Raw genomic sequence first — 57671 nt, 5'->3', positions numbered from 1 at the left:
TGGTGATGCTCGAGCGGGGTCAGCCGCTCCACGCCTTCGACCTCGACACGCTGCGCCTGCCGGTCGAGATCCGGATGGCGCGGCCGGGCGAGGCGTTCGTCGCCCTCGACGGGCAGAAGCTGTCCTTGAACGAGGACGACCTCGTGATCGCCGACGCGGAGCGCGTCGTCGCGCTGGCCGGCGTGATCGGGGGCGCGGACAGCGGGGTCACGGCGACGACCACGCGGGTGTTCCTCGAGTCGGCGTACTTCGAGCCGCGCGGGATCCGCCGGTCGGCGCGCCGGTACGGCTTCCACACCGAGGCGTCGCACCGCTTCGAGCGGGAGGTGGACATCTCGGGGGTGCCGCTGTCGCGCGACCGCGGGAGCGCGCTCCTCTGCGAGCTCGCGGGCGGCGGGGCGGCGGGCGAGCCGATCGACGCGTACGTCGCGCCGCGCGCCCCGCGCCGGCTGACGCTGCGCCTGCCGCGGTACCAGCGCATCATCGGCGCCGAGGCGCCGGCGCGGACGCGCGAGATCCTCGGGACGCTGGGCATCTCGATCGTGGCGGAGCTCGCGGACCAGCTCGTCGTCGAGGTGCCGGCGCACCGGCCGGACATCGTCGAGGAGATCGACGTCATCGAGGAGGTCGCGCGCGTCGCCGGCTACGACCAGATCCCGAGCCGGCTGCCGCACGTCGCGGCGGCGCCCGCGGGCGCGAAGGGCGATTACCGGCTGCGGCGCAGGGTGCGGCAGATCTGCACCGGGGTCGGGCTGCACGAGGCGGTGACGTACTCGTTCCTGTCGCCGCAGGAGCTCAAGGCGGCGCGGTACGACAGCGCGACGCTGCTGCGGCTGCTCAACCCGCTCTCCGAGGAGAAGTCGGTGATGCGGCCGTCGCTCGTGCCGGGGCTGCTCACCGTCGCGCAGCGGTCGCAGCGGTACAACGTGCCGCGGGTGCGGCTGTTCGAGGTGAGCCAGGTGTTCCTGGCGCGCCAGGGCGAGGCGGCGGGATCGAGCGGAGCCGAGGGCGCGGCCGGCGCGAACGGGGCCGGCGGCGCGGGGCAGCAGGCGCCTGTCGAGCGGCCGCCGGTCGACGAGCCGACGCGGCTGACGGTCCTCCTGGCGGGGCCGCGCGACAGCTACCTGACGCGGCCCGAGGACGTCGATTTCTACGACGGCAAGGGCGTTGTCGAGGCGGTGCTGGCGGAGCTCGCGGGCAGCGTGGCGCCGGCGTTCGATCTGGAGGGCGAGCCGCCGCCGTGGGCGCACCCGCGCAAGGGCGCGCGCGTGACGCTCGACGGCCGGGAGGTCGGGTACGTGGCGGAGCTGCACCCGGACGTGCGCGACGCGCTGGAGATCACGAGCGGGGCCGTGGTGGCGGAGCTCGACCTCGCGGCGGTGGCGGCGGCGTACAAGGCGCCGGTGGCCGCGAAGCCGAGCCGGTTCCCGGCGATGCGGCACGACGTGGCGCTGCTCTTGCCGCTCGATGTACCGGCGGGTCAGGTCATCGAGGTGCTGCGGAGCACGGCCGGGGAGCGCTGCGAGAAGGTCGAGCTGTTCGACCGGTACCGCGGCAGCGAGCTGCCGGCCGGGACGCACTCGCTGGGGTTTGCGCTGTGGTTCAGGTCGCCGGAGCGGACCTTGACGGACGACGAGGTCGACAAGTGGACGAAGGCCGCGGTGGACGCGGCGAAGGCACGGTTCGGCGCGCAGCAGCGCTGAGCCGAGGCGGCGGCGCCGGGCGGTGAATCCACGCTGCCCGGCCCCCGGAGCGGGCGTTCGTCGGGCGGCGCGGGCCCCTCGATGAGCCCCAGAGAGGCAGCCGCCGCCGCCAACCGCCGCGCGGCTGCCCCGAACCGCTCCAGCGCTGCCCCGAACCGCTCCAGCGCTGCCCCGAACCGCTCCAGCGCTGCCCCGAACCGCTCCAGCGCTGCCCCGAACCGCTCCAGCGCTGCCCCGAACCGCTCCGCGCCGCCGTCACCCGCCCGAGACCCCCCGTCGCCCCCCGGTCTGGAGCCCTTTTCGCCTCGAACCCCGGGGGGCCGAGGCGAGATCCCCTCCCCTGGCGCTCTCCGGCGCCCTCGTCACGCCGGAGGGCCTCCGGCCCCGCCGGGATCGACAGGCGCGCTCTCGCAGACGTCGATCGCCGTCTTGCACTTGCCGAACTGGCAATACCCGTGTCTCCCGAGCGCCGGATCCGGACACTCGACGTCCGGACAATCGGCGTTCGTCGTGCACGACTGGCCGGTCGCGGGCGTCGTCGCCATGTCCATCGCTCTGTCGTAGTAGAAGGCGCACAGGGCCCCTGCATCGGGATCGTGACTGCCGTCGTTCGCCTCCTGCAAGGCCTTCTTGTAGCGCTCGCTCTCCTCGAAGCAGGGGTGATCCGCCGCGAGATCGGCGGCCTCGATACCCACGCCGCTCTCGCAGCCCGCCTGCTGCGCCGTGCAGGTCATGAGGCTCTGGAGCTGCTCGAAGACCGGCTTGCAGACGCCCAGCTCCTTCACGGCCTGGCCGTGGAGCAGGCGGGTATTTGCGGCGCACTGCTCGGCTGTCACGCCGTCGCTCAGCTTCCCGCACTCGGCCAGCTTGTCGCAGAGGATATCCTCGGGGCCTGCCGGCGCTGCGGACTCGCTCGAACAGCCCGGCACGGCCATCGCGACGAGGCCGAAGATCGGGGCGCACAGGAGGATGGTCTGGAGCGTTTTCATGGAGTGTGACCTACCTTTCACGGTGATCGCCGGTGAGTCCGGCTGGCAGAGCGCCGTCGCAACCGGCGTGCCGCCCCTCCACGCGAGCGGCCTTGAGATGAAGAGCGGTCTGCGGCGCGCCGAGCCGAGCCGTCGCCTCGTGCGCTGGGCGGGCGTGCGCGCGGCAAACCTTGCCTGCATGGCAAAGTTTGCCATCGCCGCGCATGGCAAGGATTGCCATTGCGCCGCCCCCGCGCCGCAAACACGCCGAGGCGACACGCCCGACGTCGCCGTCCGCTGCCGCGAGGCCAAGGCGTCGCGGCGGCGCCGCACGGCAGAGCGACACGACAGCGGCACTTCTCGGCGGCGCCAAGATGGCATGTCGCTTGCTGCTCGCTCGGGAGCTCGCGCATGAACCCCACGCTCGGTGCTGGCATCGCTGCTGTCGGCGGCGGCGCTCGCCCTCGCGACGGTCGCGCTCGTAGCTCCGGCAGCAGCGCGTATTGCGTCCCGCAGCGCGGCGTTGCAATACCGGAGCCGACTGTCGGCCGCCGGGAGAGGAACAGCGAGGGGACATGCGGGCAACGATGCGAGGACGGGGCGCGGGAATGAACGGGAACGTCACCGGCCTTCCGCACGGCGGTTGGGCGCTTCGTCACGTCGTGGCGATCGTGTTCGTGATGGCGCTGATCGCCGTCACGGGCGCATGCCTCCAGGGCGGAAAACGTTGCGGCGGGAGCTTTTGCCCGATCGACCATGCGTGCCTCCAGAGCGACCCGAACGACGACGAGAGTGGATACGTGTGTGTCGCCCCCGGCCACCTCGACCAGTGTGGCAACAAGGTTCTCGAAGAGGCGAACGACGAGGTCTGCGACGACGGCAACACGATGGACGGCGACGGGTGCAGCGCCGACTGCACATCCCGCTGCGGCAACGACGTCGTCGATGATGGCGCCCCTCCGTTCGAGTTCTGCGACGACGGCAACACGATCAGCGGCGACGGGTGCAGCGCCGACTGCACGTCCGACGAGCGTTGCGGCAACGGCATCGTCGATGCCGAGGAGACGTGCGACTGCGGCGCTGGCGAAATTTCCGCGACCGACCCGCTGTGCCGCGGCAGCCAGAACGCGAAGCTCCGCGGGTATTGCAGGCAAGATTGCAAGGTACACTGCGGCGATGGAAGCCTGGCGGCGGACGAAACGTGCGACCCCACCGTGCCAGTCATGACGTCCTGCTTCTACCTGCGCTACGACTTCGGCCGCCCGGGGTGCCTCAGCTCGTGCGATGAGCTGTCCGCCACGCCGTGCGGAAGCTGGAACTGGAGTCGACAGGATCCCGTCACAGCGGAGTGGCTGCGCGGCGTGTGGGGAAGCGCGGCGGAGGACGTCTTTGCTGTCGGCCTGAACGGCACGATCGTGCACTACAACGGCCAGAGCTGGCAGGTCATGGCCTCGCCCACGTCGAGCTTCCTGGTCGGCGTGTGGGGAAGCGGACCGCGTGACGTCTTTGCCGTGGGGAATGAAGGCACGATCGTGCACTACGACGGTCAGGACTGGAAGGACATGCCCTCCCCGACATCCGCAGGATTGTCCGGCGTATGGGGAAGCGGGCCGGAGGACGTCTTTGCCGTGGGTGATGAAGGCACGATCGTGCACTACGACGGCCAGCGCTGGGAGACCATGATCTCCCCCACATCCGCAGGATTGTCCGGCGTGTGGGGGAGCGGGCCGGCGAATGTCTTTGCCGTGGGGAGTGAAGGCACGATCCTGTACTACGACGGCCAGCTCTGGGAGACCGTGGACTCGCCACCATCGGAGAGGCTGAGGAGCGTATGGGGAAGTGGGCCGCGGGATGTCTTTGCCGTGGGTAGTTACGGCACGATCCTGCACTACGACGGCCAGGAGTGGCAGGGCATGGCCCCGCCTCCGTCGGAGTCACTGCCCGGCGTGTGGGGGAGCGGGCCGCGGGACGTCTTTGCCGTCGACATCAACGGTTCGATTCTACACTACGACGGCCAGGACTGGCGCGTCATGAACTCGCCCGTGTCCACGGAACGGTTGTTCGGCGTGTGGGGGAGCGGGCCGCAGGATGTCTTCGTCGTGAGCGATCGAGGCACGATCCTGCACTACGACGGCCAGGAGTGGCAGGGCATGGACTCGCGCACCTCGGCGCGGTTGGAGGGCGTGTGGGGGAGCGAGACGCAGGGTGTCTTCGCCGTGGGTGACAGCGGCACGATCCTGCACCACGACGGCCGGGAGTGGCAGGGCATGGACTCGCACACGTCGGAGCGGCTGGTTGGCGTGTGGGGGAGCGAGACGCAGGGTGTCTTCGCCGTGGGTGGCAACGGCACGATCCTGCACCACGACGGCCGGGAGTGGCAGGGCATGGCCCCGCCCACGTCGGAGCCTTTGTCCGGCGTGTGGGGGAGCGAGACGCAGGGTGTCTTCGCCGTGGGCGGCAACGGCACGATCCTGCGCTACGACGGCCAGCAGTGGCAGGACATGGCCCCGCCCACGTCGGAGTCTTTGTCCGGCGTGTGGGGGAGCGACCCGCGGGACGTCTTTGCCGTGAGCGAGATGGGCACGGTCCTGCACTACGACGGCCAGACGTGGCAGGACATGAACGCCCCCGGATCGGGATGGTTGTCCGCCGTGTGGGCGAGCGGCCCGCAGGACGTCTTCGTCGTGGGTGATGAAGGCACGATCCTGCGCTACGACGGCCAGCGCTGGGAGGACATGACCTTGCCCACGTCGGAATGGTTGTACGGGGTGTGGGGGACCGGGCCGGAGGATGTCTTTGCCGTGGGCGCGTTCGGCGCGCTCCTGCACTATGACGGGACATCCTGGCTCAAGCTCAACTCCACGACGGATCGCGATCTTCACGCGGTGTGGGGCACCGGAAGGACATCCTTCGTCGTCGGCGCTCGCGGCGCCATCTACCGGCACAACCGGACGGCGCCGTGACGAGGCCCGTCCCCCACCTCGCCGCTGCGCGCGTCCGGCAGCGTCCGCCACAGCTCCTTCCCGCGCCCTGCTGGCGCGCAGTCCGTATCCGGCGCCGGCGGAGCTTGGTTCTCGGGCTTCCCTGGAGGAGGTGCTCATGCGTACACTCGCGTGTCACGTACGGCAGGCGGTCTTGCGCGACACGGCGCTGGATGCCGGGCCGCCGGGCGGGGAATCAACGAGGTACAGATGAGGGCATGGACGCGGATACGGGGCATGGAGAGGAACGGGGACGTCACGGGCCTTCCGCGCGGCGGTTGGGCGCCTCGTCACGTCGTGGCGATCGTGTTCGTGATGGCGCTGATCGCCGTCACGGGCGCATGCCTCCAGGGCGGGAAACCTTGCGGCGGGAGCTTCTGCCCGATCGACCATGCGTGCCTCCGGAGCGACCCGGACGATGACAAGAGCGAATACGTGTGTGTTGCCCCCGGCCACCTCAACCAGTGTGGCAACAAGGTTCTCGAGAAGAAGGAGAACGACGAGGTCTGCGACGACGGCAACACGATGGACGGCGACGGCTGCAGCGCCGACTGCACGTCCCGCTGCGGCAACGGCGTCGTCGATCGTGGCGCCCCTTCGTTCGAGGTCTGCGACGACCGCAACACGATGGACGGCGACGGGTGCAGCGCCGACTGCACGTCCGACGAGCGCTGCGGCAACCGCGTCATCGATGACGCACGCGGCGAGGTCTGCGACGACGGCAACGGGCGCGACGGCGACGGGTGCAGCGCCGACTGCACATCCGACGAGCGCTGCGGCAACCGCGTCGTCGATGCGGTACGCGGCGAGGTCTGCGACGACGGCAACACGATGGACAACGACGGCTGCAGCGCCGACTGCACGTCCGACGAGCGCTGCGGCAACGGCGTCGTCGATGCGGTACGCGGCGAGGTCTGCGACTGCGGCGCGGACGGGATCGTTGCGGCCGACCCGTCGTGCGAGGGTGAGCAGAACTCGGACCTCCGCGGGTACTGCAGGCTCGACTGCACGGCACATTGCGGCGACGGCAAGCTGACGCAGGGTGAAACCTGCGACCTCGAGTTGCCCGTCATGACGTCTTGCGTCACCCTGCGCTTCGATTTTGGCCGACCGGGGTGCAACGATTCCTGCGATGGCCCGTCCACCACCACGTGCGGCGCCTGGAACTGGCGTCGGGATGATCCCGTTACATCGGAAGGGTTGCGCGACGTGTGGGGGAGCGGGATGCAGGAACTCTTCGCCGTGGGTACCGGCGGCGAGATCCTGCACTACAACGGCCAGGACTGGCAGAGAATGCCGTCTCCCACGTCGGAAGAGCTGACGGGCGTGTGGGGGAGCGGGCCGCGCGATGTCTTCGCCGTGGGTAGTGGTGGCACGATCCTGCACTACGACGGCCTGGACTGGACGGACTGGACGGACATGCCCTCGATCCCGGAGCATGGAGCGTTGTTCGGCGTGTGGGGGAGCGCGCGGAACGATGTCTTCGCCGTGGGTGGTGAAGGCACGATCCTGCACTACGACGGCCAGAACTGGCAAAAGGTAACATGGCCCGAATCGGGAGTGCTGTTCGACGTGTGGGGGAGCGCGTGGAACGATGTCTTCGCCGTGGGTGGTGAAGGCACGATCCTGCACTATGACGGCGAGAAATGGGAGTCCGTGGGACCGCCCGCGCCGGGGGTATTGCTGTATGACGTGTGGGGGAGCGCGTGGAACGATGTCTTCGCCGTGGGCAGCCATGGCACGTTCCTGCACTATGACGGCGAGGAATGGCAGGACATCTCGCCCACCCCATCGACTCCATTGTGGCTGGCCGTGTGGGGGAGCGCGTGGAACGATGTCTTCGTCGTGGATGATCAGGCCGCGATGCTGCACTACGACGGCGACGGCTGGCAGAAAATGACCTTGCCCCCGGGGGCTACGCTGTTGTACGGCATCTGGGGAGTCGGGCCGCACGATGTCCTCGCCGTGGGTGATAACGGCACGACGCTGCGCTACAACGGCCAGGAATGGCACCGCATCGACTTGAGCGAGTCGGACGATCTGCACGGCGTCTGGGGGAGCGGGCAACACGACGTCTTCGCCGTGGGGTATGGCACGATCCTGCACCATGACGGCCAGGACTGGAGGTCCATGGAGACGCCAACATCGGGAGAGCTGCTGCACGGCGTCTGGGGGAGCGGGCCGCACGATGTCTTCGCCGTGGGGTTACATGACACGATCCTGCACTACGACGGCGCGGAGTGGACGGCCGAGGACAAGATCACATCGGAGGAGTCGTTTCTTGCCGTGTGGGGGAGCGCGCCGGACGATGTCTTCGCCGTGAGCGAGCAGGGCACCATCCTGCACTACGACGGCGGGGGCTGGGAGAACATGACCCCGCCCTCGCCGGTGGCGCCCTTGTCTGGCGTGTGGGGGAGCGCGCCGGACGATGTCTTTTTCGTGGGTGATCCGCCGAGCGAATACGGTGCTCTGCCCAGGGCGCTGCACTACGACGGCGTGGACTGGCACACCATGACCTTACCCACCTCGGAGCCTTTGAAGGGCGTGTGGGGCACCGGACGGGACGATGTCTTTGCCGTGGGTAGCAAAGGCACGATCCTGCACTACGACGGCCAGGAGTGGCTGGCCATGAACTCGACCACGCTGGAAGCTTTGTATGGCGTCTGGGGGAGCGCGCCGGACGATGTCTATGCCGTGGGTGAGAACGGCACGTTCCTGCACTACGACGGGATCTCCTGGCTCAAGCTCAATTCCACGACGGATCGATCCCTTTACGCGGGGTGGGGCGCTGGAACCACGTCCCTCGTCGTCGGCAGCGGCGCATCCCTCTACCGTCACACCCGGGCGGCACCGCCGCGGTAGCCGCGGCGCCCGCTACTTCAATCTCTCGCCGATCTTCCCCGCGGTCCGCTCGATGAGCTGCTCCTGCTCGCGCTTGCTCTGCAGCACGGCCTCGGCCGCCGCCCTGGCCTTGCGCTCCTCCTCGGTGGCCTTCACCTCGGCCTCGCGCGCCTCGGCCTCGGACCGCTGCGCCGTGTCCCGCGCCGCCCGCGCCTGGCCCACCGCCGCGCGGGCGCGCTCGGCCTCGGCCTCGGCGCGATCGCGCGCCTCCTCCGCCTCGCGCTGCATCTGCTCGGCCCGCCGCCGCTCGGCCTCGCTCTCCTGCCGCGCCCGCTCGGCCGCGCTCCGCTGCGCCGCCTCGCTCGCGAGCGCCTGCTTCAGCGTGTCCTCCCCCCTCCGGATCGCGTCGAGCTGCGCCGTGATCACCCCGTTCTGGCGGCTCAGCTTCACGATCCCCGCCCCCGCCACGCCGACCAGGATCGACAGCGCCGCGATGACCCCGGAGACGAGGCGGCGGCGCATTTGCCGCGTGTGGTTCGCCAGCCGGAGCACCTCCTCCAGGAACAGCCGCTCCCGCTCCGGCAGCGCGCCCCGGTAGCGCTCGTGGAAGTCGCGCGCCTCCCTGGCCACCTTGCCGCGCCAGAGCGTGTCCGCGGCGCGGCCGCTCGCGTCCCAGAGCCGGGCCGCCGCGCGCAGCCGGTCCAGGAACGCGGCGTCTTCCTGGCTCTCGCCGAGCCAGCGCTTGAGCGTCGGCCACCGCTCGATGAGCGACTCGTGCACGAGCTCCACCGTGCTCTCCGCGCGGTCGCTCCCCTTCTCGATCGCCAGGAGCCGCCCGTCGGCGAGCAGGCCCACCACCCGCTCGATCTCGCCCGGGTCCCCGGGCAGCTCGCAGAGCTCGGCCAGGCTGGCCACCGCCCGCGTCCGCTCCGGCGTCACCAGGCGCTCCAGCACCGCCCGCGAGAGCCTCGCCTGGCGCTCGCTCATCCCGGCCAGCAGCGTGTCGGCGTGGCTCGCCAGCGCGCCCGCCACGCCGCCGAGCGCCTCGTAGCTCGCCCGGGTGAGCAGCCGGCGCCCCCGATCGCGCATCTCCCACAGCCGCGCCGCCGTGAACTGGAGCAGCGGCAGCGCGCCCCGCGTCGTCGCCAGCGCGTCGAGGATGTCCTCGACCATCGCCGGATCCTCGATCTCGTGCCGCGCCGCCTCGACCGGCTTCACCAGCGCCTCGCGCAGCCCCTCGCGCCCCATCGGCCGGAGGAACACGAGGCCGCGGGTCATCGCCGCCATGAAATGCTCGTGCTCCGCCATCCGATCGAGGAAATCGGACCGCACCGACAGGACGACCCGGAGCGGCGAGGAGGCGTCGTCGGCGATGCCCTCGAGGCACGCGAGGAACGCCGCGCGCTCCTCGGCCGGGGCGCCGAGCGTGATGAGCTCCTCGAACTGATCGACGAACAGCAGGAGGCGCTTCTGCGCGCGGCCCGCCCACCCGCGCAGCGCGGCGCCGAGCAGGCCGGGCTCGGCGGGCAGCCGCTCGATCAGGGCCGCGCGCGTCGACGCGCCGCCCTGCCCGGCGAGCTCCCGCACGTCGGTGCTCAGCGTCATGGACGGGTGGCTGAAGAGCTCCGCGAGCGCCGCCATCGGAGCGCGCCCGGGCCGCAGGACGAGCGCCTCCCACCCCTCGCCGGAGCGCTTGAGCGCCGGGATGACCCCGGCCCGCACGAGCGAGGACTTCCCCACCCCCGACGCGCCCGCGATCGCGAGCAGCGGCTGGCTGCGGAGGCGCGCGACGACGCCCGCGAGGTCCTGCGCCCGGCCGAAGAAGCGGTCGGCGTCGGCCTCCTGGAACGACGAGAGGCCGGCGAACGGGCTCTCGTCGGCGCCGAGGTGGATCTCCCGGCGCCCGGGCAGGAGCGGCAGGAGCGCGGCGAGCAGCTCCTCCGCCGAGGCGAACCGCTCGGCCTTTCGCTTGCGCAGGCAGCGGTCGATGATCGCGCCGAGCGCGCCGACCTCCGGGTGGCAGGCGCTGACCTCGGGCATCGGCTCGTCGAGGCGCGGCACCGCGATGAGGTCCGGCATCCTGCACGGCGCGAGCGGATGCGCCCCGAGCACGAGCTCGTGGAGCATGATGCCCACCGCCCAGACATCGCTGGACCCGTCGAGCTCCTTGCCCGCCCACTGCTCGGGGGACATGTAAGGCAGCGTACCGACCAGCGCGCCCGTGCGGGTCAGGCGCATGTCCTCGGCGACGGGGCGCTCGGCCACGAGGCTCGCCTCGTCATCGCGCAGCGAGGCGACGCCGAAATCGACCACCTTGATCGCGCCCGACGCGTCCAGCATGACGTTCTCGGGCTTCAGATCGCGATGGACGATGCCGGACGCGTGCGCGCTCGCGAGCGCGCGCACGACGGGGACCATCATCTCGACGGCCACGCCGGGCGCGACAGGCGCCGCCCGCGCCCGGCTGGGGGCGTCCGAGGGCCGGCGCAGCTTCATCCAGGCGCGGAGGCTCTGCCCCTCGATGTACTCGAGCACCATGTACGGGAATCCGCCGTGCTCGTTGACCTCGTGGATCGTCACGATGTGCTCGTGCTTGCAGCGCGCGGTGGCCTGCGCCTCGACGAGGAAGCGCTGGACTCCGACGCTGCTCAGCTTCGTGAGGAGCTTGATCGCGACGAGGCGAGCGAGCCGGAGATCGCGCGCCAGGAAGACGACCCCCATGCCACCCCGGCCGAGCTCGCGCAGGAGCTCGTAATGGCCGACGCGATCGCCGGCCGACGGCGCCGGCCTGGCCTGCTCCGGGGACGACGACGGCTGGGCGGCCGTCGCGGGCATCGTCTGGGTCTCAATCATCTCACGAGCGCACGCGACCACGCCGCGAGCATAGTACCGTGCCCGTGCGCGCATGTCCCCTTTCACCTTGCGGAGTACCTACGCGCCCCAGCCACCTGGCCTCCCCTGGATCGCCCGCGCGGCGCGATCCAGGCATCCGACGGCGCCCCCGCGGCGCCGGCTCATCCGACGGCGCCCCCGCGGCGCCGGCTCGCTTGGCAGGCCCTTCCGTTCGATGTAGTCTGATCACGCACGTGCGCTCGATGTCGATCTCGACATGCGCGCGAGGTGACCAGCGAGCCTGGACTCGTGCTAGAGGCGTGCGCGAGCGGAGGTCCACGGACGCCCCGGAAAAGACAGGGGCTCGGCTCTCATGACGACAACCCGCAAACGACACCCTCGAATCGCGCTCTCCACAGCGCAGCTCCTGCTGCCCATCGCCCTCGTGGCCGTGTGCGCTGCGCCCGCGCGAGCCCAGGCGCCGCTGCCATCATGGCATCAGGGCATCTCCGAGGAGCGAAAGCAGAGGGCACAGTCGCTCTTCGACGAGGCGCGGGAGCTGCACCGGCGCATGATGCTCGCCGAGGCGCGGGCCAAATACGAGGAGGCGCTGGCGTTCTGGGAGCACCCCGAGCTCCGGGTCTACCTGGGACGGGCGCTCCGGAGCATCGGTCTGCCGCTCCTCGCCCACGAGAGCCTGCGCCTCTCCCTGCGCTGGGGGCCCGGCTCGCTCGACGCCGAGCTGGAGCAGGAGGCGCGCGCGGCGTTGCGGGCGCTCGTCGAGCGGGAGCTCGCCTCCATCGAGATCCGCTGTGACGAGCCGGGCGCCGTCGTGCTGATGGACGGCCAGCCCTGGTTCGTCGGCCCCGGCGCCGGGCGCCGGATGGTCTTGCCGGGAGAGCACGTCATCACGGCGAGAAAGAGCGGCTATTTCACGGTCGTCAAGCCCGTCGTCGTGCTCGCCGGCAAAGAGGCCTCGGGCCAGCTCGCGCTGAGCGTCGACACCGTCGTCACCAGGCAGCGGTGGGCCGCGTGGATCCCCTGGGCGACGCTCGGGGCAGGCGCGGCCCTGGGCGTCGCGGGCGGCGTGCTGGCGTTGGGTGCCGGCGCGGACCACAGGACAAACCAGGAGCGCATCGAGGACCTCTGTGATCCGTGGTGCGAGCCGCTCGACCTTGCCGAGGACAGAGACAGCGTCCTCGAGAACCGGCTGGCGATCGGCGCCTTCATCGTCGGCGGAGCGACAGTGATCACGGGGACGGCCCTGCTCTTCATGAACAGGCCACAGTCCACCCGCACCGAGGATCGCGGCGGCGTGAAGGTCGAGCTCCGTCCCGCCGCGTCGCTCGACGCTGCGGGGGTGTCCGCTCGGTTCGTGTTCTGACACGACATGAGGCCCAGTGATCGACACCGCACGGGCGGGCAACCGATCACCAGGGCTGCACGGAGGGTTCTGAACTCATGAACTCACTTGCTCTCTTCTCGAGAGCGCCGTACCCGGAGGCTCTCTCTCACGCGCTCCGCTTCCCCTCCCGCGCGGAGATGCCGTATTGCTTCAGCTTGAAGGTGAAGGTGCGGACAGGCATCCCGAGGAGCGCCGCCGCCCGCTTCTGGACCCCTTCCGCGGCGTCGAGCGCCTGACACATGCGCGTGCGCTCGATGTCCCGGATCTCCTCGGCGATGGGCTTGAAGCGGAAGGGCGCCGCGGCGGGCGGCTCCGACGGGTCCGCCGCGGGCCGCGGCGCGACGTCGAGCCCGGCGATGCGCTCGGGCAGACACCAGGGCTCGATCACCGGGCCGTCCGCCGTCGCGGCGGCGTACTCCATGGCGTTCTTGAGCTCGCGCACGTTGCCGGGGAACGGGTGCGCGAAGAGCGCGGCGAGCGCGGCCTCCGAGAGGTCGAGCGCGGGCCGCCCCGTCCGGGCGCACGCCTCGGCGAGGAACAGGCGGGCCAGGATCGGCAGCTCACGCCGCCTGTCCCGGAGCGGGGGCAGCTCGACGACGGCGGCGCTCAGGCGGAAGAGCAGGTCTTGCCGGAAGCGGCCGGCCTGGACCTCGGCCTCGAGATCGCGGTTCGTCGCGGCGACGACGCGGATGTCCACCTCGCGATCGCGCACGTCGCCGAGGCGCGTGATCCGCTTCACCTCGAGCGCGCGGAGCAGCTTGGCCTGCGCGCCGAGGGGCAGCTCGCCGATCTCGTCGAGGAAGACGGTGCCGCCGTGCGCCCGCTCCAGCAGGCCGGGCTTGGGCGCCCGCGCGTCCGAGAACGCCCCCTTCTCGTAGCCGAAGAGCTCGCTCTCCACGAGCGTCTCGGGGAGCGCGGCGCAGTTGAGCGTGATCAGCGGCCGCTGGGCCCGGGCAGACCAGTGATGCACCGCGGCGGCGGCGTTCTCCTTGCCCGCCCCCGTCTCGCCGAGGACGAGGACGGGCAGATCGCTCGCCGCGAGGCGCCGGATCAGCTCGAACAGCCGGATCATGGCCGAATCGGCCACCACGATGGTGCGCTCGCCGATGACGTGCTGGACGGCCGTCTCCGAGGCGGCGGCGATCGCCCCGGGCGCGGCGATCGACGCGGCGGTCCGCGCGCCGGCGAGGAGCGTCTCCGTGTCGCCGCCGTCGAACGGATAGGCGGCCAGTCCGCCGCGCGCGTCGGGGGCCAGCGGCGCGATCACCTCGAGCAGGTGGAGCACCGCGGCGCGCGCCGCCTCTCCGCCGAGCTCGGGGAACCCGAGGGCCAGGTGAGAGGCCCCGTCCCAGGCGACCATGTCCACGAGCCGGAGCGCCGAGAGCAACCGCTGCTCGAGCGCCGTGCGCATCTGCACGGCCCCGAGGGACACCACGGCCAGGCCGAACGGCCGCGCCGAGTCGGCGGCGCGCTCGATCTCCTCCTCGACGCGCCGGCGCAGCCGGCCCATGTCGATGAGCGCCCCGCCGCTGGACGACAGCTCGCGCCGGAGGATCAGCGTGGCGTCGCCGATGGTGACAACGTCGCCGGAGCCGAGCGTGCGCGAGCCCTCGATGCGCTCGCCGTTGACGAGCGTCCCATTGTGGCTGCCGAGGTCGGTGATCCGGATCTCGCCGCTGGACACGGCGAGCTTTGCGTGCCGCCGGGAGACCGCGGCGGTGTCGAGCCTCACGTCGGCCTCGTCGCTGCGGCCCACGATGAGCACGCCGTCGTCGGGGAGCGCGCGGCGGTACGACGAAGAAGCCCCGATGACGAGGAGGTATGAGCAGACTCCCCGGCTGTCCGGGGACTCCCGCAGCTCGAAGGTCTGAGTCGTCAACGGCGAGCTCGCGGGACCGCTCATGAGGCGGAGGCTATACCCGAAGTTCGAGCGCATGCAAGCAGCGAGCCGCTCGGGCCAACGCCGTGCCACAGCCGTTTCAGCGGCTCCAGCGCCGCTGGCGCGACCGACTCGCCCGCCGCGATGCACTTCCCTCCCTCGCCCCGGAACCTTCTCCCCCACCGCCTGTCAGCACCGCCATCGAAGGAGGTCCTCATCATGTCTGACGCGTTTCACATGGGCGGCTGGGGCATGTACCCGACGCTCGTCTTCGGGCTCCTGCTCCTCGCCGCGTCCGTCCGTTACGCCATCTCGCCCGAGCGGCGCTTCGTTCCGCTCCAGATCAGCCTCGGCATCCTGACGCTCGTATCCGGCGGTCTCGGCTTCGTCAGCGGCGCCATCAAGTCGCTCACGTTGATGGGCGCGGTGCAGCCCGACGCGCGCTGGCTCTGGATCGTGGGCCTCGGCGAGTCGCTCAACAACGTCGCGCTCGCGCTCTTGCTCCTCGTCCTCTCGTCGCTCGCCGCCACCGTGGGCGCTTATCGTTTCTCGCAGACGAACCCTGCGAGCTGACGCCCGCGCCCCGAACGCGCGCAACCCGCGCCGAACGTGGCGGCCGCGCCGCCGGCATCACGGGGCGCGCTTCGCCGCAATGATATGGCGGAGCGCCTCCCGCAGGTTCCTCCGCGTCGTGAGCAGCCCCGGGTCGAAGTCCATCTCCACGAGCGAATCGGCGACGAGCGGCTTGATCCCCGTGATCACGCACTCGGCGCCGAGCAGCCGCAGGGCGCTCGCCGCGTTGACCAGATGGCGGAGCGCCTCGCCGTCCATCGCGAGGATCCCGGTGACGTCGATGATGACGTGGCCCGCCGATCGCTCGGCGACCGTCGCGAGCAGCTCGCTCATCACCTGCGCGCCACGCTCGCTGTCCATGACCCCGACCACCGGGAGGCAGAGCACGCCGCTCCAGACCTCGATGACCGGCGTCGACAGCTCGCGCAGCGCGGCGCGCTGGAGCTCGATGGTGGCGAGCTGGTCCTCGACCTTCTCCACGTAATCGAGGCTCCGCATCCGCTCCGTGGCGATCGCCGCGAGGAGCGCGTTGACGTCCTGCTGGAGCCCGTGGAGCGGGTGGCCTTCGGGCAGCGCGTCGTCCCACCGGGCGTCGAGCGCGCCGCCGCGCACGTCCGCGAGGACCTTGCGGAGGCCGTCGATGACGGCGCCGATCTCGCGCGGGTCGTCCCCTGCCACGCCTGGACGCTGGCTCATCGCGCGCTGGACAGGCGGCTCACGGCCCTGGTCGCCTCCCCCGGGGGCTCGAATCGGGGGGAGACTCGGGACGCGAATCGAGGACGGGTCGCACGCATGGGATTGGCTGTACCTCGATCCAGGGAGAGGGAGCAACGACGGAGAGGATCGGCCACTACCATCATCACCTCGACGGGGGCCGCCGCATCGTGGTGGTCAGTCACGACCACGCGCCGTCCAACCTCGATCGGGGGCTGCTCACGTGGCTCGCGCGCAGCACCGCACAGGTCGAAGCCCCGAGACAACGAACACAGAGGCACAGAGGGCACAGAGGGCACAGAGTTTTTTGTTGTTCCTCTGTGTCCTCTGTGCCTCTGTGGTTCAAATTCTCTTCATTCCTGGGTATTTCGAGCTGTTCGGCGCTCTACGGCCGCGTCGCCGCGGCCAGGGCGACGCGGCGCTCGATCCCGAGGAACAGCGCCGGAAACGCGATCGTGAAGGCGATCGACAGCGCGGCCACGGTGGGCATCCCGTCGAGGCGGTGGTCGGGGAGCTCGTGGAGCATCCTCGCCGACCAGAACGCGGCGAGCGCGGCCGCCATGTGCTGCACGGCCGACTGGATCGAGGTGAAGCGCGCGCGCTCGGCGGGGCGCGGCACCTTCGACGTGAGCGTGTTGTACGAGACGTTGCGGAACGTCATGCCGAGCATGAACACGATGAAGATGCCGAGCACCGGCAGCCCGGGAACGTACGAGAAGAACCCGGCATAGAGCACGAACACGAGCACCGCCGCCCCCACCGCGCCCGTCTGGAACGACCCGAACCGGTCCACCAGCGGCCCCACCGCGCGCATCGCCGCGAAGCTGACCAGGCCGCCGACGAAGTAGAGCAACCCGAGCCGATCGCGCGGGTACCCGAGGTTGAACTGCACGTACGCGGAGATGTTCGGGATCACCAGGAACGACGCCATCGTGACGACCGCCGTCGTCGCGTACGAGAGCATCACGATGGGCCGCCGGACGAGCGCGTGGAGCTCGCTCAGCGCGCCGCCCGACGGCCGCGCGTCCGCGAGGTGGCCGCGCATCGAGGGCAGGAGGAAGATCGCGAGCCCGGCGACGACGAGCCCGAGCGCCGCGACGGCGTAGAACGGCAGCGGAAAGCCGCCGCGACGGGCGAGCTCCAGCCCGGCGGGGATGCCGAGCACCGAGGCGACCGAGAACGAGCCCATCACGACGCCCATCGCCTTGCCGCGCCGCTCCGGGGGGATGACGTCGGCGACGATCGAGAACGCCACCGAGGTCGCGGGCCCGCCGAAGGCCCCGGCGAGCACGCGCGCCGCCATCAGGCTCGGCAGCCCGGTCGCCAGGCCGCCGGCCGCGGTGCCGACCACGAGGCCGAGCATCGCCACGGCGAGCGCGCTGCGCCGGTCGAACCGGTCGAGGAAGAAGGCGCCGGCCAGGCCCGAGATCGCGGCCGCCGCCGTGTAGCTGCCGCCGATGAGGCCGATGTCGGACATCGAGATGCCGAGGGCGACAGCGAAGTCGGGCCCGAGCGGCATCACCATCACGAAGTCGAGGATGTTGATGAACTGGACCGCAGCGACGAGGAAGATGATGCTCCGTTCGGAGCGCTCTCTGGACACGAGGATCGACGTTACCACCTGGACCAGCGGAGCATCGAGGGGCGCGCAGACAACCCGCGCGCGCTCCCGGCCGTCCTCGTCGCCTCTCGACCGCCGCTCACCCCGGTAAACGCCGCGCAACTGCGCGCCGGAGCCTCGATGGTTGCTCGCGGCGCAACACCACGTTGCGCGACTCCGCGGTTGTTCCTCCCCGGGGCGCACCTTACGATGGCGGCCATGGATCGCCGCACTGCCCTCGGCGCCCTCGCCGCCGCGCCCGTCGTGGCCGCATGCGCCCGCACCGAGCCCTCGTCCACCGGCGCCGACGACGCCGCGCTCGCCGCGCAGGATGTCGTCCGCGACGTCGCGCCGCTCGGGTCGCCGTGGGAGACGCTCGACCCGTTCCTGTTCTGCGTGCACCACGACGACGCGTACCCGGCCGGTAACGACCGGATGGGGCCGGCCGCCTCCCTCGCCGGCCGCGCCATCGGGCGCGACTTCGCGGGCAAGGACGGGTGGCGCATGTACCACGGCGCCGTGGTCCCCGGCTTCCCGCAGCACCCGCACCGCGGCTTCGAGACCGTGACCGTCGTGCGGCGCGGGCTCGTCGATCACTCGGACTCCCTCGGCGCGGCCGCGCGCTACGGCCGCGGCGACGTCCAGTGGCTCACGGCCGGGAGCGGCGTCGTCCACGCCGAGATGTTCCCGCTCGTCGAGCGCGGCGGGCCCAACCCGCTCGAGCTCTTCCAGATCTGGCTCAACCTCCCGCGCGCGGACAAGCTCGCCGACCCGGCCTTCGTGATGATGTGGGGCGACACGATCCCGAGGCAGGTCCTGCGCGACGCCGCGGGGCGCTCGACCGAGATCACGGTCATCGCCGGCCGCCACGGCGAGCTCCGCCCGCCGGCGCCGCCGCCGAGGTCGTGGGCGTCGCGCGCGGACGCCGACGTGGCGATCTGGACGCTCAAGATGGCGCCCGGCGCGCGCTTCACGCTGCCGGCCGCCTCGCCCGGGACGAACCGCGCGCTCTACTTCTTCCGCGGCAGCGAGCTCCGCGTCGGCGCTCGCCGCGTACCCGCCGGGCAGCGGATCACGCTCCGCGACGGCGCCGCCGCGCTCCTCGAGAACGGCCCCGACGAGACCGAGATCCTGCTGCTCCAGGGCCGGCCCATCGGCGAGCCCGTCGCGCAGCACGGCCCCTTCGTGATGACCTCGATGGCGGAGGTCCAGCAGGCCTTCCTCGACTACAGGCGCACCGGCTTCGGCGGGTGGCCGTGGCCGAGCGACGACCCGGTCCACGCGCGCGAGGAGGGCCGCTTCGCGCGGTACCCCGACGGGCGCGTCGAGACCGCGGGCTGACCAGCGCCGTCGGGCACACAGCGTGCATCGCTGTGCGCCATGCCGTTCCAGGTCGCCACATTCAACGCGGGGCTCGCGGTCGGGGTGCTGCCGTACGCGACGGAGCGCGTGCCGCGCGTGGTCGAGGCGCTGGCCGCGCTCGACGTGGATCTCCTGTTCGTGCAGGAGTTCTGGCTCGACGCGCACTGGGATCTGCTCCGCAGGGCGCTGGAGTCGCGCATGCCGCACGCGCTCCGGCCCGAGCCCGCGCACCCGGCCGCGCACGGGGCGTGCAGCGCCTCTCAGGTGAGGCCGCTCGTCGCGTGCGCCGAGGCGAAATGCAGCGGCCTCACCGATGAGGCGCTCGCCGCCTGCGTCGTCCAGAGCTGCGCGACCACCGCCCTCGCCCTCCCTACCCCGTGCCTCAACTGCATCGCGAGCCGCCCCGCCGGCACGATCCACGAGATCGTCGACCGCTGCGTCGGGGAGCCGACGGCCGCGCAGGCGTCGCCGCCGGGCCGGTCGTCGCGCTTCGGCGGGCTCATCGCCTACGGCGGCTCGTTCGGCACGGGGCTCCTCGCGCGCGCGCCGCTCGAGGATCGCGGCATCCTCGTGTTCGAGTCGACCGTGAACGCGCGCGGCGCCCTGCACGCGCGCGTCGCGGCGCCCGGGCTCGGCCACCTGCACGTCTTCGCGGCGCACCTGTCGCCGGGCGGCGCGGAGCAGCCGCCCCAGCTCGATCGCCTGCTCGCCTGGATCGACGAGAAGGCGGGCCGCGCCCCGGCGCTGCTCCTCGGCGATCTCAACACGACGCCCGGCTCATCGCTGTTCCGGCGGCTGGAGAGCGCCGGGTTCCGCGACGCGGACGTGCCCGATCGCCGCGGGACGTTCTCTCATGACGGGCTCGGCACGGGCGACGTGGGGGACTCGGGCTGGCGGCTCGATCACGTGCTCCTGCGCGGCCTGGACGCGGCGGTTCGCGCCGATCGCATCCTCGACGAGCCGGTCACGATCAGCGCCGCAGGGCGGCCGGTCCGGACGACCCTGTCGGATCACTTCGGCGTCCTGGCCACGGTCGAGCGGCGCTGACGGCGTAGCGGATCCCGTCCTGCAGGGTCCCGCGGGTGACGATGCCGGTGAGCTCCACGCCGAGGGTCACCAGGGTCTGCGCCACCTCCGGGCGGATGCCGGTGAGCACGACCTCGGCCCCGAGGAGCTGCACGCCGCGCGCGGCCTTGAGCAAGGCGTCCGCGACCTGCGTGTCCACGGTCGGTACGCCCGTGATGTCGAGGATCGCCGTGCGCGCGCCGGACGCGCTGATCCCCTGGAGCAGCGTCTCGACCACCCGCTCGGCGCGCGCGCGGTCGATCGAGCCGATGAGCGGCATGGCGATCACGCCGTCGCTGAGCGGGATGAGCGGCGTGGAGAGCTCGGCCAGGAGCCGCGCCTGCGACTGGATGATCTCCTCCCGCAGGCGCGCCTGCTCCTGCTCGGCCTGCTTGCGGGCGGTGATGTCCATGGTCACGCCGCAATAGCCGGCCAGGCTCCCGTCGTCGTTGTGAAGGGCGCGCATCTGGGTCTCGACCCAGACGAGGCGGCCGTCCTTCGTGGTCCACCGGCTCTGCGCGCTGGCGGAGCCCGTCGCGGCGAGCGTACCTGATGCGTCTGCCGCCGGCCGATCGTCGGGGTGCGTGATCTTCGCCCAGAAGTCCGGCACGGAGAGCCACTCTTCGGGGGTGTAGCCGCTCAGGGCGAGGGCGCGATCGCTCACGAAGCTGACCCGCTGGCGCGCCGGATCGTCGACGAACCATATCTCCCAGACGATGCCGGGCACGCTGGCGATGAGCCGCTCCAGGCGGCGCCCCATCTCGTCGGCCCTGCTCGAGAGCTGCACCTGCTCGGCCGCCGCGCGGGCGGCCGTCGCCGCGTCGCGCGCCGTACAGCAGAGCCGGCTCTCGCCCGCCGCGCCGCCCTCCGCGTGGGCGACGATCTCGATCCGGCGGGGCGAGTCGCCGTCTCCCTGAAGCCGGACGACGAAGGAGATCGCGTCGCCCGAGCGCATCGCCTCACCGAGCGCGACCTCCGCATCGGCCATGTCCTCGGGCGCGAGGAACTCCTGCAAGCGACGCCCGAGGAGCGCCTCGGGCGCCGCGCCGTAGACCCCGAGGGCGGCCGGCGACGCCTCGACGAAGGTGCCGTCGGCGAGGTGCAGCGACCTGGCGCAACGGTCGATTGACATCCTGGCTGCGGAGAGAGCAGGCGAGCTCATGATTCAGTTCATCTCGTGGAGGTGCAAGAGAACATCATACCGCCAGCGACGTGCCCGCGCGCCCTCCTCAGAGCGCCTTCGGGCACCTGCCCGCCTGCTTCGCAGCCTCGAGCTCGATCTCGCGGACGCGGCCGGGCTCGCCCGCCTCGATCCTGAGCTTCATCACCAGGTTCACGCCGCGCTCGCACACGATCCGGAACGTGTGCTCCTGATCCCCCTCCGAGTCGACCGAGCCGCCGAGCTTGCACCCGCGTCGCTCCTGCAGCGCACGGAGCGCCTCCTGGACGGCGCCGGCGTCGGCGGCGCTCGAGAGCACCGGCCCTACCGCGGCTGTCGGCTGGCCTGCCGCGAGCTCGAGCACCTGCTGCGCGCTGCGCTTCATCGCCTCGGTCGGCGGCGCGATGCCGTCGAGGCGATACGTCGTGATCCTGGACGTCCCGGCGTCGAGCGCGAGCTTCGCCTCGATGCGCCCCCGCTCGCACGCCATCGCGTAGCGCGCCTCGAGCGGCGGCTCCCACGATATCAGCGCGCCGGGCCGACAGGCCCCGTGCGTCTTCCTGAAGCGCTGGAGCGTCTCTTCGAAGGTGCTGTCCGGGATGGCGCCCCGGAACTCCGGGGTGAAGAGCGCTTCGTAGCGCGCTGGCTCGAAGCGCTCGTACAGCGCGACGGCCCCGCGGAAGGCCGACTCCAGGCGGGCGCTCGGGCGCTCCCGCCGGGGCGCGGTGACGCCGGCCTCGCGCAGCATCGAGCGCACCTCCCCGACGATCGCCTCGGTGTCGGCGTCGGCGTGGCTCACGAGCAGCACGAGCCCCACGCCGGCCCGCGGGTAGAGCTCCACCACGGCGGAATAGCCGTCCGCCGCCCCGTTGTGCCGGACGACCGCGTCGTCCTCGCAGCTCTGGTGAGCGCGCCAGGCATACGCGTACCCGGTCGCCGTCGCGTCGACCGCATGGCGCCCCTCGGCGGCGGCCGGCTCGACCGAGAGGCGCGCGGGCCGCGCCGTCGTGTGGGCTTCCCGGATCGAGCTGCGCCGGAGGGGCCCCGCGTCGTCGCCGCTGCGCGGCGGGTAGGCCGAGAGCAGGAACGCCGTGTAACGGGCCATGTCGCGCAGCGAGGCGTAGAGCCCGCCGGCCGCCTCGGACGCGCCGAAGCGCCAGTGGGGCGCGGGCTCCAGCTTGCCCGCCCTCCTGCGGTGCCCCGTCGCGAGGCGCCCGGGCGGCACCGCGCGCTGCTCCCAGAACGAGGACGACATGCCGAGCGGCGCGAGGAGCCGCTCGCTCACGTGGTCGCGGTAGCGATGCCCGGAGGCGCGCTCCACGACGAGCCCGAGGAGCGCGAACCCGAAGTTCGAATAGGCCTCCTTCGTCCCGGGGACGTACTCGAGCATCGCGCCGGGCACCGCCGCGCGGAGCTCGGCCTCCGTGACGTCGCGCGACGGGTCGGAGTACTTGAACCGCCCGAGCCGCGGCAGCCCTGAAGCGTGCGTGAGCAGATGCCGTATCGTGATCCGCGGCGAGTCGGAGGTCGGATAAACCACCTTCGCGAGCTCCGGGAGGTAGCGTGACGCGGGGTCGTCGAGCGCGAGCTTGCCCTCGTCCCGGAGCTGCAGGATCGCGGCGGCGGTGAACGTCTTCGTGATCGATCCGACGCGGTACACCGTGTCCGCGTCGGGCGCCTCCGGGCTCGCCGGGTCGCGCGCGCCGAAGCCCCGCGCATAGGCGAGCTCGCCGCCGACGACGACGCCGATCGTGAAGCCCGGCAGCTCCTGCCGCGCGAGCTCGGCGCCGAGGTGGGCCTCGATCTGCGGCGCGAGGGCGAGGAGCTTCGCCCGGCGCCCGGGATCGTCGAGCCACACCCCCGACGCCTCGGCGACGAGGAGCGGCGCGTCGGCGATCGACGCGGCCGGGCTCGGCTGGCGGGCGGCCGTGGGGCGCGCCGCGGGCGCCCTGGGGGCGGCGGGAGGGCTCTCGCCCGCGGCGCAGCCGGTCAGGGCCACGAGGAGCGACAGGCGGGCGACGCGAGGCAGCAGCGAGGCGCCGGGCGCTGCGCTCGCCGCCGGCGCGCCGGCGCGTCGGGCGCGCGGACCTGCGCGCCTCATCTCACGACCTCCCTCGCGCGCCGCTCGTGGGACAAGGCTCTACCGGCGTTCGCTGTCGAGCTGCCGCATCTGCGGCGCTGCGTAGCGATCGCCGGAGATCGTCACGAGCGCCTCGATCGCCGCCAGGTCGGCTTGCGACAGCGGCCGGTCGAGGGCGCCGAGCGCGTCGTCGAGCTGCGCGAGCGTCTTCGCGCCGACCACGGGCACGAACGCCGGCTGCCGCCCGAGCACCCAGGCGAGCGCGAGCTGCCCCGGCGTCATGCCGCGCTCCTGGGCGAACCGCTGGAAGGCGCCCACGACGTCCTCGTTCTTCTCGCGGTGCTCGCCGGTGAAGCGGGGCAAGTGGGCGCGGAGGTCGCCCGGCCCCTTCGGCTTGCTGCCGGTGAGGAGCCCCCGCGAGTAGACGCCATAGAGGGTCGCGCTGATGCCGAGCTCGGCGAGCGCGGGGAAGATCTCGGCCTCGGGGCCGCGGGTCGCGACCGCGTACTCGATCTGCAGATCGACGATCGGGTGGACGCGGTGCGCGCGGCGGATCGTCTCGACGCCGACCTCGGACAGCCCGATGTGGCGCACGTGGCCCGCCTTCACGAGGTCCGCGATCGCGCCGATGGTGTCCTCGATCGGCACGGCGGGGTCGAGCCGGGCGGGGCGGTAGACGTCGATGACCTCGACGCCGAGCCGCTTCAGGCTGTACCCGGCGAAGTTCTTCACGGCGACGGGGCGCATGTCGAGCCCGCCCCAGCTTCCATCCGGCCCTCGGAGCGCGCCGAACTTCACGGAGAGCTGGACCCGCTCCCTCCGGCCGGCGATGGCGCGCCCCACGAGGAGCTCGTTGTGCCCCATCCCGTAGAAGTCCCCCGTGTCGAGCAGGGTGACGCCGAGGTCGATCGCCGCCTGGATCGTCCGGACGCTCTCGGCGTCGTCGGTCGCGCCGTACATGCCGGACATCCCCATGCAGCCGAGCCCCAGCCGGAACACCTCGGGCCCCGTGGAGCCGAGCCTCACCATGCGCTGCGTCTTTGCCGGTTCGTGCTTGCTCATCGCTCGTCCCTCCGTGCGCGGAACGATCCTGGATGCCCGCGGCGAAGTCCAGTTCCTCGTGCCGCCTCGGCAGGTTGATCCGTGGTTTCAATGAGGGAGGAGAGAAGACGAACCACAGAGGCACAGAGGGCACAGAGGGAAGAAGAGAGAGAGAGTTAGTAAATTATATTTCTTTTCTCCCCTCTGTGCCCTCTGTGCCTCTGTGCCTCTGTGGTCCTCTTCCACGGAACCAGGGCACAGGACACGACTGTGGGCGCGGCGCGTGAATCGGCGCGCCGGCGGGCTCACTGCAACACGAGGTCTCCTGCCCGGCGCGGCGCGACCTCGTAGGTCGCCTCGTACTGCGCGGCGAGGCCGGTCACCTCGATGGCCTGATCGACGGCGAGCGACGCCGTGTCGATGACGGGCTGGCCGTCCACGATGTGCACGAAGACCTGGGTCTCGCCCGAGCTGTCGTCGATATACACCTTGAAGCCGTAGGGCTGGTCGTCCTCCACGGCCCTTGTCACGCTGCCCCTCACGCGCACGAGCAGGCCCTCGACCTGCTCTCCGACGTAGGCGGTCGTCACGTCCGTCGGCTCGACGGGTCCGATCCCCCCGAGCACCGTGACCGCGGCCGCGTCGGCCTTGAGCACCGTCTGCTGGGCCACCTGCCCGAGCGTCCCCGTGACGCGCACCCGGACGTCGAGCTCGAGATCGGGCGCGTCGGGCAGGCTCACGTAGATGCCCCCGGTGGCGTCCTGCAGGGCGAAGCCCTGGTCCTCGGTCGCCGAGGTGAACGTGCCGGGCGCGACGGTCACGAACCCCTCGACCGTCGCCGTGGAGCCGTCGGCCAGGGCGCGGGCTTCGGCGACGGTGAGCGCAGCCTCCTCGCTGGAGCCGCAGGCTGTCGCCGCGAGGAGGCAGGTGATGACGGCGATCGAGGCGAGACGGCGAGTCGGGAGGTGCCTGCGCATCCCTGGCCCCTAGCGCTGCCGCACGCAGGGAACAAGACAGCTCCGCCGTGAGCTCGCGGTCGAGCATCCCCGCGCCGTGCGCCCCGGATGCCGCCGCGACGATGGCCGCTTGCCTTCGCGAGAGCAGATGCCCGCCCGCGTGGATACGCTTCACGTCTCCAGATCGCGCTTCAGCCGATCGAGGAGCTCGACCGCGGCGGAGGCGTAGCGGCTGATCCACCGGGGCATGGTGGGCTGGGGTGCCATCGGTATCCGCGCCACGCGCAGAGCGCTCTGCGCGTGGCGCGTGCCGGAGGGGGTGCTGTGGAGGGGGCCGCGCGGCGCGGACCGGCGAGACTCAACCGCGTTGCTTCACGCGGCGAGGATCGACGACCGGACCATCACCCCGCTCACGCCGTCGGTCTCGGCGACGCTCACCGGGTGCTTGAGCGCATAGCGCAGGAGCTCGTGCGTCCACGGCTCGAAGATCGCGAACACCTCGTCCGCGAGCGCCTTGTACCGCGCGCGCGTGGCCGGGTCGAGCGAGATGCCCGCGAGCGCGGCGTGATCCGCGTCCACGGTGTGGCCCGATTCGCGCTCGAAATGATGCGGGCCGCAGTAGCGGAGCTCCGTGCCGAGGCGCTCCTCCAGCGCCTTGGCAAGCGGGAGCATCGCCGAGAACAGGACGTTGCCGGTCTCCTCGATCGCCTCTATGATGACGAGCCGCTCGAGCCCCGACGTGCCCTTGATGAGCTCCGTCAGCCGGGCCGTGAGGATCCGATTCTGAAGTGTCTCTTCCCCCCACAGGAAGTTCATCCAGTCCGAGCCCCGCGCCTCGACGTCGAAGCCGAGCTTCGTCAGATCCTCCAGGTACCACGGCCAGTGGTGATCGTCCTCCCGGGTGTGGACGTTGACCATGTCCTGGTACATGTCCGGTTCCCGCTCGTCCCGGAGTACGAACCGGTTCAGGTCGCCGAAGCTCAGGATGAAGTAAGCCATGCACGGATAGAAGCCGAGCCGCTCGAGAGGATCGAGCCGCTCGTCCCGCATCCGCTCGAACAGGGGTAGACGAGCGTACGCCTGCTTCTTCTGGAAGATGTGCCGCAAGACCTGCCGCATAAGCGATCTCCTTTCGGCTGTTGTGTCGTTGGTCTAGTTATCCCTCTGTTTGCTTATTCCCAGGCGCCGACGGCGCCTCGTGATGCCTAAGACAAGGTCACTGCGTCACCGAAATGGGTGCAGCCGGATCCCCCCCGGGTTGAAATCCTGCATGCCCCCCCCTCATGCTGCATTTCCGAGCTTGATTTTTCCAATCTAGCTTCGAACCACCTCCAGTCGTCGTTCAACGCTGGGGGGTGTTCCCACTCGGTGTACCGACTGTAGCGCAAGTCCGGCGTAAGCTGAATCCAATATCTTCAGGGATCCCTCCATTGAGGTCGGGCGCGGCACTCAGGTGTGCAAACGAGCGCACATGTGGGACAGCAAGACCGCGAGAGAGCGACTGACGAGGGGCGACGATTCATCCCGCGCGGCGTCCGAGCGCGCCGGCGACGCACCCCGCCGAGCGCGGCAGCGGGCCTCCTTATATAGACCCGGCCCCTGTCTCCTGGTCTTCACGTGGGCTCGGGTCGCAGCGGCTGATGTCGAGTCTGGCTATGGCCGATCCCACACACGCTCGCACCTGTGACGATGGCGATCCCGATGGACGACGCTGGCGGCCGCGGCCCGAACATTCAATCAAACAGCTTGAAGGCCGGCGGCCCGGGCATGTAGCTTGCCGAATTGTGCCGTGAAAGACCAACACGACTCAGCTTTGGTGTCGGAACCCGAGAGCCGCGCGATCCCGAAGACCATTCCCGTGCGGGAGGAGGTCGTGCGGCTGGTCCGTGAGAAGCGCTACGAGGAGGCGCTCGCGGTGCTGTACCGAGCGCGATCGGAGTCCCCCAACGATCGCGAGCTGCAGACGAGCATCGAACGCATCAAAGAGTTCCTCGCCGGCGCCTATGCGAAGCGGCTCGGCGGCCTCGATCAGGTGGCGGGGCCCATCCCCGTGGCGGCGGGTCGCTCGCCCGACGCGCTGATGGTGGCGCGGTACATCGACGGCGCCTCGACCTTCGACGACATCGTGCAGATGTGCCCCCTCGGGCGGCTCCGCACGCTGCAGGTGCTCGTCGGCCTGTATACGGGCAGGGAGGTGGCGTCGCCGTACAGCGAGAGGACGCCGGTGTCCTTCCGGCAGGCGCCGGAGAGCACCGCGTCCGAGGCGACCACGGACGCGGGGCCGCCGACCATGCCGGCGCGCGGGCTGGAGCGGCGCGCGCCGGAGCCCGCCCCCGTGAGCGCGCGCTTCACGCTGCCGGTGGTCGAGACCGAGGAGGATCGGCGCTACCGCGAGGCGTTCTCCCGCGGCACCGCCGCCTTCGTGCAGCGCCGCTTCGCCGAGGCGGTCGAGGCGTTCGAGGCGTGCGCGAAGATGCGGCCGGGCGACAACGCGGCGGCGGTCATGCTGCGCCGGGCGCAGCGCGACCGCGACCTCGGAGGCTGAGGGAATGCCCATCGTCGTGATCGCCGACCCCGATCTGCGCGAGCGCATGCGGTGCATTCGCGTCATCGCCGGGCAGGCTCAGGTGAGCGCCCTCGGCGCCGCCACGTGGGAAGAGCTCGATCAGGCGCTCGACGGCGCGCAGAGCGTGGAGCTCATCATCTACGCGCCGTCGCTCCCGGGCGCGCCGGAGGACGCCCTCGCGCAGCTCAACCGCCGCACGGCGCGGCTGGTGCTCGCCGTGCACGACGGCGTGGAGGTCCCGGGCGCGGTGAGCAGCGTCACGCGCGTGACGTGGCCCATCGCCGAGGAGACGCTCGTCCTCATGGCGCACGCCGCGGGCGCGCAATCGGCGCCCGTCGGGATGAACTTCGTGCCCGTCGATTTCTTGCAGATGATCTGCATGTCCGGCGACTCTCACGTCCTCGTGGTGAGCAACGAGAGCGGCGACGTGGGTCTCATCGAGGTGCGGCGCGGCCAGCTATGGACGGCGTTCGACGCCCTCGGCGTGGGCGAGGAGGCGTTCGCGCGGCTCATCCGCCCGGAGATGCGCGTGCGCGTCAACCCGGCCGGCGGCTCGACGAAGGAGCGCACCATCTTCAAGGACCTCGCGGAGCTGGTGCTCGACTCGCTGCGCCGCATCGACGAGGGCAGCGTCGACGTGCCGCCGCCGATCTCGTCGCGGCGGATCGCGATCGCGCTCGCCTCCCCGGAGCAGATCGCGAGCCGCGTCAAGCAGCTCAACGCCGACGCGCGGCGCCTCTTGATGGAGCGCAGCTACAGCGAGGCGGCCCGCGTCCTCACCGACCTCTCGGCGCTCGATCCCGCATCCAGCCTCGTGCGCGCTAACCTGGAACAGCTACGCAAGCTCGGATACCCAAGATGACCCGATCCATCGCATTCGCCAGCCTGAAGGGCGGAGTCGGAAAGACCACCGTGGCGCTCAACTGCGCCTTCGCCTTCGCGCGCCGCGGCGCGCGGACCCTCCTCGTCGACACGGATCTGCAGGGCGCCATCGGCATGTCGCTCGACGGCGTGAGCGATCGCCCCGGCCTGGCCGCGAGCCTCGCGCGCGGCGGCCCACCGCTCGAGGGCGTGGTGAAGACCCGGCTCCCCGAGCTCTGTCTACTGCCCATGGGCCCCGTCGACGCGCTCGACGAGGATCGCTTCGCCGTCAACGCGCGCGAGGCGAACATCGTGGGGCGCATCCTGGAGCAGAGCCAGCGCGACTTCGATCTCGTCCTCTTCGACACGCCGGCCGGGCTCGGCGGGATGTCGCGCGTCGCGCTGGAAGAGGTGGACAGCGTGATCGCCGTGGCGCAGTGCGAGCCGCTCGCGCTGCGGGCCCTGCCCCGGCTGCTCGAGATGCTGGCGCGGCTGCGCGAGATCGGCGCCGCCTGCTCGCTGCTCGGCGTGATCGGCACCATGAGCTCGTTCCGCGATCCGGTGCTGCTGGCGTCGCTGGAGGAGCTGTGGTCGCTCTACCGCGAGCAGGTCTTCGACACCGCGGTGCCGCGCGACGGCACGTTCCTCCAGGCGAGCCGCGCGGGCGTGCCGCTCGGCTTGCTCAGCCGCCGACCCCCGGCGGTCTCTGCGGTGTTCGACAAGCTCGTGGCCGAGATCGAGGAGCGGCTGGGCACTACGGCAGGAGGCGAGGATGACGGTCCGATCCGTCTCGTGGACTGACGCGCAGCGGGTGAGCTCGCTGCTCGCGCAGGTGACCGCGCCGCGGTCGCAGGAGCGCACGACGCTGGTGAGCCCGATGGCGCCGCCGCGCCCCGCGGCGCAGGGGAAGGCGGCGCCCGCGCCGGCGAAGCCCGCGCCGGCGAAGCCCGGGCCCACGCCGCCGAAGGAGGTGCCGCGCCTCGTGCAGACCTCCGACAACCCGGCTGACCGGCTCGACACGCTCGTCGCCTGGACGCTCGACCACCACGCGTGCGTGGGCGCCTTCGTCGCCGACGACAACGGCCTCACGCTGGCGGCGCACGGCATCTCCGAGGCGCACGTGTCGCTCGTGGGCCCGCTGCTCTCGGCGCTGGTCGGCGTCCGCAGCATCCCCGGCGTCGACGCCACGGCGGGCGCGCTCTGGCTGGGCGCGCAGATGATGTCCTGGGTCGAGGCGCGCACGGCGCGCGGCGGCTTCTGCCTCGGGACCGTGGGCGACGAGGCCCTCTCCACGCGGGCGTTCGAGCAGCTCAAGGAGGCGCTCGAGACGACCCTGCACGGGCTGTAACGAATGCGGGATTTCCAACGCGGGCGCGCGCGCCCAGGAGCCACGGAAGCACGATGATCGACACCAAAGTCCTCGAGGCCGCAGTCCATGATCTCCGCAACATCCTTCGCGATGGGCTGCTGGCCACCGACATCTGGGAGCGCTCGGCGGGCCTGTCGCTCGCCGGCTTCAACCAGCAGCCGGTGGCGGTGGCCCTCTTCACGCGCATCACCGAGGAGCTGGACACCTCGCTGCGCGACTCGAACTTCCCGCCGCTCGGGCGGTATTACCTGATGGACATGGCGGGCAACCACACCGTGGTGGTGGTCAACCACGGCAAGCTGCTCCAGGGCATGCTGGTGGACAACAAGCGGGCGAACCTCGGGATCCTCATCTCCGTGGCCATCCCGCGGATGATCGACACCATCGCGCAGGCGATCATGCGCTGAGCTGCTCAGCCCCCCACCCCGCTCCTCGACTCGCTCTCATCGCCGAAGCAGCCGTCGTCCGCGCCCGGCCGGTGCCGCGCGCGGTACTCCGACGGGCTGAGCCCCTCGGAGCGCCGGAACTGCTCGGCGAAGCGCGACGCCGAGTCGTAACCGCAGGCCGTCGCCACCTCGAGCACGCCGTGGCGCCCCGTGCGCAGCAGCGTCTTGGCCAGCTCGAGCCGCTCCTTCCACAGGAGCGCCCTGAACGAGAGCCCCTTCGCGCCCAGCCGGCGGCGCAGCGTCGCGTTGCTCACCCCGAGCGCGCGCGCGACGTCCTGGGCGGCCCACGCGCGCGCCGGATCGCGGCGCACAAGCGTCCGGACCGCGAGCGTGGGGTCGAGCGACAGCGTCGACGACGCGGCGCGCGCCTCCTCGAGCTGCTCGCGGTGCTGCAGCAGCAAGGTCAGGATGAGGTCCTCCAGCCGGTGCTGCAGGAGCAGCGCGTGCGCCCCGGGCAGGAGGAGCGTGTTCACGAGGTGGATCAGCGCCTGGATTGACGGCATCGCCGAGCGCAGGAGGTGCGGCCGGTCCGCCTCGAAGCCGCCGAGCCCCCGCTGCACGCAGAGCGTCGGGTAGCGGCGCTGGAGCCGCTCGTCGACCTCGCTCAGCAGCTCGATGGTGAACGAGCGGTACACGCCGCGCTCCGGATCCGGCTCGTTCACGAGCTCGAGGGGGATGCCCTGCGGCACGAGCAGGATCTGCCCCTCGCGGGCGACGAGGCGCGTATTGCCGTCCGGCCCGTCGAGGAAGATCCGCTTCGCCCCGTCGAGGATGAGCACCACGAGCGGCCGCGAGAGCCGCTGGATCTGGACCCGCTCGCGCGCGCGGGTGAAGACCCCGATCCACCGGGCCAGGCCGGCGCCGGCGGCGCCGTACGTCGAGGACGCGCGCTCCAGCCGTGCGATCGCCTCCCTGAGCGCGCCCCAGGCCTGGGCCTGATCCGTGGGCTCGAGCAGTCGGGTGAGCTGGGTGTTCATGTTCGCTCCTGGTTGCCTCGTGGATCGATCGGCGGCGCGATCGCCGCGGCGACGCGCTGCAGGCCGGCCGGGGCGGATCAGCGTAGCCGCGCCGCGCCGGCGGCCCAAGCGCTGGTGCGCGGGCTCACTCGACGTCGAGCAGGACGACCTCGTCGTCGTTGAAGAGCGGGACGAGCAGGCGGCTCCTCGCGCGGTCCCAGCCGAGATCGGCGGGGCTCGGGAGATCGTCGGCGAGGGTCGAGACGCGCGGCGCGGCGTCCCCGGCGGGGTCGACCTCGAAGATCGCGCTCGCGTCCCAGCTCGACACGAGGAGCCGGCCGTCGTCGAGGCGCACGAGGCCGTCCAGCGTGCCCGCGGGCAGCGCGATCTCGCGCCGCGGCTCGCCCGAGGCGTCGACAGCGTCGAGGCGCGCGGCCCCGAGGTAGGCCACCCAGATCTCGCCGTCCGCGTACGCGACGCCGTTCGGGTGCGGCAGCGCGGGGTCGGCGAGCAGCCTCGACGGCTGCCCGCCCGGATCGATCACGACGAGCGCGTCCGTGCCCGTCCCGGTGATCGCGCCGTCGACGACGGTCACGCCCGAGTCCGAGACCACGATCGACCCGTCGGGCAAGACCGCGACGTCGTTGAGCAGGCCGGCGCCGGGCACCTCGATGTCCTGGATCGGCGCGCCGTCGCTCGCGTCGAAGACGCGGACCGCGTCGATGTCGGCCACGTAGAGCTTGCCGTCCGCGACGGCCATGCCCTTGGGCGCGCTCAGCGTCACGCCCTCGGACGCGCCGTCGATCCAGGTGAGGTCGAGGACCTCGCCGTCCGGCGAGACGCGCGAGATGAACCCGCGATCGTCCTTCTCGACGGGCGAGCCGACGATGTTCGAGACCAGGTACACGTCGCGCTCCTCGTCGTGGAGCACGGACTCGGGCGTCGTGAAGCCGCCGACGCGGCGGCGCTCCGGCGAGGTCGGGGCCGGGCTCTCGGCGCACGCCTGGAGGGCGGCGGAGAGGCAGACGAGGACCGCGGTGAGGCGCTTCGGGTGGGTGTTCATGGGGGTGCCTTCTCGGTGGATCGGGCCCGGCGACGCGCCGGACCGTGCGCCTACCGTGCACCCCGCTGCCGCGCGGCGCGCGCCCGCGGCGCTCATTGACGCGCCCGAAACGCTCACGCCCTGGCGCCCTGAAGCCTCAACCCCTCTCGTCGACGACCACCCACCCAGCGCGACGGCTCAACCCGACACCAGCACGCGGTGCCGGTGCAGCACGAGCAGCACCTCGTCATCGAGGTCCGCCTGCTTCTGCTCCCGCAGCCTGCGCCGCACGCCGCTCACCGGCTCTTCCCCGGTGAACTCCACGAGCAGCGCATACGCCTCGCCCGGCAGGCCGATCGCGTCGTATTCGCTGTAGGCGCCGAGCGCCACGCTCCCGTCCGGGAGCCATTGCACCGTCGCGTCCGGGTTGAAGCGCAGCACCTCGGGCAGCTCCGGCGAGACCACCGCCCCGTGAAGCCGGTCCAGGATCGCCTGCTCCAGCGTCCCGTCCAGGCCGAGGTGCCGCTCCAGGTCCGCCGCCGAGAGCCCCCGGATCTCCGCGAAGCAGGCGCGGTAATACTCCGCCTCGCGCCCGGTCCACTCCCGCCACATCGCCCTGTACTCGGCCTCGGGCGGCGCCTCCTCGTCGAGCTGGTCGACGGTCAGCGGGCTCGACTCCTGCTCTCCGCGGCTCCGGTTCTGGTGGATGTACTCGGGGTGGAGCTTGAACAGCGCGTACCGCGAGAGCTGGATCTCCACGAGGGAGAGGAACGTCTTGATCGACATCCACAGCTTCCGCCCGTCCGCGCCCGCGACGTACTTGCAAAAGAACGTCGAGCAGACCGCCTCGCGATAAGGCCAGATGGTGCAGCTCCCGGGCTCCGCGTCGTAATAAGGGCAGCGCAGCGTGGCAGAGCGGCCGAACGCGCGCCGCGAGCTCGAGTACAGGAGCTCGAACTTCGCGGGCGGCTTCAGCCATTGCGGCGTCGCGCCGATCCGCGCGGCGATCTTCGCCTCCACGCGCCGCCGCCCCTCGGCCATGCCGGGGTCGTCGTCCGAGAGCAGCGCGCCGACCAGGTAGTTCGGCAGCCGCGGGTGGAACGTGCAGCACTTGGTGTCGGGCCGGAAGAACCGGCTCCGGCCGTCCACCGGCGCGACGGCGCTCTGGCACGAGGCCTCGCACATCGCGCACGAGGCGCAGGTGGCCTTGGTCTCGGCCGGGATCTCCCGCTCGAAGAACGGGGGGAGAAGGCCCCTGTAGAGGGCGGGCAAGCTGTCGAGGATCCTGGACATGGGTGGGCTCCAGAGAGGCGGCCACCCTAGCACCGGGCGCCGCGCCTTCCGCTCCGATCCGGCTCGCGCGCCCGAGCTCGCCCGCTTCGAGGTGCGCGCCGACCGCAGCCGCTCACCCGGGTCGACCGCGGCCCTCGCGTCAAGGGGCATGTCCTGCCGAGAGGACGAGCGCGAGCTCGCGGTACCGCACGCATGGAATCCGGACGAGCGGGCGCGAGGTGAGTCGATATGCGCTGTTGCCGTGCAGGGTCCCGAGCGCGAGCGCGGGGCCTGTCCACCGGTCCCGCTGACCAGCGTTGCGTCCCGAACCATCTTCGGATAATGCGATCAAGCTGACACCTGGTACCCTGAATGCAGCCCGATCCAGATAACGAGATGTCGCTCGGTGAGCAGGTCGTGGCGCTTCGCCAGCGCGTCGCGGAGCTGGAGCAGGAGCTGGCCGAGGCGCGGCGAGCGGGCGAGACGCAGCGCGACGACCGCCCTGTCGAGCAGGAAGAAGGGCTGCTCGCCAGGTTCTTCTCGGTGGAGGCCGCCGGGCACGCCGCGCTGCTCGACGCGATCCCGGCGATGGTCTTCTTCAAGGATCGAGATCACCGGTACCTCGCCGTCAACAAGGCCTACACGAATCATTACCGCCTCTCGGCCGACAAGATCGTCGGCAGGCGTGATGAGGACATCTTCATCCCCGAGGTCGCGCGCAGCTACCACGACAACGACGAGGCCATCATGGCCGACGGGCTCGCCCGGCTGAACGTGGAGCTCCAGTGGAAGCTCGAGGACGGCAGCGACGGGTGGACCCTGGAGAACATCGTCCCCTTCCGTGACGCGCGCGGAAGCGTGATCGGGATGGTGGGCGTCGTCGTCGACGTGACCGCGCGAAAGCGGACCGAAGAGGCCTTGCGGCGCACCGAGTCCGAGCTCCTCGCCAGCCAGGCGCGCCTCCTCGAGACGGTCGCCGCGCTCGCGACGCCGGTGCTGCCGATCGAGCACGGCATCCTCGTCCTGCCGCTCGTGGGCCACCTCGACGGCACGCGGAGCAGCCAGCTCATGGAGGCGCTCCTGCTAGGCGTGGAGCGCCACGACGCCGAGTTCGTGATCATCGACCTCACCGGCGTCCCGGTCATCGACAGCCACGTCGCGCACCACCTGCTGCGCGCGGTGCAGGCCGCGGTCCTGCTCGGCGCGCAGTGCGTCCTCGTCGGCATGTCCGCGGCCACCGCCGCGTCCCTCGCGAGCACCGGCGAGGCGCTGGAGGAGCTCGTCCTCCTGAGAGACCTCCGGGCCGGCGTGCGTTACGCGATGTCGCGGCGACATGCGAGGGCCCGCCCCCGCCCCCTGGCGCTCCCGTAGAGGACACGCGACACCCCAGGGGGATGGACTCAGCCCCTCTCCTCGCACACGCACCCATCCTCCACGACGCAGCGCGAGCGATGCTGCGATGAGGGCCACCCGCCCACCTCGATGAGCGCGCGCTCGCGCGCCAGATCGCGCTTGACGGTGTGGCGTCGGACTGATGACATCCATTCAGGCCAATCCTGATGAAGGCACGTGGCCCGCCTGCTTCCCGGGCGCCGACATGAACCCACATCGGGGCAACATCTCCTCTGTCCCGACTCGGTCTGTCTCGAGAGAACGTCACGATGGGAGGCTCGGAGGCCTTCACGAGGATGCTTGTCGACACGAAGCCGCTCGCGCCGTCGCGCCAGTGCGGGCGCGCGCCGCCGCGCTGGCTCGCGCTCGGCCGCGCCATTCCGGGCCGCGCCCGCCTCGCGCTCGGCGCGGCGAGCCTCCTCGCGATGGTGGCGGCGTACGCGTGGCTCCCGGCCCGCAGCGGGTCGGACGCCGCGATCGTCCCGACGCTCTCGAGCATCGGGCGCGCCACGGCCGAGGCGCTCGCGTCGAGGGAGCTGTGGACGGATGTCCAGCACAGCTTCCTGCGCGTCACGGCGGGGTTCGCGGCCGCCGCCGTCCTCGCCGTCCCGCTCGGCGTGCTCGCGGGCGCGTTCCGCGGGGTCGCCGCGCTGCTCGAGCCGCCGACCGAGTTCCTCCGCTATGTCCCGGTGCCGGCGCTGATCCCGCTGGTCATGATCGCGGCCGGCATCGGCGAGGGGGCGAAGGTGATGCTCGTGTTCCTGGGCACCTTCTTTCAGCTCCTGATCATGACCGCGGACGAGGTGCGGCGGGTCCCGGCGCCGCTCGTCCAGATCAGCCAGAGCCTCGGGGCGACGCGGCGCGAGATCGTCTGGCGCGTCCTCGCCCCGGCCGCCCTGCCCGGCGTCTGGAGCGCGCTGCGCATGTGCAACGGCTGGGCGTGGAGCTACGTCGTCGTCGCGGAGCTCGTGGCCGCCACCGAGGGGCTCGGCTTTCGCATCCTGCGCTTCTACCGCTTCCTCCAGACGCCGAGCATCTACGCCTATCTGCTGGTGCTCGGCCTGCTCGGCCTCGGGCTCGACTGGATGTTCCGCGCGGCCTCTCGCCGGCTCTTCCCCTGGGCGCGAGGGCGCGAGACATGAAGCTGTCGCTGCGTGGCGTCGCGAAGTCGTACCCCGGTCGCCGCGGCGAGACGGTCGCCCTCTGCCCGCTCGACATGGCTGTCCGAGAGGGCGAGTTCATCAGCCTCGTGGGCCCCTCCGGGTGCGGCAAGTCCACGCTCCTCCACATCGTGGCCGGGCTCGAGACGGCGACGACCGGGAGGGTCGATCTCGACGGCGAGCGCGTCCTCGGCCCCGGCGCCGAGATCGGCCTCATGTTCCAGCAGCAGACGCTGTTCCCCTGGCTGAGCGTGCGCGAGAACGTCCGGTTCCCGCTGACCCTCGCGCACGCCCGGACGCGCGCCGGCACCGGCGGTCGGGACCGGCAGGCGGCCCGGGTCGACAGCCTCCTGCGCCTGGTCGGGCTCTGGGACTTCCGCGACAGCCTCCCCGCGGAGCTGAGCGGCGGCATGCAGCAGCGCGCCGCGCTCGCGCGGGCGCTCGTCGGGCAGCCCGAGGTGCTGCTGATGGACGAGCCGTTCGGCGCGCTCGACGCGCAGACCCGCGAGGACATGCAGGAGCTCTTGCTCCACCTCATCCAGCATCACCGCATCACGACGCTGTTCGTCACGCACGACGTGGACGAGGCCCTGCTCCTCTCCGATCGCGTCGTCGTCTTCTCCGAGCGGCCGGGGCGGGTCCTGGCCAGCCTCGACGTGACGTTCGCGCGCCAGGCGCGCTCGGCGGAGCTCAAGCTCGACGAGGCCTTCCTGCACCAGAAGCGCGAGATCCTGGCGCTCCTGCGCGGGCGCGCGCGCACCGGGGCGCAGCGCGACCGCTTGCTCTTCGGGCTCACCAACACGCCACTTGAAGGGGGATCATGAATCGAAGAACCGTCTTGCAAGAGCTCGGGGCAGCGCTCGCGTGCCTCGCGCTGTCCGTGGGCTGCTCGAACAAGGACGCCGCGCCGGACGAGGCGTCCGCCGCCGCGCCCGCCCCGGGCGAGCGCCCCGGGGCCTCGGCGCCCCCCGCGGAGCCGCTGAAGCTCACCGTCGGCCACGACCTGTGGATCGGCTACTCGGGCGTCTTCCTCGCGAACGATCTCGGGTACTTCAAGCAGGCCGGGCTCGACGTCGGGCTCAAGCCGTTCTCGAACCCCGGGGACACGCTCGCGGCGCTGGCGTCGAGCCAGCTCGACGTCGGGCTCACCACCCTGCAGAACCTGGCCGTGCTGAACGGCAACAGCGAGACCGACGTCGTGGCGATCGCGCTGGTCGACAGCTCGAACGGCGCGGACGCCGTGGTGGCCAAGGACAGCATCGCGTCGATGGCCGATCTCAAGGGCAAGACGGTCGCCCTCACGCTCGGCGAGGTCAACCACATGCTCTTCCTGTTCGGCCTCGAGAAGAGCGGGATCGGCCCCGGCGACGTGAAGATCACGAGCATGAGCGCCGACGACGCCGGCGCCGCGTTCGTCGCGGGCAAGGTCGACGCCGCGGTCACCTGGGAGCCGTGGATCACCAAGGCGACCAAGAACGGCGGCCACGTGATCTTCTCGAGCGCCAGCATGCCCGACACGATCACGAACTCGGTGGTCGTGCACAAGGCGAAGCTCGACGCGGGGGGCGACGCCTACAAGAAGTTCCTCGGCGCCGTCGATCGCGGGGTCCAGACGCTGCGCAGCGAGCCCGACAAGGCGTACCCCATCATCGGCAAGTACCTGAGCGCCTCGCCCGAGGACGTGAAGGGCATGCTGGCCGGCGACAAGATCTACGATCTCGCCGACAACAAGCGGCTCTTCGGCGCCGCGGAGAAGGCCGGCCCCGCGGTGGCCTCGATGAAGTCGGTGATCGACTTCGCTGTCCAGTCCAAGCTCGTCAAGAAGGCGCCGGCGCCGGAGTCGCTGCTCGACGCCAGGCTCGTCCGATGAGCCGCGACGAGGAGCTGATGGCGCGGGCGCTGGAGGTCGCGCGCGGCGCGCAGCGGGCGGGCGAGCCGCCGTTCGGCGCCCTGGTCGTGGCCCCGGACGGCACGATCGTGGCCGAGGCGACCGACGAGGTGAACGCCCAGCGCGACTTCACGTGGCACGCCGAGGTGGGCGCCGTCCGCCGCGCCTGCGCGGCCGTCGGCCCGGATCTCCAGGGGTACACGCTGTACACGACCGTGGAGCCGTGTCCGATGTGCTTCACCGCGGCGTGGCTCGCCCGGATCAGCCGCATCGTCTTCGGCTGCACGATGGCCGACGTCACGAAGGCGACCGGGGGAGCGCAGCGCGAGCTGGCCGTCCCGGCGCAATGGATGAACGAGCAGTCCGGCGCGCCGCTCGATCTCGTCGGCGGAATCCTCGACGATCAGTGCCTCGCCCTGTTCGGGCAGGCCTAGCTCCGCGCGTCTTGGACACGGGCAGGGCCGTCCTGCGGGCGACAGGCCCGTCCGGCGGATCGCGCCCGTATCTGGTGCTCACCTCGCCTGCCCGACGCAGCGCTCCTCTCCCTCGTCGCGCTCAGGGGTCCCTCCATCCTCGCGCATGCCCTCACCTCTCGGCCTGACAGCCGCGATTCACGGACAAGCATCGATGTGTGAGTCTCCGCGCCAAGATTCGTCGATTGCGCTCATGAGACCTTGACAGAGCGAAGCTCGATGTGATGGCGTATCGCGCGGGGGAAGAATGCAAGTTCACGGCGACACCTTTGTCGCCCTCGTCCCGGTCGCCGTCAGCTGCGCCGGCGGGCGAAGAGCCCGCCACGAGATAGCGCTTCACGCAAGGGTGCTGCGTACGACGGGACGAACCACGGAGCATGAGGGGGTATCATGAACAGCATTGGACGACGCCGGGTGGCGGCCTTCGGGCTCGCGCTGATGACGGCGGCATGCGGATCGGGCGGCACCACCGGCGAGGGCGAGCAAGTCTCGCTCATCAAGCGCGCTGAGACGCCGAAGAGCGAGTTCAACGCGGAGGAGATCGAGGCGACGCTCGACGCGCTCGTCGCCGAGCTCAACGAGGGCGCCCTCGAGCCCATGCAGATGGCGATCCTGCTGAAGGAGATCGGCGGGTTCTTCACGCCGATCACCACGGGGGCGAACCGAGCCATGGGCGAGCTCGGGGTCACGGGGAACGTGCTCGGGGCCGGTGGACAGGGGGCGGTGGCCCAGGCAGAGCAGATTGGACAGGCGGTGGCGGGCGGCGCCGAAGGGATCGGCGTCTCGCCGTTCGGCGAGGCCACCGCGGCCGGCATCGATGAGGCCATCGACAGCGGGGTTCCTGTGGTGACGCTCGACACCGACGCGAACGGCTCCAAGCGTTCCATCTATGTCGGAACCATCAGCGCGTCGGCAGGCGTCACGGCCGGAGAGACCCTGCTCGCGTTGCTGCCCCCCGCGCCAGGCACGGTGGTGATCCACGGCGCCGGCGACCCGTTCTGGATCGACGGGATGAATCGAATGCAGGGGGCTCGGGGCGTCCTCGAGGGCGCCGGTTACAAGATCGTCGTGCGTCCGATCACCTGGTCCCCGCAGGGGGAGATCGCCGACGTCGACGCGATGAAAGCCCAGATCGAGACAGCGGACCCGCCCGTCGTGGGGTTGCTCGGCCTGCACAACGTCTCGTACCGGTGCGCGATGGCCACGGAGGCCGCTGGCGCGACGGAGCTCCCCGTCGTCGCCTTCGACTTCGAGCCGAAGACCGTCGAGTATATGCGCCGGGGGCTCATCAAGGCGACGCACGCCCAGCGCCAGTATTACGCAGGGTACCTCGTGCCCTACGTCCTCTACGGCATCAAGATGCTCGGCCTCGACGCGACCACGGCGATCTTCGCCCCTCGGATGTCCAAGGATAGCCAACTCAACGTCGGCCTCGACGTGGTCCCGTGGAAGAAGGTCGACGAGTACAACGCCTTCCTCGACTCGATCGGCGTGACGCAGTAGCGGCGCCGCCGCTCGAGGAAGACCTCGAGCGGCGAGAGCGGCAGGGCCGCCACAGGCGACAATTTCAGCGTCAAGTGAATTCGGCTCTCGCGCGAATCGTCCAGTCCGCCGATCGGGCGTGACGTCCCTCGTCCAGGCATAGGCGAGTATGCCTATGCCTCTCGCCAGAGGACCTGGGATACGAAGTCGTTGCGGTCACCTGCATCGGGTGATGCGAGCAACGGCGGCGATCTTCGAACAGAGAGGCGAGGACGAATGGAAACGCTTCGCAATTTCGGCACGACAGCGCCTGGGGTCGTCGTGCTCGCGGCGTTCGCGGCGTTTGCGGCGGTGGCCTGCTCCAGCGAAGGGGATGGGACGGCCGAGGCATCGTCCGGCAGCAGCAGCGCCGGAGGGCCCGCTGGGCCCGGCAGCAGCGGCTCCGGTGCCACGGTTGGCTCGTCCACGACGGGGGGCTCGTCGGCGACGGGGGGCTCATCGGCGACGGGGGGGAGCGTCGGCGGCAGCGGCAGCGGCGGGAGCCCGGCCTCGGGAGGAGCGGGCGCGGGCGGCGCGGGCGCCGCCGGCTCCGTCGGCTCCGCCTCGAGCGGCTCTGGAGGAGAGACGCAGAGCGCGGGCTGCGGCAGCGCGACGGCGCCGAGGAGCGGCCGCTTCAGCATCGATGTCGGGGGCGCGACGCGCGAGTACATCCTCGCCGTGCCGGACGATTACGATTCCAGCCATCCCTACCGGCTCATCTTCGCCTGGCACCCCCGCGGAGGCTCGGCCGAACAGGTCGCGACCGGGTTCGGCGGCGGCTATTACGGCCTCCAGGGTCGCGCCGACGGCTCGGCGATCTTCGTCTCGCCCGAGGGGCTCGACCAGGGCTGGGCGAACACGGGCGGCCGCGACATCGCGTTCCTCCGCGCCATGCTCGACCGCCTCCGCGGCGAGCTCTGCATCGACCAGAGCAGGATCTTTTCGACCGGATTCAGCTACGGCGGCATGATGTCCTATGCCATCGGCTGCGCGATGGGCGACGACTTCCGCGCCATCGCCTCCATGTCCGGCGCGCTCTACAGCGGCTGCGAGGACGGCGATCACCCTGTGGCCATGTGGGGCGCCCACGGCGACGCCGACGACGTCGTTCCGGTCGACAATGGTCGGTCCGCGCGCGATGTCTTCCTCGAACGAAACCACTGCGATCCGCAGACCACGCCGGTCTCGCCGTCCCCCTGCGTCAGCTACGAAGGCTGCGACGCGGGCTATCCCGTCGTCTGGTGTGAGTTCAGCGGGGGCCACGCCCCGCAGAACAACTCCGGTGAGTCGATCTGGAATTTCTTCTCGCAGTTCTGAAGCGGGCCTCGCTTGAACCGGCCGTCGTTCAACCAGCGGCAGCTGCAACAATCCCGGGCAATGGGACGGAAACGGTAGGTCTCTCCATGGGCGCATCGCCCCCTCACGCGCCGCGCGGCGCCGTCACGCTGTCGCTGTGCTTCCTGATCACCCTGCTGGAAGGGTTCGACATCCAGGCCATCGGCGTCGCCGCCCCCCTGCTGATCCCCGCCCTCGGGATGTCGCCAGGGCAGGCGGGCGTCGTGTTCGGGGCTGGCATGGTGGGGCTGGTCTGCGGGGCGCTCGGCGGCGGCTGGATGGCCGACCGCATGGGCCGCAAACCGCTGCTGATGATCGCCGTCGGCGCCTTCGGCCTGTTCACGCTGGCCACGGTGGTGGCGGGCGGACCGCTGTCGCTGGGTCTCTACCGGCTCCTGGCCGGGACCGGCCTGGGGGCGGCGATGCCCACCCTGGTGGCCATCGCCATGGAGATCGCCCCGCCCGACCGGCGGACCCGCACAACCACCTTGATGTTCAGCGGCATGCCGGCCGGCGGCGCGCTGGCGGCGCTGTTCGCGGCCGGTTTCCTGGCGCGGTTCGGCTGGCACAGCATCTTCCTGGTCGGCGGCGTGCTGCCGCTCTTGCTGCTGCCGGTCATGGCGCGGCTGATGCCCGACAGCCGCGCGGCGGCGTCCGGCGGCGCGGAGCGGCCGAACAGCGTGCAGGCGCTCTTCGGCGGTGGCCGGCTGCTGATCACGATGCTGGCCTGGTTCATGTTCGGCTTGACGCTGCTCGTGCTGTATCTGCTGCTGAACTGGCTGCCGTCGCTGGTGGCGGCCAAGGGCCTGGGCGGCGTGGGCGGCGCCGGCGCCGCGTTCGCCTTCAACGTCGGCAGCGTCGTCGGCTGCTGGGCCATCGGCACGCTTGTCGATCGGCTGGGGCCGCGCATTCCCATCATCGCGGCCTATCCCGCCCTGGCCCTGTCGCTGTTCGGGCTGGCGGGGGCCAACAGCCTGGCGCCGGTGCTGGTGCTGGCCGGCCTGGCCGGCTTCTTCCTGCTGGGCGCGCAATACTCGCTCTACGGCATCATCCCGCTCTATTACCCGGCGCAGGCGCGCGGGCTGGCCGTCGGCGCCTCCATCGCCGCAGGCCGGCTGGGTTCGATCGGCGGGCCGCTGGTGGCGGGCCACCTGCTGAGTCAGGGCTGGGGCCCCGCCGGCGTGGCCATGGCCATGGTGCCGGTGGTGCTGTCTGCCGGGGTGGCGGCCGCGGTGATGACCCTCCGCGGACGCTATGTCGGTGATTGAGGAGAGGGCCGCGCGCGGGGTCGATGTCATCTGCGGATCCTGCCGACGACATCGATCGACAGGCGGCGGGTGACGTCGGGTCCAATGGATTGTCATGGCCCATAACAAAGTAGGCGGCGTCGAGCCGCAACGCTGCGGGAGGACTTCATGCAGGTGATCGTCGCGGGCGCCGGGATCGGCGGCCTTGCCGCGGCTCTGGCGTTGCACGCCGCGGGCCATGAGGTGACGGTGTTCGAGGCCGCGCCCACCATCCTGCCGCTCGGGGTCGGCATCAACCTCCTGCCCCACGCCGGGGAGGTGCTGGGCGAGCTGGGCCTCGTCGAGGCCCTGCTGGCGCAGGGGGTGGCGACCCGCGAGCTTGTCTATTTCAACCGCTTCGGCCAGCGCATCTGGGGCGAGCCGCGCGGCCGCTTCGCGGGTCACGCCGCGCCGCAAATCTCCCTGCACCGCGGCGCCCTGCAGGGCGTGCTGTTCGACGCCGCCGTCGAGCGGCTGGGCGAAGGCCGGGTGATCTGCGACAGGCGCCTTGCGGACCACGAGGAGGACGAAGGCCGCATCGTGGCGCGCTTCGTCGACCGCGAGGGCGTGGCCCGGAAGGTTCCCGCCGACCTCCTGATCTGCGCCGATGGCATCCATTCGGCGGCGCGCGCCCGCCTCTATCCGGACGAGGGGCCGCCGGTCTATGGCGGCCGCATCCTGTGGCGGGCGACCACGCTGGCGGCGCCCTTCCTCAGCGGCGCCAGCATGATCATGGCCGGGCATCAGGACCAGAAGTTCGTCGCTTATCCCATCTGCCCGCCGGGGCCGGACGGCCGGCAGAGGATCAACTGGATCGCCGAGCTCGCCGTCGCGGAGAGCCTGCGACGGGAGGACTGGAATCGGCGGGGCGACCCCGCCGACTTCCTGCCCAGGTTCGAGGCCTGGCGCTTCGACTGGCTGGATGTGCCCGGCCTGATCCGGGGCGCCGATGCCATCTACGAGTTCCCGCTGGTCGACCGCGATCCGCTGCCGCGCTGGAGTCACGGGCGCATGACGCTGCTCGGCGACGCCGCCCATCCCATGTATCCGATCGGCTCCAACGGCGCGAGCCAGGCCATCCTGGACGCCCGCGCCCTGGTCCGCGCGCTCGCCGCTCACGCCGATCCGGTGGAAGCGCTGGCCGCCTACGAGGCCGAGCGCCTGCCCGCCACCGCCGCCATCGTCGCGGCCAACCGCGGCAACGGTCCGGAGCAGTGCATGCAGATCGCCCAGGACCGCGCGCCCGACGGCTTCGAGCGTATCGAGGACGTCTTCGCCCCCGGCGAGCTGGAGTCCATCGCCGCCCGCTACAAGGTGCTCACCGGCCTGAAGCGCGCCACGGAGCCGCTCGCGTGAGCCCGCCCCTCGTTCCCCTGATGACGCTCGAGGTGGTGGTGGATCCGCCGGTCACCGTCACGTCGAGCCCACCCTGCCGTCGCTTCATCCCCATCGTCGGCGGTACGGTGGCCGGCGGCCTCGAGGGCCGGGTGCTGCCGGGCGGCGACTGGCAGACGATCTGGGCCGACGGGCGGATGGACATCTCCGCCCATTACATCCTCGACATCGCCGGCCATGGGACGGTGGAGATCCTCTCCGAGGGCGTCCGCTCCGGGCCGCCGGAAGTGCTGGCGGCGCTCGGGCGCGGCGAGGCCGTGGACCCCCGGCTGTACTATTTCCGCACCGCCATCCGCATGCGCACCGCGGCGCCAGGGCTTCTGCGGCTGAACGCCGTGCTGGCCCTGTCCGTGGGAGAGCGGCTGGCCGACCGGGTGCGGCTCACGGTTTACGAGGTCCGCTAGGAGCGCGATCATGGCTGAGCCCCTCGAGACCTCGGCTGGCCTGATGCCGGCCTGGCGCGGAGGGGGCGCGGAGAACGGCGGCCCGCCGCTCGACCGCGAGGTGCGCGCGGCTGTTCTGTTGATGAGCACACCACGGAGAACGCATGAGCATACGGACGAGGGCGTCGAGACGTCGGGGCGAGGTTGGCGCGGGGTTCCTGGCCGTCATCCTCGGCATCACATCCTTCGATAGCTCGGCGCGGGCACAAGCGCAGCCCGAAGCAGCGCCGGCGCCCACGGGCGAAGACCCGCCGATCGCGGATCCCGCGGCCGAGCCCGCGAGCCCTTCCACAGACGCGAGCGCGGCGCGTGCGCCGTCTGCGGAAGCCGCCGCGCCGGCGCTGCAAGGCGCTGCCGTGGCTGTCCCACCTTCGCCGGCGCCGCCGACGCCGCCGGCGGCGGAGGAGCCATGGAAAAAGCCGATCAGCGTCGCGGCCTGGGCGCGCGTCGGAGGTCGCCTGCAGAACCCCGGCGCGCGCGAGAAGATGGACCGGCTGCTCGGGGACGGAGAGCTGGATCTGTCGTTCTCGGGCGAGATCAACCGGTTCATCGGGTTGCAGGGCGCCATCGTCGCGCAGTTCGGCCCGACCCCGACCGGGGGCAACATCGCGGGCAGCGCCACTCTCCGCGACGTCATCGCCAAGTTCCAGTTGCATGATCTGCTGAACGTCTGGATCGGCCGGATGATCGTGCCGTCGGATCGCTCCGCCTTCTCCGGGCCGTGGTCGATGGGGCCGTGGAACTATCCTGGGTTCTTCGAGCCCTATGCGCCGCCGATCGGGCCAAGACAGGGGCCTCTCGGGCGCAACGATGGGGTGACCGCCTGGGGCAAGGTGGCGGGCGGGCTGTTCAAATATTACGTGGGTGCTTTCAACCTGCATGACTCTGCGGTGAGCCCGCTCTACACGGCGAGGCTCAACTTGAGCTTGCTCGACCCGGAGCCAGCCTATTACCAGAAGTCCACGTACCTCGGAGAGAAGAGCATCCTCGCGCTCGGCGTGGCAGGTGAAGTGCAGAAGGAAGGCTCGGTCGAGTCGCTGCCGCCCCCCGTGCCGGACATGCCTCCAGGCGTCCCGCGCAAGGACACCTACATGGAGATCAACGCCGACCTCCTGTTCGAAAAGAACCTCGACACGGCGGGCACGCTCACGCTCGAAGGCGCATTTTACAAGTACTTTGGCGATTTCGAGAGGTTCGACCATTCCTATTTTGCCCTCGCGAGCTACCTCACGCCGAACAACGTCGGCGTCGGGAAGTTGCAGCCCCTGGTCCGGCTGCAACAGGCGAAGCTGAAGGACGCCGACCCGTATCTGCTCATCGATGCCCAGATGGGCTACATCATCGAAGGGCACGCGGCGCGCGTGGCGCTCGGCTATCAACGGAGCGATCTGTCGGGGGTGAAGGGGAATGCCCTGTTCCTCGGTGTCCAGCTGCAGAAATGAGGGGACCACCGTGACGCACCAGGAGCTCGCCCCCGCATGAAGCTCGCCTCTCTCCGCGGCCCCGGCCGCGACGGCACGCTCATCGTCGTCAGCCGCGACGGCCTCGCCTGCGCGCCGGCTGGCAGCGCGTTCCCCACGCTCCAGGCCGCGCTCGACGACTGGGAGCGCGCCGAGCCCGCGCTCCGGCGCATCGCCGACGACATCGAGCGCGGCGGCGCGGGCGTGGCCCCGCTCGCCGTGGAAGAGCTCGCCGCGCCCCTGCCCCGCGCGTACGAGTGGATCGACGGGTCGGCGTACATCCACCACATCCTGCTGGTGCGCAAGGCGCGCGGCGCCGAGCCGCCCGAGACGCTCACGACCGATCCGCTGGTGTACCAGGGCGGCTCCGGCGTCCTGCTCGGGCCGACCGACGACATCGTCCTGCGCGACGAAGCCTGGGGCCTCGATTTCGAGGCCGAGGTCTGCGCCGTCCTCGGCGACACCCCGCAGGGCACGCGCCGCGACGAGGCCCACCGGCACATCCGCCTGTTCCTGCTGGCGAACGACGTGACGCTGCGCAACCTCGTGCCCGCCGAGCTCGCGAAGGGCTTCGGGTTCTTCTGCTCGAAACCGGCCACGGCGTTCTCCCCGTTCGCGATCACGCCGGACGAGCTCGGCGACGCGCTCCGCGACGGGCGCGTCCACCTGCGGCTCCGCTCGACCTACAACGGCGCGCTCATCGGCGATCCCGAGGCCGGCCCGGAGATGCATTTCTCGTTCTTCGACCTCATCGAGCACATCGCCAGGACCCGCAGCTTCACGGCCGGGACGATCCTCGGCAGCGGCACCGTCTCGAACCGGGATCCGGCGCGCGGCGTGTCGTGCCTGGCCGAGAAGCGCACGCTCGAGACCCTCGAGCATGGGGCGGCGAGGACGCCCTTCATGAGAGCGGGAGACACGATCATGATCGAGATGCTGAGTCGGTCGGGCGAGAGCCTGTTCGGGCGCATCGCGCAGCGGGTGGTGGCAGGATGAGCGCCCCGGCGAAGCGGCCCATGCTCGACGGCCGGCCCCCTCGCGACGGAGGACCCCTATGACCAAGGTAGAGTCGATCGGCATCAAGCGGGTGGAGGCCTTGCACTACTACGTGCGCGACCTCGAGCGGAGCCGCAGGTTCTACACGGAGAAGCTCGACTTCCAGGAGACCGCCGCGAGCTCGCCCGAGCTCAACGCGGCGGCGGCGCAGCGGTCGGTCGTCTTCCAGGCCGGCGAGTGCGCCATCGTCTGCTCGCAGCCGCTCGGCGAGGGTGGGCGGGCGTGGCGCTACCTGCGCAAGCACCCCGACGGGGTGGGCACGATCGTCTTCGAGGTCGAGGACATCGACCGCGCCTTCCGGCTGCTCGACGGCCGCGGAGGCACGCCGATCGACGAGATCCACCGCGCGACCGACGGCGGCGGCACCTTCGCCTCGTTCTCGATCACGACGCCGTTCGGGGACACCACCTTCCGCTTCGTCGAGCGCCGCGGCTACCCCGCGCTGTTCCCCGGCTGCGTGGCTTACGACGCGCCGCGCGGCGGCGAGAACCGGTTCGGCATCGCCCGGTTCGATCACATCACCTCGAATTTCCAGACCATGGCGCCCGCCCTGCTCTGGATGGAGCACGTGCTCGGGCTCGAGCCGTTCTGGAAGATCGCGTTTCACACGAACGACGTCGCCAGCGACGCCGGCCACGGCTCGGGCCTGCGCTCGGCCGTGATGTGGGACCCGGGCTCGGGCGTGAAGTTCGCCAACAACGAGCCCTACCGACCGCACTTCAAGAGCTCGCAGATCAACGTCTTCAACGAGGAGCACCGCGGCGACGGCGTGCAGCACGTGGCGCTCGCGGTGGACGACATCCTCACGGGCGTGCGCGGCATGCGCGCGCGGGGCGTGGAGTTCATGCCGACCCCGCCCGCCTACTACGACATGCTGCCCGAGCGCGTGCGCCAGCTCGGCATCGAGCAGATCGACGAGGACGTGGCGGCGCTGCGCGAGCTCGAGGTGCTGGTCGACGGCGACGGCGCGCGGTCGTACCTGCTCCAGATCTTCCTCAAGGAGTCGTCGGGCACGCACCGCGATCCCGACGCCGGACCGTTCTTCTTCGAGCTCATCCAGCGCAAGGGCGACCGCGGCTTCGGCGCCGGCAACTTCCGCGCGCTGTTCGAGAGCATCGAGCGGCAGCAGAAGGCGGAGGGGCACGGCTGATGCTCGACCGCGTCGTCGCGGGCACCGTCCCCCGCAAGCACCACATCGCCCTGCGGAGCGAGGCGGGGGAGCTCCGCTACGAGGAGTGCCTGACGCGCGAGGGCTTCGACGGCCCCTACACGATCGCCTACCACGAGCGCCGGCCGCACGAGCACCGGGCCGCGCCGGCCGCGCACGGCTTCGCGCTGCCGGTCGCCGCGCCGCCGCGCCCGCTCGCGAAGCGGCACTACCGGTCGCAGGACCTGCCGCAGCGCGGCGGGCCCGCGATCGACTGCCGCGCGCCGCTGCTCTTCAACGACGACGTGGTGATCGGGGTCGCCCAGCCCGACGCCGCCGATCCGGTGTACTTCGCGAATGCGGACGCCGACGAGCTGTTCTTCATCTTTCAGGGCGGCGGCGTCCTGCGCACGATGCTCGGCGACCTGCGCTTCGAGCAGGACGATTACGTCGTCGTCCCGAAGGGGCTCTTCTACCGCTTCCTCCCCGACGCCACGCCCCAGCGCTGGCTCTCGATCGAGGCCGCGGGCCTCCACCTGCCGCGCCAGTGGCGCAACGAGGTCGGCCAGCTCCGGATGGACGCGCCGTACTCGCACCGCGACTTCCGGCGGCCCACGTTCGTCGGCCCGCTCGACGAGGGCATCCGCGCGCTCGTCGTGAAGCGCGGCGGCGCGTTCCACGGCTTCGCCTGCGAGCGCTCGCCGCTCGACGTCGTCGGCTGGGACGGGACGGTGTACCCGTTCGCGTTCCCGATCCTGAGCTTCCAGCCGCGCGTCGGGCTCGTCCACCTGCCGCCCGACTGGCACGGCACGTTCGCCGCGCGCGGCGCCCTCGTCTGCAGCTTCGTGCCGCGCCCGGTCGACTTCCACCCGGAGGCGGTCCCCTGCCCCTACCCCCACTCGTCCGTCGACTGCGACGAGTTCCTTTTCTACTGCCGCGGCAACTTCACCTCGCGCCGCGGCGTCGGCCCAGGCAGCATCTCGCACCACCCGGCCGGCGTCCCGCACGGGCCGCACCCGGGCGCCTACGAGGCGAGCCTCGGGAGCCGCGAGACGAGCGAGCTCGCGGTCATGCTCGACACGATCCGCCCGCTCACCGCCACGCCGGCCGCGCTCGCTGTCGAGGACCCGGCCTACCAGGACAGCTTCATCGCGGGCGCCTGATCGGGGTCAGGCGCTCTGGCCGGGCTGGTCTGCGGCGCGATGGCCGGCGGCTGGACGGCCGACTCGGGGCGAGCGCAGCAGTTGGCGGTGAACACCGAATTCGACTCTCGCCCGAATTGTTCAGTCCACCAACGTGGGCGTGACGTCTCGCATCGATGCATAGGCGAGTATACCTATACCTCGCTCCGGGTGGCTCGGGTACGAAGTCGTGGCAGTCACCTCGCTTGGCATCCCCCCGCCAAGCTGTGGAGTGAACGCCGTCCCTTCGATGCATGGATACGTCGTTGACACAGGGCGACTGAGGTTTTCTCGCGCCTTGAAACCTCGACACCAAGCGGAACCTGGAGAAATGAAATGCGATCAATGCGCCGCTACGTCGCCACGAATCTGAGCGTTCTCGGTCTCCTGAGCATCGGCATCTACGCCTGTGGTGAGGCCAGTGACGGTGATACGACCTCGACCAGCGGAGGCACCACGGACGGGGCCACCACCGGCCCGGGGTCCACGGTCACGGTCGGCACGGGCGGTATGGACCCTGGCGGAGCCGGAGGCTCACCCGCCGTGAGCAGCTCGGGCAGCGGTGGCGCAAGCACCGCGGAGGCCAGCAGCTCGGCCAGCGGTGGAGAGACGAGCGTCACGACCGGGGGCGCGGACGCGTGCGTCAAGGGCCAGACCAGGGGAAATCAGGTCGCGGTCATCGGCGAATCGTTCATCGCCGCGACGCACGGCATCACGCAGCAGATCGAGAAGCAGGCCAAGGCGAACGGCTCCCTCGCCGAGGGCGAGCGCTACATCGACAACTCGGTCAGCGGCACGACGTTGGCCAACGATCAAATCCCCAGCCAGTACCGCAAGGCCGCGGAGAACGGCATGATCAAGTACGTGCTGATGGATGGGGGCGGGAACGACTGCTTGTTGAGAGGGGACGGAGACGGCGCCCTCGCGGCGGCGGAGTCCCTGTTCGAGACCATGGCGGAGGACAACGTCGAGAAGGTGCTCTATTTCTTCTATCCAGACCCCATCGGAAACCAGTTCGCGTCGCTCAAGTCCTGCCTCGACACGCTCCGGCCGAAGATGAAGGAGCTGTGCGACGGGCTCACGGCGCCGAAGTGCTACTGGCTCGACCTTCGTCCGGTCTGGAACGGACACAACGACTACACGCAAGATGGAATCCATCCCACCGCAGCCGGCAGCATCGCCACCGGAGATGCAGTCTGGGAATCGATGGTGGAGAACTGCGTCGCGCAGTGACGCGATCCGACTCGGTCGAGCGGCGGAAGCGGCGGAGACGCGGCGCGGTCGCCGCCCGTCGCGGGCGCGAACGACTGCTGCTGAGGCAGCAGCGGCGCTGAGGAGCTGCTCGGATCCGAGCACCGCGCGGCGGCGGGCGACGCGCGAATCCGGGCAGGGCGCGGGGCAGGAGCGCCGGAGGGGCGCTGAAATCCAGAGTCGGAGAGGGAGTCGGCGGCGGCGGCGGCGGCGGGGCACGCGCGTTGCAAGGTGCGGCGCGCCAGTACGACGAATCGACCTTACAACGGCGACCTCGGCGCGCCCCCTGCCCTTTCCGGAGTCTTCAATGACCGACCGTATCGCTCGTCTCAAGGCCTCGCCCTCCGTGGCGGTCAAGGAAAAGCTCGACTATCCCGTCATCGACACGGACATCCACACCAACGATTACACGCCGGCCCTCGAGGACTTCGTCGCGACGTACGGCGGCGCCAAGCTCGTCGACGATCTGCGCAAGGCGCTGAGCTCCCGCCGCCGCAACGCCGAGAACAGCAGCGGCAAGGACTGGTACGCGCAGACGCCGGAGGAGCGGCAGCACTACCGCACGGTCAGGTCGCCGTGGTGGGCGCGGGTGACGCGCAACACGCTGGACGTGGCCACGTACCACCTCCCCTCGCTGCTCGCCGAGCGCCTGGAGGAGCAGGGGTCCGATTACTCGGTGCTGTTCCCGAACAACACCCTCGCGCCGCTGGCGGTGAAGGATCCGGGCCAGCGGCAGGCGCTCCAGCGCGCGATCAACCACTACCACGCGGACCTGTTCCGCAAGTACAGCGACCGCCTCACCCCGGTCGCCGGCATCCCGCTGAACACGCCGCAGGAGGGCATCGAGGAGCTGGAGTTCGCCGTCAAGAAGCTGGGCCTGAAGGCGATCAACATCGCCGGCGGCGTGCGCCGCCCCATCAAGGCGATCGCGGAGAAGTACCCTGCGGACCAGCACCCGGAGATCGCCAAGTACGCGACGTACATCGATTTCTACGGCATCGACAGCGAGCACGACTACGATCCTTTCTGGGCGAAGGTGGTCGAGCTCGGCGTGCCTGTCCTCACCCATTACGGGAGCCAGGGCTGGACGGGGCGCTCGTCGATCAGCAACTACATGAACAACCACATCGGCCATTTCGCCGACGGCTCGGAGGCGTTCGCCAAGGCGCTGTTCTTCGGGGGCGTCACGCGCCGCTTCCCGGGGCTGCGCATCGGCATGCTCGAGGGCGGCGCGGACTGGGGCGCGCGGGTCTACATCCACCTCGTGGATCGGTTCCAGAAGCGCGGCCCGGAGGGCCTCAAGCACTATGACCCGGCCGCGACCGACCGCGCGCTCCTGAGCGAGCTGTTCCGGCGGTACGGCGGGGATCTCGTGAAGGGCCGCTCGATCGAGGGCGAGCAGCTCATCGCGGACACGCTGGGCGCCGGGTACACGAGCGACGCGCGCCAGCCTGGGCCGGAGCACCGCAACGATTTCGCGGCGGCCGGTATCGAGAAGATCGAGGACATCCGCGATCGCTGGGTGAACAACTTCTTCTTCGGGTCCGAGTCGGACGACCGCACGATCGCCTCCGCCTTCAACGCCAGGGCGAACCCCCTCGGCGCGAAGATCAACGCCATCTACTCCTCGGACGTCGGCCACTGGGACGTCCCCGATCTCACCGAGGCGCTGGCGGAGAGCTGGCACCTCGTGGAGGAGGGCGTGATCAGCGCCGAGGACTTCAAGGCCTACGTGTTCGAGAACCCGTACAAGCTCTACACGGAGGCCAACGCGAGCTTCTTCAAGGGCACGCGCGTCGAGGAGAAGCTGAAGCGGCAGGGCGCCGTCGACGAGCGGCGCGCCCCGCAGCCGAGGGGCGACGGGTCACCCGCCAAGCCGCTCGAGATACGCGCGTAGGCCCGCGGCGTCGAGCCCGGCGCCCAGCGCGAACATCAGCGCGAGCCGCGCCTTCGGGCCCGACAGCGCGCCCGCGGGGATCACCCCGAGGTCCCGGAGCCGCCGCCCGCCGCCGGGCGCGCCGTACGTCGGCGTGACCCGGCCGCCGGGGCAGCGCGAGCTCAGCACGACAGGGGTGTCCGCCTTCACGAGATCGCGAATCGCGTCTTCCCAGCTCCCGCAGACGTTCCCCGCGCCCGAGCCCTCGATCACCACCCCGCGCGCCCTCGCGTCGAGGAGCGCGCGGAGCAGCAGATCGTCCATGCCGGACGCCATCTTGACGAGGTAGACGCGCGGCTCGGGGTCGACGAGCGGCAAGGTCGGCGTCCTCGCGGGGCGCGCGTGGATGCGCACGCCCTCGCCGTCGACCGAGCCGACCGGCCCCGCGCCCGGCGAGGCGAACGTGTTCATCGCGGTCGTGTGGGTCTTCATCACGCACCGCGCGGCGTGGATCTCGTCGTTCAGCGCGACGAGCACGCCGAGCCCGCGCGCCGCGGGCTCGACCGCGCTCCGCGCCGCGGACACGAGGTTGCGCGGGCCGTCGGTGCCCGCCGTGCTCGCGTCCCGCATCGCGCCGGTGAGCACCACCGGGGTCTCCCCGTCGAGCAGCAGGTCCAGCGCGAACGCGGTCTCCTCCAGGGTGTCCGTGCCGTGGGTGACGACGACGCCGCTCACCGCGGGATCGGCGGTCAGCCCGCGGACGACGCGCGCGAGCGCCGCGATCCGGTCCGGGCCGAGGTTCCAGCTGCTCTCCAGGCAGAACTCGGTGACCGCGAGGTCGGCCACGCGGCCGAGCGCGGGGACGTCGGCGACGAGCTCCTCCGCGCGGACGGCGGGCACGGCGGCCCCGGTCTGCGGGTCGACGCGGCTCGCGATGGTGCCGCCGGTGGTGACGAGGTGGACGCGGGGCATGGCGCGATCACCTCCTGTGCGCGAGCGGGAGCCCCGCGACGGGCGCGCGGAACGAGATGAGCCGCGACATCGCCAGAGACCCCATGTAGCAGGTGCGGAGATCGGGGCCGCCGAACGCGATGCTCGTGGGGAGCTGCAGGGTGTTCCCCGCGCAGGCGCCGAGATCGCTCGGCTCGATGGTCCCGCTCCTGAGCTTCACGGTCAGCTCCTCGAGGGTCGCGGGGCGCGGGTCCTCGAAGACTGTCTGGTAGCTGCCGTCGGGGAAGACCACCGCGAGCCCGTTGCGGCAGACGGCGACCACCCAGATGTTGCCCTCGGCGTCGAAGGCGAATCCATCCATGAGCCCGCCGATACCGAGGCTGTCCGGCCCGAACTGCTCGCGCTCGCCCAGGCTGCCGTCGTCGCGAACGGGGAAGCGGATGAGGCGGCCGGGGACGGTCTCGACCGCGTAGAGGAACCGCTCGTCGGCGTCGAGGCGCACCTCGTTCGTCAGGCTGAGGTTGTCGGCGACGATGCGGGGGCCCTTCTCGTCGACGAGCACGATGTACCCGTCGCGGATGTTGCCCACGACCGCGTTCCACCACGGGAGCTGCCGTGTCAAGACGGAGATCCAGAGGCGATCCCGCGAATCGACGAAGCAGAAGTTCACGGCGCCGAGCGGCTTGCCGTCGATGGAGTCGAGGAGGACCTCGGACCGGCCGTCGCGGTGGAGCCTGTGGACCTTGCCGCCGGACAGGGCGGCGACGATGAGGTTGCCCTGCCGATCCATCGCGATGCCGTTCGGCTCGCCCACGTCGGGGCCGAGCGTCGCCTGCCGTCCGTCGGGATCGATGCGCGTCGCGATGCCGCGGGCGTCCGAGGTCCAGAGCGTACCGTCGGGCTCGGCGATCACGCACTCGGGCCGGACGAGCCCCTGTCCAACGGTTTCGATTCGCGACAGATCGAGGGTGAATCCCCTGACGGATGACATCGAATGACCTCCCGGCACGGCACCGCGCCGCGCTCGCTCGACGCCGGCGAGCCTAACACCCCCCTCGATCAGGCGACATCGGGAGCAGACGCTCCGCCCCGGGCCGGCCAGACCCGAACCAACCTTGCACACGAGGATCTCGATCCCGGCGCAGCGGGCGAAGATTTCCGATGAGACGCTAAAATCACACCTGCACAGAAGCTGCCGCGTCGCGCCGGCGTGCCACACTCCGCGCCAGGCTGTTCCAGGACACCGACGATGAGGCAGCCCTGAGAAAACGAACCACAGAGGGCACAGAGGGCACAGAGGGCGCAGAGGGCGCAGAGTTTTTTTGTTGTTCCTCTGTGTCCTCTGTGCCTCTGTGGTTCAAATCTCTTCATCCCTGGGTGTTTCAATCCGATCGGCGCTCTACACTGGTGCGATCGTCTTCCCCTTCCCTACGCATGCTTGCAGCCTCGGCGGGGCGCCCCTGCAGGCGAGACCCACGATGGATAGTGACGTCCTCCCGTTCGTTCGTATCAGCGGCCTGTCCGCGGCCCTCGGATCGTTGATCTACGCGGTCGGCGATGTGTTCCTGCTCGCGCCGAGGGTAGGCCCGACCCGCGGCGTCCCCCTGCCGATCGACACGGTGGCGCGACCCGAGCTGCGGCGGCGCGCGGCGCTCCTGGCCAACCTGTCCATCCTCCCGCCGAGGCGGCTCCTCTGGGGTGGGCTCCTCGGCGTGTTCGCCGCGCCGCTGGTGCTCGCCGGCGTCTATGCGATCTACCAGGGGCTCCGCCCGGCGGGCGTGGCGTGGGCGCTGCCGCCGGCGCTGCTCTTCGCGTACGCGATCGCTGTCGGCCCGTTCGTCCACGGATCGTTCATCTACCTGGGCGAGACAGCGCAGGCGCTCCGCGCCGGCGGCGCTGCCAGGGACGGGCTCTTCGCCGTCCTGGAGCGCCAGCACGGCGTCATGCAGCTCGGGTATGCCGTCATCTTCCTCTGCACGCTCGTCGCCTCGCTCTGGTTCTCGGCCGTGGTGGCGAGCGGGCGCACCGCCTTCCCCACCTGGATGGCCGCGGTCAACCCGGTCGCCGCCACCCTGGTCTGGCTCGCCGCGAAGCGCGCCCTGCCGGCGCGCGCGCGGGAGTACACCGAGGGCGCGGGGTTCAACATCGCCTACGTGATCTTCTTCGCGCTGGCGACCGCGACGCTCTGGTAGCGAGCCTGGGATTCCGCGCCCACGCGAGCGACGAGGTGCGCGGGGCCGCATCGGCGTGACGAGCGACCCCGGCGAGGCGCTGGAGCAGGAGCGCGGCGGCTCTGCTCACGTGGAGCGCCGGACTCTCGCGGAGCGCCGGCGCAGCCGCGTGGAGGCGAGCGCCCCGAGGGCGAGCAGCCAGGCCATCGCCGGCTGGCTGCCCGGCGTCATGCGGCAGCCGCCGCCCCCTCCTGCGGTCGGCGGATCGCCGCCGCTGCTCTGCGCGCCGGTCGTGCTGGCGCCCGTGCTCGCCGAGGCGTCGCTGCCTGCGCCGGTCGTGACGGTCGTGGTGGAGGGGCCGCCCCCCTCATGGCTGGTATCGCCGCCTTGGCCACCGGCGGCACCGCCGCCGGCCCCGACGTCGCTGCTGGAGGCGGTGCCGCCGCCGCTGCTGGGCCCGCCGCCATGGCCGCCGCTCGTGATTCCGCCACCACCACCGCTGGCATCGCCGCCGCTGCCGGTGGCGGCGCCGCCTGCGCCGCCGTCGCCGCCGGCGCCGCCGGCGTGCCCCGCCGCGCCGCCGCCGGTGGAGTCCTCGCCGCCTTCGCCGCTGGCGTGTCCCCCGGTGCCGCCTTCGCCGCTGGCGTGTCCCCCGGTGCCGCCTTCGCCGCTGGCGTGTCCCCCGGTGCCGCCTTCGCCGCTGGCGTGTCCCCCGGTGCCGCCTTCGCCACCCGCGCCGCCCTCGCCGCCTGCGCCGCCACTGCCCCCGCCCTCGCCCGGCACGCAGGCGCCCGCCTGGCACGCCCCGCGCGACGCGGCCTGCGCGGGGACATAGAGCCACGCATTGTCGATCGACTGATACCCCACGGTCACGTTGTACTTCGACCTACCGGCGCGGCCGCCGGCGATCAGGACACGGCCGTCGTCGAGCCGCGCCGTCGCGTGATTGTTGATCATCTCGTCCAGGGCCGGCCCGAGCGCCCAGGTGCCGCTCGCCGGATCATAGATCTCGGCGGCGACCGCGCCGTCGTCCGAGTCTTGCGAGTCGCCAACCACCAGGAGCCTGCCGTCGGAGAGGAGCGCCGCTCCATGGGACTTCCGTGCCGTCGCCATCTCCCCCGCCGAGGTCCACGTGTCGCTCGCCGGATCGTAGATCTCGGCCGTCTTGCCGCTCTCATCGCCGGTGCTTCCGACGACGAGCACCCGGCCGTCCTGGAGCAGCGTCGCCGTGTGCTCCGAGCGACCCCAGCCCATCGGGGCGACGGGGGTCCACGTGTCGGTCGCCGGGCTGTACACCTCGGCGCTCGCCAGCAGGGACCTTCGATGCTCGCCCCCCGCGACGAGGACCCGGCCGTCCGGCAACAACGTCGCCGTGTGGCGCCCCCGCGGCACGTTCAAGGGCGCTCTCGGGGCCCACGTGTCAGCGACCGGATCGTAGACCTCGACGTGGATGCCGCCGTCACCGCCCGGCTGGTCGCCGCCGGCGACGAGGACCCGGCCGTCCAGGAGCCGCGTGGCGGTGCTCACGAAGCGCGCCGCGACGGTGGTCGCGGCCGGCGTCCACACGCCCGTCGCCGGGTCGAATCGCTTCGTCGGCGAGGGGGCCCAGAGCGAGCCCTGGCCGATCAGAAGGACCGTCCCGTCCTGGAGCAGCGTGGGTGTCATCGCATAGCGCAAGCCACCGACCGCTCTGGCCGGCTGCCAGGCGCCCGTGCTCGGATCGTAGCGGACCCAGACCGTCTCACTCCCGGTCCGCCTGTCGAGCACGCCCTGGTCGATCACAAGGACCGTCCCGTCCGGGAGCACCGTGGGCACATTGGTGGCGCCGGGATTGCTGGTAACGAAGACGCCCATCCGACCCGTCTCTCGCCACCCCTCCTCGGTGCCGGGAAAATCGCAAGGCGTGCCGTCGGGCGTCGCGGGCGCGGGCGCCGCGCACCCGGCGGCGGGGTCGCACACCGGCGCCTCGTGGCACTCGTCGGCGGGCACGCACGTCGCGAGGCTCGACCCCACG

The 57671-nt window shown here is 71.3% G+C and carries 46 protein-coding genes (2 of these 46 cut by a window edge); 30 read left to right on the top strand and 16 right to left on the bottom strand.

Annotated features, from left to right (window positions below; genetic code table 11):
- A protein-coding gene (pheT, locus tag WME76_RS13805) for a phenylalanine--tRNA ligase subunit beta (RefSeq protein WP_437960592.1) crosses the window boundary here: on the top strand, positions 1-1703 show its 3' portion. It extends 790 nt beyond the left edge of the window; only the last 1703 of its 2493 coding nucleotides appear in the window; the start codon falls outside the window, past its left edge; it ends in the stop codon at positions 1701-1703.
- 362 nt (positions 1704-2065) lie between these two features.
- Here the strand turns inward: pheT and WME76_RS13800 are convergent, their stop codons facing one another.
- The gene (locus WME76_RS13800; RefSeq protein ID WP_437960591.1) at positions 2066-2692 is read right to left on the bottom strand and encodes a hypothetical protein; all 627 of its coding nucleotides are present in this window, start codon (positions 2690-2692) and stop codon (positions 2066-2068) included.
- Between WME76_RS13800 and WME76_RS13795 the strand changes: the two genes are divergently transcribed.
- The 3 genes from WME76_RS13795 (at position 2673) to WME76_RS13785 (ending at position 8514) form a co-directional block, all read left to right on the top strand.
- Positions 2673-3086, top strand: coding sequence for a hypothetical protein (locus WME76_RS13795; RefSeq protein ID WP_437960590.1), 414 nt, complete (start codon positions 2673-2675; stop codon positions 3084-3086). The genes WME76_RS13800 and WME76_RS13795 overlap by 20 nt on opposite strands.
- 193 nt (positions 3087-3279) lie before the next feature.
- Positions 3280-5634, top strand: a complete 2355-nt coding sequence (locus tag WME76_RS13790) for a DUF4215 domain-containing protein (RefSeq protein ID WP_437960589.1) — start codon at positions 3280-3282, stop codon at positions 5632-5634.
- Positions 5635-5949: 315 nt separating this feature from the next.
- The gene (locus WME76_RS13785) at positions 5950-8514 is read left to right on the top strand and encodes a DUF4215 domain-containing protein (RefSeq protein ID WP_437960588.1); all 2565 of its coding nucleotides are present in this window, start codon (positions 5950-5952) and stop codon (positions 8512-8514) included.
- A 12-nt stretch (positions 8515-8526) separates the two neighbouring features.
- Here the strand turns inward: WME76_RS13785 and WME76_RS13780 are convergent, their stop codons facing one another.
- Positions 8527-11328 (bottom strand): nSTAND1 domain-containing NTPase, encoded by a 2802-nt coding sequence (locus tag WME76_RS13780; protein WP_437960587.1) that lies wholly within the window; start codon positions 11326-11328, stop codon positions 8527-8529.
- A 370-nt stretch (positions 11329-11698) separates the two neighbouring features.
- Here WME76_RS13780 and WME76_RS13775 point away from each other — a divergent pair, with 370 nt between their 5' ends.
- A complete protein-coding gene (locus tag WME76_RS13775; protein ID WP_437960586.1) occupies positions 11699-12709 on the top strand; it encodes a hypothetical protein in 1011 nt (336 codons plus the stop codon).
- Positions 12710-12836: 127 nt separating this feature from the next.
- Here the strand turns inward: WME76_RS13775 and WME76_RS13770 are convergent, their stop codons facing one another.
- Positions 12837-14633, bottom strand: a complete 1797-nt coding sequence (locus WME76_RS13770; RefSeq protein ID WP_437960585.1) for a sigma 54-interacting transcriptional regulator — start codon at positions 14631-14633, stop codon at positions 12837-12839.
- A gap of 195 nt (positions 14634-14828) precedes the next feature.
- On the opposite strand from WME76_RS13770, the gene WME76_RS13765 reads away from it, so the two are divergent.
- Complete coding sequence (locus WME76_RS13765) at positions 14829-15182, top strand: hypothetical protein (RefSeq protein ID WP_061614425.1); 354 nt, start codon at positions 14829-14831, stop codon at positions 15180-15182.
- A gap of 57 nt (positions 15183-15239) precedes the next feature.
- Here the strand turns inward: WME76_RS13765 and WME76_RS13760 are convergent, their stop codons facing one another.
- Together WME76_RS13760 and WME76_RS13755 are read right to left on the bottom strand one after the other, a co-directional pair.
- On the bottom strand, positions 15240-15878 hold the full coding sequence (locus WME76_RS13760; protein WP_437960584.1) for an STAS domain-containing protein: 639 nt from the start codon (positions 15876-15878) through the stop codon (positions 15240-15242).
- Positions 15879-16281: 403 nt separating this feature from the next.
- A complete protein-coding gene (locus tag WME76_RS13755; RefSeq protein ID WP_437960583.1) occupies positions 16282-17517 on the bottom strand; it encodes an MFS transporter in 1236 nt (411 codons plus the stop codon).
- 189 nt (positions 17518-17706) lie between these two features.
- Here WME76_RS13755 and WME76_RS13750 point away from each other — a divergent pair, with 189 nt between their 5' ends.
- Complete coding sequence (locus WME76_RS13750) at positions 17707-18837, top strand: pirin family protein (protein ID WP_437960582.1); 1131 nt, start codon at positions 17707-17709, stop codon at positions 18835-18837.
- A gap of 39 nt (positions 18838-18876) precedes the next feature.
- Positions 18877-19905: an endonuclease/exonuclease/phosphatase family protein gene (locus tag WME76_RS13745; protein ID WP_437960581.1), complete on the top strand. Its 1029-nt coding sequence runs from the start codon at positions 18877-18879 to the stop codon at positions 19903-19905.
- On the opposite strand, the gene WME76_RS13740 is transcribed toward WME76_RS13745, so the two are convergent.
- The 5 genes from WME76_RS13740 to WME76_RS13720 all read right to left on the bottom strand — a co-directional run bounded on the left by WME76_RS13740 (position 19829) and on the right by WME76_RS13720 (position 26278).
- The gene (locus tag WME76_RS13740) at positions 19829-21085 is read right to left on the bottom strand and encodes a PAS domain-containing protein (RefSeq protein WP_437960580.1); all 1257 of its coding nucleotides are present in this window, start codon (positions 21083-21085) and stop codon (positions 19829-19831) included. The two genes, WME76_RS13745 and WME76_RS13740, sit on opposite strands and share 77 nt — an antisense overlap.
- Before the next feature lie 67 nt (positions 21086-21152).
- Positions 21153-23183 carry a serine hydrolase domain-containing protein gene (locus WME76_RS13735; RefSeq protein WP_437960579.1) on the bottom strand — a complete coding sequence of 677 codons (2031 nt, stop codon included), beginning with the start codon at positions 23181-23183 and terminating at the stop codon, positions 21153-21155.
- Between the two features lie 39 nt (positions 23184-23222).
- On the bottom strand, positions 23223-24224 hold the full coding sequence (locus tag WME76_RS13730; RefSeq protein WP_437960578.1) for an aldo/keto reductase: 1002 nt from the start codon (positions 24222-24224) through the stop codon (positions 23223-23225).
- Positions 24225-24508: 284 nt separating this feature from the next.
- On the bottom strand, positions 24509-25180 hold the full coding sequence (locus WME76_RS13725) for a DNA-binding protein (protein ID WP_437960577.1): 672 nt from the start codon (positions 25178-25180) through the stop codon (positions 24509-24511).
- A 351-nt stretch (positions 25181-25531) separates the two neighbouring features.
- Positions 25532-26278 carry a hypothetical protein gene (locus WME76_RS13720; RefSeq protein WP_437960576.1) on the bottom strand — a complete coding sequence of 249 codons (747 nt, stop codon included), beginning with the start codon at positions 26276-26278 and terminating at the stop codon, positions 25532-25534.
- A 697-nt stretch (positions 26279-26975) separates the two neighbouring features.
- Between WME76_RS13720 and WME76_RS13715 the strand changes: the two genes are divergently transcribed.
- From WME76_RS13715 to WME76_RS13695, 5 genes are read left to right on the top strand one after another with little or no spacing between them, the layout of a single operon-like run.
- Positions 26976-27704: a TRP-like protein gene (locus WME76_RS13715; protein ID WP_437960575.1), complete on the top strand. Its 729-nt coding sequence runs from the start codon at positions 26976-26978 to the stop codon at positions 27702-27704.
- A gap of 4 nt (positions 27705-27708) precedes the next feature.
- Positions 27709-28587, top strand: a complete 879-nt coding sequence (locus WME76_RS13710) for a DUF4388 domain-containing protein (RefSeq protein ID WP_437960574.1) — start codon at positions 27709-27711, stop codon at positions 28585-28587.
- Positions 28584-29387, top strand: a complete 804-nt coding sequence (locus WME76_RS13705; RefSeq protein ID WP_433936592.1) for a ParA family protein — start codon at positions 28584-28586, stop codon at positions 29385-29387. Before WME76_RS13710 ends, WME76_RS13705 begins: the two co-directional genes overlap by 4 nt.
- Entirely contained in the window at positions 29359-29934 is a 576-nt protein-coding gene (locus WME76_RS13700; protein ID WP_437960573.1) for a hypothetical protein, read from the top strand. The genes WME76_RS13705 and WME76_RS13700 overlap by 29 nt, the downstream gene beginning before the upstream one ends.
- 53 nt (positions 29935-29987) lie before the next feature.
- Positions 29988-30362 (top strand): hypothetical protein, encoded by a 375-nt coding sequence (locus tag WME76_RS13695; protein ID WP_433936590.1) that lies wholly within the window; start codon positions 29988-29990, stop codon positions 30360-30362.
- Between the two features lie 5 nt (positions 30363-30367).
- On the opposite strand, the gene WME76_RS13690 is transcribed toward WME76_RS13695, so the two are convergent.
- From WME76_RS13690 to WME76_RS13680, 3 genes are all read right to left on the bottom strand, one after another.
- The gene (locus WME76_RS13690) at positions 30368-31378 is read right to left on the bottom strand and encodes a helix-turn-helix domain-containing protein (RefSeq protein ID WP_437960572.1); all 1011 of its coding nucleotides are present in this window, start codon (positions 31376-31378) and stop codon (positions 30368-30370) included.
- Positions 31379-31502: 124 nt separating this feature from the next.
- Complete coding sequence (locus WME76_RS13685) at positions 31503-32420, bottom strand: SMP-30/gluconolactonase/LRE family protein (protein ID WP_437960571.1); 918 nt, start codon at positions 32418-32420, stop codon at positions 31503-31505.
- A 177-nt stretch (positions 32421-32597) separates the two neighbouring features.
- A complete protein-coding gene (locus tag WME76_RS13680) occupies positions 32598-33692 on the bottom strand; it encodes a hypothetical protein (RefSeq protein ID WP_437960570.1) in 1095 nt (364 codons plus the stop codon).
- Positions 33693-34043: 351 nt separating this feature from the next.
- Here WME76_RS13680 and WME76_RS13675 point away from each other — a divergent pair, with 351 nt between their 5' ends.
- The 16 genes from WME76_RS13675 to WME76_RS13600 all read left to right on the top strand — a co-directional run bounded on the left by WME76_RS13675 (position 34044) and on the right by WME76_RS13600 (position 52556).
- The gene (locus tag WME76_RS13675; protein ID WP_437960569.1) at positions 34044-35042 is read left to right on the top strand and encodes a PAS domain-containing protein; all 999 of its coding nucleotides are present in this window, start codon (positions 34044-34046) and stop codon (positions 35040-35042) included.
- Between the two features lie 290 nt (positions 35043-35332).
- Entirely contained in the window at positions 35333-36205 is an 873-nt protein-coding gene (locus tag WME76_RS13670; RefSeq protein ID WP_433936585.1) for an ABC transporter permease, read from the top strand.
- Positions 36202-37047: an ABC transporter ATP-binding protein gene (locus tag WME76_RS13665; protein WP_437960568.1), complete on the top strand. Its 846-nt coding sequence runs from the start codon at positions 36202-36204 to the stop codon at positions 37045-37047. The genes WME76_RS13670 and WME76_RS13665 overlap by 4 nt, the downstream gene beginning before the upstream one ends.
- Complete coding sequence (locus WME76_RS13660) at positions 37044-38093, top strand: ABC transporter substrate-binding protein (protein WP_437960567.1); 1050 nt, start codon at positions 37044-37046, stop codon at positions 38091-38093. Before WME76_RS13665 ends, WME76_RS13660 begins: the two co-directional genes overlap by 4 nt.
- Positions 38090-38545: a nucleoside deaminase gene (locus tag WME76_RS13655; protein WP_437960566.1), complete on the top strand. Its 456-nt coding sequence runs from the start codon at positions 38090-38092 to the stop codon at positions 38543-38545. The genes WME76_RS13660 and WME76_RS13655 overlap by 4 nt, the downstream gene beginning before the upstream one ends.
- 429 nt (positions 38546-38974) lie before the next feature.
- Complete coding sequence (locus tag WME76_RS13650; RefSeq protein ID WP_437960565.1) at positions 38975-40087, top strand: substrate-binding domain-containing protein; 1113 nt, start codon at positions 38975-38977, stop codon at positions 40085-40087.
- Positions 40088-40342: 255 nt separating this feature from the next.
- Positions 40343-41422, top strand: a complete 1080-nt coding sequence (locus WME76_RS13645) for an alpha/beta hydrolase family esterase (protein ID WP_437960564.1) — start codon at positions 40343-40345, stop codon at positions 41420-41422.
- Positions 41423-41508: 86 nt separating this feature from the next.
- Positions 41509-42708, top strand: coding sequence for an MFS transporter (locus WME76_RS13640; protein WP_437960563.1), 1200 nt, complete (start codon positions 41509-41511; stop codon positions 42706-42708).
- A gap of 147 nt (positions 42709-42855) precedes the next feature.
- Complete coding sequence (locus WME76_RS13635) at positions 42856-44082, top strand: flavin-dependent oxidoreductase (RefSeq protein ID WP_437960562.1); 1227 nt, start codon at positions 42856-42858, stop codon at positions 44080-44082.
- Positions 44079-44525 (top strand): DUF3237 family protein, encoded by a 447-nt coding sequence (locus tag WME76_RS13630; RefSeq protein ID WP_437960561.1) that lies wholly within the window; start codon positions 44079-44081, stop codon positions 44523-44525. The genes WME76_RS13635 and WME76_RS13630 overlap by 4 nt, the downstream gene beginning before the upstream one ends.
- A 524-nt stretch (positions 44526-45049) precedes the next feature.
- Positions 45050-46006 carry a hypothetical protein gene (locus tag WME76_RS13625; RefSeq protein WP_437960560.1) on the top strand — a complete coding sequence of 319 codons (957 nt, stop codon included), beginning with the start codon at positions 45050-45052 and terminating at the stop codon, positions 46004-46006.
- A gap of 36 nt (positions 46007-46042) precedes the next feature.
- Positions 46043-47020: a fumarylacetoacetate hydrolase family protein gene (locus tag WME76_RS13620; protein WP_437960559.1), complete on the top strand. Its 978-nt coding sequence runs from the start codon at positions 46043-46045 to the stop codon at positions 47018-47020.
- A gap of 58 nt (positions 47021-47078) precedes the next feature.
- Positions 47079-48230, top strand: coding sequence for a 4-hydroxyphenylpyruvate dioxygenase family protein (locus tag WME76_RS13615; RefSeq protein WP_437960558.1), 1152 nt, complete (start codon positions 47079-47081; stop codon positions 48228-48230).
- A complete protein-coding gene (locus WME76_RS13610) occupies positions 48230-49390 on the top strand; it encodes a homogentisate 1,2-dioxygenase (RefSeq protein WP_437960557.1) in 1161 nt (386 codons plus the stop codon). Before WME76_RS13615 ends, WME76_RS13610 begins: the two co-directional genes overlap by 1 nt.
- A 561-nt stretch (positions 49391-49951) precedes the next feature.
- Positions 49952-50641, top strand: coding sequence for an SGNH/GDSL hydrolase family protein (locus WME76_RS13605; protein ID WP_437960556.1), 690 nt, complete (start codon positions 49952-49954; stop codon positions 50639-50641).
- A gap of 325 nt (positions 50642-50966) precedes the next feature.
- Positions 50967-52556, top strand: a complete 1590-nt coding sequence (locus WME76_RS13600) for an amidohydrolase family protein (RefSeq protein ID WP_437960555.1) — start codon at positions 50967-50969, stop codon at positions 52554-52556.
- Here the strand turns inward: WME76_RS13600 and WME76_RS13595 are convergent.
- Both WME76_RS13595 and WME76_RS13590 read right to left on the bottom strand, forming a co-directional pair.
- Complete coding sequence (locus tag WME76_RS13595) at positions 52524-53507, bottom strand: asparaginase (protein ID WP_437960554.1); 984 nt, start codon at positions 53505-53507, stop codon at positions 52524-52526. The two genes, WME76_RS13600 and WME76_RS13595, sit on opposite strands and share 33 nt — an antisense overlap.
- A 7-nt stretch (positions 53508-53514) precedes the next feature.
- The gene (locus tag WME76_RS13590; RefSeq protein WP_437960553.1) at positions 53515-54477 is read right to left on the bottom strand and encodes an SMP-30/gluconolactonase/LRE family protein; all 963 of its coding nucleotides are present in this window, start codon (positions 54475-54477) and stop codon (positions 53515-53517) included.
- 487 nt (positions 54478-54964) lie between these two features.
- Between WME76_RS13590 and WME76_RS13585 the strand changes: the two genes are divergently transcribed.
- Positions 54965-55678, top strand: a complete 714-nt coding sequence (locus WME76_RS13585) for a DUF6796 family protein (protein WP_437960552.1) — start codon at positions 54965-54967, stop codon at positions 55676-55678.
- A gap of 105 nt (positions 55679-55783) precedes the next feature.
- Here the strand turns inward: WME76_RS13585 and WME76_RS13580 are convergent, their stop codons facing one another.
- Positions 55784-57671, bottom strand: the 3' portion of a protein-coding gene (locus WME76_RS13580; RefSeq protein WP_437960551.1) for a Kelch repeat-containing protein. It continues 1529 nt past the right edge of the window; only the last 1888 of its 3417 coding nucleotides appear in the window; the start codon falls outside the window, past its right edge; its stop codon occupies positions 55784-55786.

Source organism: Sorangium sp. So ce119 (assembly GCF_051524405.1).
Classification (GTDB): domain Bacteria; phylum Myxococcota_A; class Polyangia; order Polyangiales; family Polyangiaceae; genus Sorangium; species Sorangium cellulosum_G.
The sequence above is the reverse complement of the archived record's forward strand: the minus strand, read 5'-3'. Positions and strand labels throughout refer to the sequence as shown.

What these genes read in the sequence shown, in the direction of transcription:
- WME76_RS13615 (WP_437960558.1), top strand. Translation starts at nt 47,079, where the DNA reads ATGACCAAGGTAGAGTCGATCGGCATCAAGCGGGTGGAGGCCTTGCAC.
- WME76_RS13700 (WP_437960573.1), top strand. Translation starts at nt 29,359, where the DNA reads ATGACGGTCCGATCCGTCTCGTGGACTGACGCGCAGCGGGTGAGCTCG.
- WME76_RS13745 (WP_437960581.1), top strand. Translation starts at nt 18,877, where the DNA reads ATGCCGTTCCAGGTCGCCACATTCAACGCGGGGCTCGCGGTCGGGGTG.
- WME76_RS13735 (WP_437960579.1), bottom strand. Translation starts at nt 23,183, where the DNA reads ATGAGGCGCGCAGGTCCGCGCGCCCGACGCGCCGGCGCGCCGGCGGCG.
- WME76_RS13645 (WP_437960564.1), top strand. Translation starts at nt 40,343, where the DNA reads ATGGAAACGCTTCGCAATTTCGGCACGACAGCGCCTGGGGTCGTCGTG.
- WME76_RS13610 (WP_437960557.1), top strand. Translation starts at nt 48,230, where the DNA reads ATGCTCGACCGCGTCGTCGCGGGCACCGTCCCCCGCAAGCACCACATC.
- WME76_RS13680 (WP_437960570.1), bottom strand. Translation starts at nt 33,692, where the DNA reads ATGTCCAGGATCCTCGACAGCTTGCCCGCCCTCTACAGGGGCCTTCTC.
- WME76_RS13800 (WP_437960591.1), bottom strand. Translation starts at nt 2,692, where the DNA reads ATGAAAACGCTCCAGACCATCCTCCTGTGCGCCCCGATCTTCGGCCTC.
- WME76_RS13670 (WP_433936585.1), top strand. Translation starts at nt 35,333, where the DNA reads ATGGGAGGCTCGGAGGCCTTCACGAGGATGCTTGTCGACACGAAGCCG.
- WME76_RS13790 (WP_437960589.1), top strand. Translation starts at nt 3,280, where the DNA reads ATGAACGGGAACGTCACCGGCCTTCCGCACGGCGGTTGGGCGCTTCGT.
- WME76_RS13585 (WP_437960552.1), top strand. Translation starts at nt 54,965, where the DNA reads ATGGATAGTGACGTCCTCCCGTTCGTTCGTATCAGCGGCCTGTCCGCG.
- WME76_RS13710 (WP_437960574.1), top strand. Translation starts at nt 27,709, where the DNA reads ATGCCCATCGTCGTGATCGCCGACCCCGATCTGCGCGAGCGCATGCGG.
- WME76_RS13775 (WP_437960586.1), top strand. Translation starts at nt 11,699, where the DNA reads ATGACGACAACCCGCAAACGACACCCTCGAATCGCGCTCTCCACAGCG.
- WME76_RS13720 (WP_437960576.1), bottom strand. Translation starts at nt 26,278, where the DNA reads ATGCGGCAGGTCTTGCGGCACATCTTCCAGAAGAAGCAGGCGTACGCT.
- WME76_RS13705 (WP_433936592.1), top strand. Translation starts at nt 28,584, where the DNA reads ATGACCCGATCCATCGCATTCGCCAGCCTGAAGGGCGGAGTCGGAAAG.
- WME76_RS13780 (WP_437960587.1), bottom strand. Translation starts at nt 11,328, where the DNA reads ATGCCCGCGACGGCCGCCCAGCCGTCGTCGTCCCCGGAGCAGGCCAGG.
- WME76_RS13590 (WP_437960553.1), bottom strand. Translation starts at nt 54,477, where the DNA reads ATGTCATCCGTCAGGGGATTCACCCTCGATCTGTCGCGAATCGAAACC.
- WME76_RS13740 (WP_437960580.1), bottom strand. Translation starts at nt 21,085, where the DNA reads ATGAGCTCGCCTGCTCTCTCCGCAGCCAGGATGTCAATCGACCGTTGC.
- WME76_RS13725 (WP_437960577.1), bottom strand. Translation starts at nt 25,180, where the DNA reads ATGCGCAGGCACCTCCCGACTCGCCGTCTCGCCTCGATCGCCGTCATC.
- WME76_RS13685 (WP_437960571.1), bottom strand. Translation starts at nt 32,420, where the DNA reads ATGAACACCCACCCGAAGCGCCTCACCGCGGTCCTCGTCTGCCTCTCC.
- WME76_RS13665 (WP_437960568.1), top strand. Translation starts at nt 36,202, where the DNA reads ATGAAGCTGTCGCTGCGTGGCGTCGCGAAGTCGTACCCCGGTCGCCGC.
- WME76_RS13675 (WP_437960569.1), top strand. Translation starts at nt 34,044, where the DNA reads ATGCAGCCCGATCCAGATAACGAGATGTCGCTCGGTGAGCAGGTCGTG.
- WME76_RS13770 (WP_437960585.1), bottom strand. Translation starts at nt 14,633, where the DNA reads ATGAGCGGTCCCGCGAGCTCGCCGTTGACGACTCAGACCTTCGAGCTG.
- WME76_RS13730 (WP_437960578.1), bottom strand. Translation starts at nt 24,224, where the DNA reads ATGAGCAAGCACGAACCGGCAAAGACGCAGCGCATGGTGAGGCTCGGC.
- WME76_RS13640 (WP_437960563.1), top strand. Translation starts at nt 41,509, where the DNA reads ATGGGCGCATCGCCCCCTCACGCGCCGCGCGGCGCCGTCACGCTGTCG.
- WME76_RS13635 (WP_437960562.1), top strand. Translation starts at nt 42,856, where the DNA reads ATGCAGGTGATCGTCGCGGGCGCCGGGATCGGCGGCCTTGCCGCGGCT.
- WME76_RS13695 (WP_433936590.1), top strand. Translation starts at nt 29,988, where the DNA reads ATGATCGACACCAAAGTCCTCGAGGCCGCAGTCCATGATCTCCGCAAC.
- WME76_RS13690 (WP_437960572.1), bottom strand. Translation starts at nt 31,378, where the DNA reads ATGAACACCCAGCTCACCCGACTGCTCGAGCCCACGGATCAGGCCCAG.
- WME76_RS13765 (WP_061614425.1), top strand. Translation starts at nt 14,829, where the DNA reads ATGTCTGACGCGTTTCACATGGGCGGCTGGGGCATGTACCCGACGCTC.
- WME76_RS13795 (WP_437960590.1), top strand. Translation starts at nt 2,673, where the DNA reads ATGGTCTGGAGCGTTTTCATGGAGTGTGACCTACCTTTCACGGTGATC.
- WME76_RS13655 (WP_437960566.1), top strand. Translation starts at nt 38,090, where the DNA reads ATGAGCCGCGACGAGGAGCTGATGGCGCGGGCGCTGGAGGTCGCGCGC.
- WME76_RS13600 (WP_437960555.1), top strand. Translation starts at nt 50,967, where the DNA reads ATGACCGACCGTATCGCTCGTCTCAAGGCCTCGCCCTCCGTGGCGGTC.
- WME76_RS13620 (WP_437960559.1), top strand. Translation starts at nt 46,043, where the DNA reads ATGAAGCTCGCCTCTCTCCGCGGCCCCGGCCGCGACGGCACGCTCATC.
- WME76_RS13750 (WP_437960582.1), top strand. Translation starts at nt 17,707, where the DNA reads ATGGCGGCCATGGATCGCCGCACTGCCCTCGGCGCCCTCGCCGCCGCG.
- WME76_RS13760 (WP_437960584.1), bottom strand. Translation starts at nt 15,878, where the DNA reads ATGAGCCAGCGTCCAGGCGTGGCAGGGGACGACCCGCGCGAGATCGGC.
- WME76_RS13660 (WP_437960567.1), top strand. Translation starts at nt 37,044, where the DNA reads ATGAATCGAAGAACCGTCTTGCAAGAGCTCGGGGCAGCGCTCGCGTGC.
- WME76_RS13650 (WP_437960565.1), top strand. Translation starts at nt 38,975, where the DNA reads ATGAACAGCATTGGACGACGCCGGGTGGCGGCCTTCGGGCTCGCGCTG.
- WME76_RS13625 (WP_437960560.1), top strand. Translation starts at nt 45,050, where the DNA reads ATGGACCGGCTGCTCGGGGACGGAGAGCTGGATCTGTCGTTCTCGGGC.
- WME76_RS13595 (WP_437960554.1), bottom strand. Translation starts at nt 53,507, where the DNA reads ATGCCCCGCGTCCACCTCGTCACCACCGGCGGCACCATCGCGAGCCGC.